Origin of the sequence: uncultured Tenacibaculum sp. (genome assembly GCF_947504135.1) — a bacterium.
Classification (GTDB): Bacteria; Bacteroidota; Bacteroidia; order Flavobacteriales; family Flavobacteriaceae; genus Polaribacter.
In genome coordinates this window covers 460,803-518,473 of record NZ_CANNGG010000003.1, presented here as the reverse complement: position 1 = coordinate 518,473, position 57,671 = coordinate 460,803, and the positions used below count along the sequence as shown (strand labels likewise).

Here is a 57,671-nt window from a genome sequence, read left to right as displayed (position 1 = left end):
TAAAAAAGATAGTTTACAAGGAGATAATTGTTTGTCAGAAATTTATAAACACTTTGGAGTAACGACTACTTTTGAAGAAAATTCAATTCTTTTAACGAAAGAAAGAGAACATAGTTCAGCTGTATTAAAAGAAGATTTAAAAAATGCACCAGATATAGCGCAAACCATAGCAGTTACTTGTTTCGGATTAGGAATAGCTTGTGACTTATCAGGGCTACATACGTTAAAAATCAAAGAAACAGATCGCTTAGAAGCCTTACGTGAAGAGTTAACAAAATTAGGAGCAGAGATTTTAGTTACTAATGAGAGTTTACATTTAAAAGCTTCCGAAGTAATTAAAGATAATATTCAAATAGCAACCTATAATGATCATCGAATGGCAATGGCTTTTGCTCCGTTGGCGTTAAAAGTTCCAATAGAAATTTTAGAAGCTGAGGTGGTAACAAAATCATATCGAAGCTTTTGGAAAGACATGGCTATTGTAGGGATAAAAAATGAAGAGATAAAATAAACAGGCAATCACTTGACAACCCCTATGTTGAAATTGTATATTTGCCACCGTTAAGAAAATTTTACAAATGAAATTATCAAATTTTGATTTTGAATTGCCAAAGGAATTATTGGCAGAATATCCATCAGAACATAGAGATGAAGCACGTTTAATGGTGTTACACCGCGACACACAAAAAATCGAGCATAAATTGTTTAGAGATTTAATCGATTATTTTGATGAAGGAGATGTAATGATGTTAAACAATACGAAAGTATTTCCTGCTCGTATGTACGGAAATAAAGAAAAAACAGGAGCTCGTATTGAAGTATTTTTATTACGTGAATTAAATGCTGAAAATCGTTTGTGGGATGTATTGGTAGATCCAGCAAGAAAAATAAGAATAGGAAATAAATTATTTTTTGGAGAAGATGATAGTTTAGTAGCTGAAGTAATTGATAATACAACTTCTCGTGGTAGAACATTACGTTTCTTATTTGATGGACCTTATGAAGAATTTAGAAAAAAGTTAATTGAGTTAGGAGAAACTCCGTTACCAAAATATATTAAACGTGAGGTAGAGCCAGAAGATGAAGAGCGTTACCAAACAATATTTGCTAAGCATGAAGGGGCAGTAGCGGCTCCAACAGCAGGGTTACATTTTTCTAAACATTTAATGAAGCGTTTAGAGATTAAAGGAGTAGACTTCGCTGAAACTACTTTACACGTAGGGTTAGGAACATTTAACCCTGTTGAAGTAGAAGATTTATCTAAGCATAAAATGGATTCTGAACAAATCATTATTCCACAAACAAGTGCTGATACTGTTAACAATGCGATTGCTAATAAAAAAAGAGTTTGTGCTGTTGGTACCACAGTAATGAGAACGGTTGAGTCTTCTGTATCTTCTAGTCAGCAATTAAATGCTTATGAAGGGTGGACTAACAAGTTTATTTTTCCTCCATACGATTTTAGTATTGCTAACTGTATGGTAACAAACTTCCATACGCCAAAATCTACATTATTAATGATGGTCTCAGCATTTGCAGGTCACGATTTTATGATGGAAGCTTACCAAGAAGCAATTAAAGAAAAATATAAATTTTACTCGTACGGAGATGCGATGTTAATTTTATAAAAAACAACTTTTATAATCATTAGCAAAACCTCACAAGTAACTTGTGAGGTTTTGTGTATTTTTGTACCTGATGACAGTAAAGAAAAAAGACATACGAGCATTAACTAAAGAACAACTACGTGATTTTTTTGTAGAGAATGGCGATAAAGCCTTTCGTGGAAATCAGGTATATGAATGGTTGTGGCAAAAAGCAGCACATTCATTTGATGATATGACGAATTTATCAAAAGCAACACGCCAAATGTTAGATGATAATTTTGTAATAAACCATATTGAAGTAGATGCAATGCAACGTAGTAATGATGGCACAATAAAAAATGCTATCAAGTTACATGATGGATTGATTGTAGAATCTGTTCTAATTCCTACAGAAACCAGAACAACAGCATGTGTGTCGAGTCAGGTAGGTTGTAGTTTAGACTGTAAATTTTGTGCAACAGCGCGTTTAAAACGTATGCGTAATTTAAATGCTGATGAAATTTACGACCAAGTAGTTGCTATTGACAAGCAAAGTAGGTTATACCATAATCATAAATTATCAAATATCGTGTTTATGGGGATGGGAGAACCTTTAATGAATTATAACAATGTTATAAAAGCAATTGATAAAATTACCTCACCAGAAGGTTTAGGAATGGCTGCCCGTAGAATTACTGTGTCTACTTCAGGTGTACCTAAAATAATAAAGAAAATGGCAGATGATGAAGTACGTTTTAATTTAGCAGTTTCATTACACTCTGCTATTGATGAGGTTCGTACATCTATTATGCCATTCAATACTACTTTTCCTCTAAAAGATCTAAAAGAGTCTTTGGAGTATTGGTATGAAAAGACCAAGCGAAGAATAACGTATGAATATGTTGTTTGGAATGGAATTAACGATAGAAAGGAGGATATTGATGCGTTGGTTCGATTCTGTAGTTATGTTCCTTGTAAAGTTAATTTAATTGAATACAACCCTATAGACGACGGAGAGTTTCAACAAGCATCAGATAGAGCTTTAAATAATTATATTTCTAACCTTGAAATGAATGATATTGTGGTAAATGTACGTCGTTCTAGAGGAAAAGATATTGATGCTGCTTGTGGGCAATTAGCTAATAAAAGTTAGGTATTTATTTCTTATTTTTGCTAGCCAATGAAGCCAGTAGAGCAAATAAAACTTCCAATAGCGAAAGAAATGGAACTCTTTGAAACGAAGTTCAAAGATTCGATGCTATCCAAAATTCCATTATTAAACAGAATCACCTATTATATTGTTCGTAGAAAAGGAAAACAAATGCGACCAATGTTTGTGTTTTTGGTAGCAAAAATGGTTTCTAACGGAGGATTTGATGAACGTACCTATCGTGGGGCGTCAGTAGTAGAGTTAATCCATACTGCAACATTAGTACACGATGATGTGGTTGACGATAGTAATCGTCGTAGAGGATTCTTTTCAATGAATGCCTTATGGAAAAATAAAATAGCTGTTTTAGTAGGTGATTATTTACTTTCTAAAGGATTATTACTTTCGATAGATAATGAAGATTTTGACTTACTGAAATTGATTTCGATTGCAGTACGTGAAATGAGTGAAGGTGAGTTGTTGCAGATTGAAAAAGCGCGTAAATTAGATATTACTGAGGAAGTTTATTTTGAAATTATTCGCCAAAAAACAGCCACTTTAATAGCGGCGTGCTGTGGAATTGGTGCAGCTTCGGTAGGAGCGAACAATGAAACAGTCCAACAAATGCGTAAGTTTGGAGAATACATTGGTATTGCATTCCAAATTAAAGATGATTTATTTGATTATACGGAAGATAAAATAGGAAAACCTACAGGAATAGATATCAAAGAACAAAAAATGACACTTCCGTTAATTTATACCTTGAATAACTGTTCTAAAAAAGAAAAATCTTGGTTGATTAACTCCGTTAAAAAGCACAACACGAATAAAAAGCGAGTAAAAGAAGTAATTGCTTTTGTAAAACAAAACGGAGGATTGGAATACACCACAGCTAAAATGATGGATTACAAAAATAAAGCCTTAGCTATTTTAGATAATTACCCAGATTCTGACTACAAAAAATCACTACTTCAAATGATTGATTATGTTGTGGAGAGAAAGATATAGTTGTTTTATTATTTTCTTGATCTTTTTTTTCTTGTTCAAAAGACAAAAAATATGAAGATTTCAATGAAAATGATTTTTACGAAGTGCAAGGAGTTATAACTAAAGTTTACCAAACACCTTCTGTTTTTGATTCATCATACAATATGTTAATGGATTATTCTTATGCTGTAAATGATTCAATATTTTTGAATGGCAGCGAAAAAGAGTTTTATAAAGCATGGAGTATTGGACAGCCAATAGTTGTTTTAGTTCATAAAAATGACCCTAATATTAATTTTTATGCAAGAGATGGAGTTGTGAGTAGCTTTTCAGAAAAGCAATTAGACATGTTTAATACGATTTTAGAAATAGAAAAGAATAAAAAATAAAAACCTCGAGAAATTTCTCGAGGTTTTTAAATATTTAGGTGTCGAGCTTCTCGACTTACATCATTCCTGGCATTCCACCACCCATTGGAGGCATTCCACCACCTGCAGGAGCATCTTCTTTAATGTCAACCAAAGCACACTCAGTAGTTAAGATCATTCCAGCAACAGAAGCAGCGTTTTCTAAAGCTACACGAGTTACTTTCTTAGGGTCAATAATACCAGCCTCTAACATATCTACATATTGTTCAGATTTAGCATCATATCCAAAGTCTTTTTTACCTTCTAATACCTTGTTAATTACAACAGAACCTTCACCACCAGCATTTTCAACAATCGTACGTAAAGGAGATTCAATAGCTCTATTCACAATTTGAATACCTGTAGTTTCGTCTAAATTTTCTGTAGTAATGGCTTCTAATACCTTTTTAGCACGTACTAAAGCAACACCACCACCGGCAACAATTCCTTCTTCTACAGCGGCTCTTGTAGCATGTAACGCATCATCAACACGGTCTTTCTTTTCTTTCATTTCTACTTCAGAAGCAGCACCAACATATAATACAGCAACACCACCAGCTAACTTCGCTAAACGCTCTTGTAGTTTTTCACGATCGTAATCAGAAGTAGTCGTTTCAATTTGTGTTTTAATTTGGTTTACGCGAGCCTTAATTTGTTCTTCATCACCAGATCCGTTTACGATAGTTGTATTGTCTTTATCAATAGTTACTGTCTCAGCAGTTCCTAATAAATCTAAAGTAGCATTCTCTAAAGAGAAACCTCTTTCTTCAGAAATTACAGTACCACCAGTTAAAATAGCGATGTCTTCTAACATTGCTTTTCTTCTGTCTCCGAATCCTGGAGCTTTTACAGCAGCGATTTTTAACCCACCACGTAATTTGTTAACTACCAAAGTAGCTAAAGCTTGTCCGTCTACATCTTCAGCAATGATTAATAAAGGTCTTCCTGATTGTGCTACTGGTTCTAAAATAGGTAAGATTTCTTGTAAGTTAGAAATCTTTTTATCGAATAATAAAATGTATGGATTTTCTAAATCAGCAATCATTTTATCAGCATCTGTTACGAAGTACGGAGATAAATATCCACGGTCAAACTGCATTCCTTCAACAACATCAACATACGTATCTGTTCCTTTAGCTTCTTCAACAGTAATTACACCTTCTTTTCCAACTTTTTCAAATGCTTCAGCAATTAAATTACCAATTACCGCATCGTTATTAGATGAAATTGCTGCTACTTGCTTAATTTTTTCTGAAGAATCACCAACTTCTTTAGATTGTTTAGCTAAATCTTCAGTAATAGCAGTTACTGCTTTGTCAATACCGCGTTTTAAATCCATTGGATTAGCACCCGCAGCTACGTTTTTTAAACCTTCTTTTACGATAGCTTGTGCTAAAACAGTTGCAGTAGTAGTACCGTCACCTGCTAAATCGTTAGTTTTAGAAGCTACTTCTTTAACCATTTGAGCTCCCATGTTTTCTAACTCGTCTTCTAACTCTACTTCTTTTGCTACAGAAACTCCATCTTTTGTTACGTGAGGAGCTCCGAAAGATTTAGAAATAATAACATTACGTCCTTTAGGTCCTAAAGTTACTTTTACTGCATTCGCTAATGCATCTACACCACGTTTTAATCCGTCGCGAGCGTCTACATCAAATTTTATATCTTTTGCCATGTTTGTTTAAGTTTTTTTGGCCGTTAGCATATAGCTTTTGGCTTAGTTTTTAATTTTTTGTTTTATTGGCTAGTAGCGAAAAGCTAATAGCAAAGAAATTTTAGATAATTGCGAAAATGTCGCTTTCTCTCATAATTAAATAATCTTTTCCTTCCAATTTAAGCTCAGTACCTGCGTACTTTCCGTATAAAACAGTATCACCAACTTTTACAGTTAAAGGCTCATCTTTTGTTCCGTTCCCTACGGCTACGACAGTACCTTTTTGTGGTTTTTCCTTTGCGTTGTCAGGAATGATAATTCCTGATGCTGTAGTAGTTTCTGCTGCAGCTGGTTCAACAAGAACTCTGTCTGCTAAAGGTTTAATGTTTAATCCCATTTTATATATTTTGATTGATTAAATTAAAATTTACTTATTAGTTTTTGTCAGAAATTATGCCATTGATTTTTTGCTGACATTTTTTCTAAGAGCTTAGGTTTACATATAAAAAAAATGCCAACGTGTCATTACGTTGGCATTTTTTATGTTGTATATAACAAACTACTGAGCGCTGTCTTTAACAGTATCTGTTACTGCTGGTGTAGCAGGAGTAGTTGTAGTTTCAATATTGTTTAAAGTGTCATCTAACTGAGGAGTATCAGCTGCATTACCTCTTGGAATAGCAAAGTTCGCTAATAAAATTAAAGCAAACATAGTAATAGCTAATGTCCAGGTAGTTCTGTCTAAAAAGCTATTTGTATTTTGTACACCTCCAATATTTTGAGCTCCACCGCCTCCAAATGATGAAGATAATCCTCCACCTTTAGGATTTTGAACCATTACAATTAAGATTAATGCTATTGCAACAATCAATATTAAAACTAAAAGTAAAGTATACGTTGTCATCTATTTATTGTTTTGTAAAATTTGTATTCTTTTAATTTGGTCTGCAAAGAAACCACTTTTTTCTGGATATTTCAAACTTAATATTTTATATGCTTGAATAGCATTGTCGTATTTCTTTTGTTCAAGGTAAACTTTTGCTAAAGTTTCAGTAGCTAATTGATTACTTTGTTGTTTGTCGGCTATTTTAACATCAGTTGTAGATGTTTTATTTGGTCGTGATATTTTAGGAGCTGTTTCTATAAAGCGATTAATAATAGCGTCGTGTTCAGACTTTATAGGTTGAGGTTCTTTTTCTTGCTTTTTTTCTTCTTTCTCAGGAGCTACATCTCTGACAATAGTTTTTTTAGAAGATAATTGTAACCACTGATTAAAGGAAAAGGTTTCGTTTTGGGTAAAAGAAAGTGGCTTTCCAATTGCTAAATCTTCTTCAATAGAAGTAGTTTCAGTTGTTTTTTTCTTCGGAAGAATTTTATCTTTTAAGCTAAGTTTTTCTTCCTTTTTAGGAGTCTCTTTAAAAGCTTCCGAAGTAATAAAATCAAATAAAACAGTTCTATCAGTTGTATAAGCAGCTGTGATTTTTAACTCGTTATTGTATTTGTAGCTTTCTTGGTTTTTTAAAATTTTTAAACGAAGCGCTCTAGCAGATTGAAAATAAGGATACTCTTGGATAAGAGCCGTAATTTCTGAAGAATTTTCTGTGGAAATTAATTCTGGCTTTTCTAAAAATTGTATGTATTTATCCTTATTCAATGAGTTTACCATTTAGCTACTGAAGCATTAAAAATATCTTGTGTAATACGCTCTATAATTTCATCTAAAGCTGTTTCTAATACCGAACCAGTTAACTGTTGGTTAGCTCCGTAATCGTAATAGAAAGAAAAACGTTTTTCAAAATTATCTTTTTCTTCAAGAGCATTCACAAAGTTTACATTTACAGAAACTGTCAACCTGTTTTGTGCTGCAGTTTGTTGTGCAGTAGCACTCATAGGAGTGATGCGATAATCAACGATTTCACCTGAAAAATGTAAGTCTCCACCAGCTTTAACTAACGTTAAATTGGTTTGACGAGTAAATAGGTCTTGTAAATCTTGTGTGAACTTTTGGCTAAGTATTGGTTCAACTAAAGGTGCCTGATTTGAGAAAAAATCAACTTGGATTGTTTTTGCATCTCCTGTGTTACCGCCAGTAAAAGAGTATGCTCCACAACCAATAATAGTTGTTAAACTAATAAACAAAGATAGTATATAAAGAGTTTTTTTCATTTAAAATTGGATGAGTTGTAAAAGTAAACAAATTAGCTTACAGGTCATATTGTTTAATTTTTCGGTATAAAGTTCGTTCAGAAATACCTAATTCTTTTGCAGCTAACTTACGTTTTCCGTTATTTTTTTCGAGCGACTTTTTTATCATTTCTATTTCTTTTTCTTGTAACGATAAACTTTCGTCTTCTTCAATAGTTTCAGCATAATCATAATCATCTTGAGGTTGTGAAACTTTAGGGATTTGAACTACTTCAACATTTGAAACTTCTGATAAATCTTGATCCTGATAAATACGTTCAATTAATCGATGATTTTCTTCTTGTACCTCTTCTAGGTTACCACTTTGCATTAAGTCTAATGTTAATTTTTTTAGATCATTAATGTCATTACGCATATCAAACAAAATTTTATACATGATATCTCGTTCGGTAGCAAAATCTGATTGACTTGTAGTTTTACCATCAACAATAGCAGGTAAGTTATTGCGGTTTTCAGGTAAATATTGAACTAGTTTTTCTGGGGTAATTAATCTGTCTTCCTCAACTATTGATACTTGTTCGGCAATGTTTTTTAATTGACGAATGTTACCAGGGAAATGATAGTTCAATAAAACCTTTACAGCATTCTCATTTAACCTGATGGTAGGCATTCGATATTTTTGTGCAAAGTCTGCAGCAAACTTTCTAAATAATAAATGAATGTCTTCCCCACGGTCTCTTAAAGGAGGTAGTGGAATTTCTATAGTACTTAAACGATAATATAAATCTTCACGAAATTTCTCTTTAGAAATGGCTTCGTGCATATTAACGTTGGTTGCAGCTACAATACGAACATTTGTTTTTTGTACTTGTGAAGATCCTACTTTTATAAATTCTCCATTTTCTAACACACGCAATAAACGTACTTGCGTGGTTAACGGTAGTTCGCCAACTTCATCTAAAAAAATAGTTCCACCATCAGCCACTTCAAAATAGCCTTTTCGGGTTTGTGTAGCTCCTGTAAAAGCCCCTTTTTCATGTCCAAATAATTCGCTGTCAATTGTTCCTTCAGGAATCGCTCCACAGTTAACTGCAATGTATTTTGCATGTTTTCTGTGTGATAACTGATGAATTATTTTTGGTATACTTTCTTTTCCAACACCACTTTCACCAGTAACTAGTACTGAAATATCAGTAGGAGCAACACGAATCGCTTTTTCAATAGCACGATTTAGTTGCATATCGTTACCGATAATGCCAAAGCGTTGTTTTATAGCTTGTAAATTTTCCATTTCTTTTTTAGAATAAAGAAAAAAGAGCAGAGAGAAAAGCTTATACCTTTTTCTTTTCTCTTTACACTCTTTTCTATAAATTAATTATTGTCAGAATATCCAACAGCCGTACCTCTTAAGGTAGTAGAAGTACAATCTTCAATTTTTACATTTACAAAATCACCCATTTTGTAGTTTTCTTTAGGGAAAACAACAACAGTGTTTTGTGTATTACGACCTTTCCATTCGTTAGGATTCTTTTTTGATGTCCCTTCAATCAATACTTCTTGAACTTGACCAAGGTTCTCTTTTGTTCTGTATAAGCTGTGCTCTTGTTGTAAATCGATGATTTCTTGTAAACGACGTTTTTTGATAGCTAAAGGAACATCATCTTCCATTTTTTTAGCAGCCAACGTTCCAGGTCTTTCCGAATAAGCAAACATAAAACCGAAGCTATATTTTACATAGTTCATCATGTCTAAAGTATCAAGATGGTCTTCTTCAGTTTCTCCACAGAACCCCGCAATCATATCTTGACTTAAAGCCATTTCAGGAACAATTTTGTAAATATTATCAACTAACTCCATGTACTCTTCACGAGTGTGTTGACGGTTCATAGCTTTTAACATATTGTTACTTCCACTTTGAACAGGCAAGTGAATGTATTTACAAATGTTTTGGTGTTTTGCCATAACATGAATCACATCCAGTGTCATATCCTGTGGATTAGACGTAGAAAAACGGAAACGCATTTTCGGGAACTCAGTAGCACACATGTCTAATAATTGAGCAAAATCTACTGCAGAAGCCTGCGCTAATTCAGATGCTTTTTTGAAATCTTTTTTCAATCCGCCACCATACCATAAATAAGAATCTACATTCTGACCTAGTAAAGTAATTTCCTTGAAGTTCTTTTCTTGCATACTGCGAATTTCTTCAATAATACTCTTAGGATCACGACTACGTTCACGACCACGAGTAAAAGGAACTACGCAGAATGTACACATATTATCACAACCACGAGTAATTGATACGAATGCAGAAACTCCGTTAGAGTTTAAACGAACAGGAGAGACATCGGCGTACGTTTCTTCCTTTGATAATATTACATTTACAGCATCACGACCTGCGTCAACTTCTTCAATTAAATTAGGTAAGTCACGATAAGCATCAGGACCAACAACTAAATCAACGATTTTTTCTTCCTCTAAAAACTTTTCTTTCAATCGTTCTGCCATACAACCCAGTACACCAACTTTCATCGTTGGATTTACCTTTTTAACAGCATTGTATTTTTGGAGTCTGTTACGAACAGTGGTTTCTGCTTTTTCACGAATAGAGCATGTATTTACCAATACTAAATCAGCATCTTCTAAATTTTGAGTGGTATTAAAACCCTGCTCTGCTAAAATTGACGCCACAATTTCGCTATCGTTCATATTCATTTGGCAACCATAACTTTCTATAAAAAGTTTTTTGTTGTTTCCTTCTTTGTGTTCTGTAACAAGGGCTTTTCCTTGTTTTTTTTCATCAATTACTTTCTCTACGTGTTCCATAAATCCTTAAATCATACTAAAATAGGCTGCAAAGATACAACCAAAAAGTGTAATTTGTGACAAATTGACATGGATTGTTTTTTTAAGAAAAAGTAAAATTTAGTTAAAAAAGACCCATTAAAAAAAAACTATATACTTTTGCAAACTGAATTACACTTATATTACAAAAGTGTAAAATGAGATAAGAGATATAAGACGTATGGCAAAAAATTTAGTAATAGTTGAGTCACCTGCTAAGGCGAAAACAATAGAAAAGTTTTTAGGAAAGGACTTTCAGGTTGAATCGAGTTTTGGACACATTGCAGACTTACCATCTAAGGAGTTGGGAGTAAATGTAGAAGGAGATTTCAAACCGAAGTATATAGTTTCTACCGATAAAAAAGCGGTAGTAAAAAAACTGAAAGACTTAGCAAAGAAAGCAGAAACTGTTTGGTTAGCATCCGATGAAGACCGCGAGGGAGAAGCTATAGCATGGCACTTAGCGGAACAATTGAAGTTGAAAAATGAAAACACTAAGCGTATTGTTTTTAACTCTATTACTAAAAATGCAATTTTAAAAGCAATTGAAAATCCACGTACAATTAATTATAATCTTGTTGACGCTCAACAAGCAAGACGTGTGTTAGATAGAATTGTAGGATATGAATTATCTCCTGTATTATGGAGAAAAGTAAAACCAGGATTGTCAGCAGGTAGAGTACAATCGGTTGCAGTACGTTTAATTGTAGAACGTGAAAGAGAAATAGAAGGTTTTACACCAGTAGCTTCTTATCGTGTTGATGCTGAGTTTGTAAATGTAGAAGGGAAAAAATTTAAAGCAAAATTAGCAAAGAACTTTTCAACAAAAAAAGAAGCTGAAAATTTCTTAAACTCTTGTTTAGGAGCAGAATTTTCTGTTGCTGATTTACAAAAAAAACCAGCAAAGAAATCTCCAGCACCGCCATTTACTACATCGACGTTGCAACAGGAAGCGTCAAGAAAATTAGGTTTTCCAGTTGCCAAAACTATGATGGTAGCGCAACGTTTGTATGAAGCAGGGTTAATAACCTACATGAGAACAGACAGTGTAAACTTATCTGATGATGCAAAAAAAGCTGCTCAAGCAGAAATTATAGCTTCTTATGGTGAAGAATATAGCAAGCCACGTAATTATGCAACTAAGTCTAAAGGAGCACAAGAAGCGCATGAGGCAATTCGTCCGACCAACATGGAGAATCATGAAATTACTGGAGAGTATGATCAAACAAGGTTGTATAGCTTAATTTGGAAACGCACATTAGCTTCACAAATGAGTGAAGCTAAGCTAGAACGTACCGTCGTAAAAATAGATAACAATAAGAATAAAAAGCAGTTTACTGCAAATGGAGAGGTAATTACTTTTGAAGGGTTTTTAAAAGTATATTTGGAAGGCACCGACAACGAAGAGGAGGAACAAGCAGGAATGTTGCCTAAAATGAAAGTAAAGGAAAAGTTGATAAACGAGTTGATAACAGCAACTGAGCGTTACACGCGTCCGCCGGCAAGGTTTTCTGAAGCATCCTTGGTAAAACAATTAGAAGAGTTAGGTATTGGTCGCCCTTCTACGTATGCACCAACCATTTCAACTATTCAAAGAAGACAGTATATTGAAAAAGGGACTGTAGAAGGAAAAGAAAGAAATTACACTCAATTAAGTTTAGCCAATCAAGAAGTGTCAGAGCAAATTTTAACTGAAAGAGTAGGTTCAGATAAAGGAAAGCTCGTGCCAACAGATATAGGAAATATAGTAAATGATTTCTTAGTAGAAAATTTTGATGCAATTTTAGATTATGGTTTTACAGCTAAAGTAGAAAATGAATTTGATGAAATTGCAGAAGGAAAAGAAGATTGGATAGCAATGATTAAAGACTTCTATAAAAACTTTCATGTTGTTGTAGAGGATGTTGCTGCAAATGCAGAAAGAGCAAAAGGGGAACGTTTATTAGGTGTAGATCCTGAAAGTGGAAAGAATGTGTATGTGCGTTTAGGACGTTACGGAGCAATGGTACAGATAGGAGAGGCAACTGATGAAGAGAAACCTCGTTTTGCAAGTTTACAAGGTGATCAAACAATGAATTCAATTACCTATGAAGAGGCAATGGATTTATTTAAGTTGCCTAAAACATTGGGAGACTACGAAGAGAAAGAAGTAGTTGTAGCTAACGGAAGATTTGGTCCTTATATTAAATTTGATGGTAAATATGTATCGTTAGATAAAGGAGAAAACCCAATGTCTGTAGATATGGATAGAGCTATTGAGTTGATTGAAGCAAAAAGAAAAGCAGATGCTCCTATTGGAGAATATGAAGGAATGCCAATTCAAAAAGGAGTAGGGCGTTTTGGCCCTTTTATTAAATGGAATTCTATTTTTATCAACGTAAATAAAAAATACGATTTTGATAATTTAAGTCAAGCAGATTTAGAAGAATTAATAGAAGATAAAAAAAGAAAAGAGCGTGAAAAGCTAATCCACAATTTTGAAGAGGTTGGTATTCGTGTAGAAAAAGCACGCTGGGGACGTTTTAATGTAATAAAAGGAAAGATAAAAGTAGAACTTCCAAAGACAACAGAGATAGAAAAACTAACACAAGAAGAGGCTGTTAAAATGATAGAAGCAAAAACGCCAAAAAAGAAAACAACAAAGAAGAAAGTAACCAAAAAGAAATAAAGAAGCTTTCTATAAAAAATAGTTTGCTATATTAGCGCTCTTAAAATCCCCCAATAAATGAATCTTGACTTCTTTACACCCATCGAAGAATCTGTAGTAGCTCACGTACATGAGCTAGCACCTTCGGTATTAGGTAAAACAGTTCAGCTTCATACTCTAGAAAAAGGTTTTCCAGATTTAACAGAAGTCTCAATAGCTATTTTAGGAGTAAAAGACGGAAGGGGAGCAGTAGGGAATGAAGGTTGCGGAAACGGTTTGGAGCTAATTCGTAAACATTTTTATAAGCTGTTTGCTGGTAGGTGGACATCCCAAATAGCTGACTTAGGAAATATAGAAAAAGGAAGTACCCTAGAAGATACTTATTTTGCGGTGAAGTCATCGATAGAGTTTTTGCTAAAGAAAAATATTTTGCCGATCATAATAGGTGGGGGGCAAGATATTACTTATGCAAATTATAGGGCTTACGATAACTTAGAACAAACAGTTAATTTAGTAGCTGTAGATAGCCGATTCGATTTAGGTTCGTTAGAAGATGATCTTACATCAAAATCGTATGTGAGTAGAATTGTAATGGAGGAGCCTAACAATCTTTTTAATTTTAGTAACATAGGTTATCAAACCTATTTCAACTCACAAGAAGAAATAGAACTATTAGATAAACTGTATTTCGACGCGTATAGATTAGGAGAGGTAAAAGATATTACTTTGGTAGAACCTATAATGAGAGATGCAGATGTTGTAAGCGTAGATATAGGAAGTATTCGTCAAAGTGAAGCTCCCGCAAATGAGAATGCTTCACCAAATGGATTTTACGGAGAAGAAATCTGTGCAATAGCACGATACGCAGGGATAAGTGATAAAGTAACTTCTTTCGGAATTTATGAGTACAATGTTATGTTAGATTCAAACAGTCAAACAGCAAAGTTAATAGCTCAAATAATTTGGTACTTTATAGAAGGAATGAACTCTAGAGCAAAAGACTATCCGTTTGCAACAAAAGAAAGTTATCAAAAATTTACAGTACTTTTAAATGATGACGACCCAATTAATTTTTACAAAAGTGATAAAAGTGGTCGTTGGTGGATGGAATTAAATTTAATATCGAATAATAAACACAAAAGACATGCGTTAATACCATGTAGCTATAGAGATTATGAACTCGCATTACAACAGAAAACACCAGAAAGGTGGTATAAAGCTTTACAAAAGCTTGTCTAAAAGAAAGTTGTCTAATGTGTGAAAAAATATAACTCGTAATTGTTTTTTAATAAAAAAAATAATAGGTTTACGCCTCTTTATATAAGAAAGATATAATATGAAAAAAATAGCATTACTTGCATTATTGGTGTCTATCATCTACTCTTGTGGTTCAAGTGGAGATAGAGGAGAGTTAGTAGGAGTAAAGTCTACGAGAAAATGGTTTGCCGAAAAGCCATACGGAATGGCTAAAATACCTGGAGGGTCTTTTACTATGGGTAAACAAGATGAAGATCCTATGGGAGCTATGAACGCACCAACTAAAACTGTAACTGTACAACCATTTTACATGGATGAAACAGAAATAACTAATAGTGAGTATAAAGCATTTGTTCACTGGGTGAGAGACTCTATTACAAGAACAAAACTAGCCTATCAGGCAGAGTTTGCCTCAATGGGAGCTGGTGAAGGAGAAGGAGCTGGAAGAGCAGAAGGTATTCAGTTATATGCGTTTGCATCAAAAGATACAGTAAATGAAACTCCTTACGAAAAGTATATGCGTGAAAACTACTATGAGTTGGGAGCTGGTTTAGATTCTTTAAAACCATTAAACTGGGAAGAAGAAATTATTTGGGAAGCTCCTGAGTATCCAGATGCTGATTATGTAGAAGTAATGGATTCTCTATATATTAAGAAAGAAGAGGCTTTAAACGGAATCAGAACTTTTAATACTAAATTATTAAACTACAGATACTACTGGTTTGATAATGAGGCGGCAGCAAGAACAGGAAAGAACAGAAAAGATTTCTTGAAAAATGAAGTAATTAACGTATATCCAGATACCACAGTTTGGATTAAAGACTTTAATTATTCATACAACGACCCAATGCACCAAGAATATTTTGCTCATAAAGCATACGAAAACTACCCAGTAGTAGGTGTAACTTGGAATCAAGCAAAAGCATTTTGTAACTGGAGAACACAAACTAAAAATAACTTCCAACGTTCAAGAAAAAAGCTAGGATTAGTACCTGCTTTCAGGTTGCCAACAGAGGCTGAGTGGGAATATGCAGCTCGTGGAGGTTTAGATTATGCTAAATATCCTTGGGGTGGACCAAGTACCACAAGTGACAGAGGATGTTTCTTAGCAAACTTTAAGCCAGTACGTGGAGACTACGCAGCAGACGGAGCTTTATATACAGTAGAAGCAATGTCATACAATCCTAATGAATATGGATTATTTAATATGGCAGGTAACGTTTCTGAATGGACAAATACAGCGTATAACCAAATGTCTTACTATATGGGGTCTACAATGAACCCTAACGTAGAAATTAAGGAAAATAGAAGAAAAATTATCCGTGGAGGTTCATGGAAAGATGTAGCCTATTTCTTAGAAGTAAGTTCTCGTGATTGGGAATATGCAGATACAGCAAGAAGCTATATCGGATTCAGAACTGTTCAAGACTATTTAGGTACTAATAAGAGTAATTAAAACAAGAAAACAAGAATAAATATTAATCCCCAAAAATTTAAAAATTATGGCACAATCAAAATCAACTAAGAAGATGTTCAATATGGCTTACGGTTTAGGAGCCGCAGTAGTTATCATTGGAGCATTATTTAAAATTTTACACTGGCCTTTTGGAAATGAAGTATTAATGGTAGGTATGATAGTGGAAGCAGGTGTTTTCGCATTATCAGCTTTCGAAGCAGTAGAAGACGATTTAGATTGGACTAAAGTATATCCAGAATTAGCTGACGGTCAAGCAATAGGAAAAAAAGCAAAAGAAGCTTCTCCTGTTGAAGCACAAAGCATGTTATCTCAAAAGTTAGATAATATCTTAAGTGAAGCTAAATTAGACGCACAATTAGTATCTCGTTTAGGAGATAGCATTAAAAGTTTCCAAGGAGCGGTAGAGCCTTTAGCATCTGCTTCTCAATCAATTTCAGCTACAAACAGCTATAATGAGCAAATGTCTAGAGCAGCAGCTCAAATGGAATCTTTAAACAGTTTATACCAAACTCAAGTAGAGAATGCTAGTAAGCAAGCTGATTTAAACTCTGCAATGGTTGAAAACTCTCAACGTTTACAAGAGCAAATGCAATCTTTAGCAACGAATTTATCTTCGTTAAATGGAGTTTACGGTGGAATGTTATCTGCAATGTCTAACAAGTAATTAATTAGTTTATCTAAATAATTAACGAAACAAACTAATTAATATGGCAGGAGGAAAACTATCACCAAGGCAGAAGATGATTAACCTGATGTACTTAGTATTTATTGCAATGTTAGCAATGAATATGAGTAAAGAGGTATTATCAGCCTTTGGATTAATGAATGAAAAATTAACCGAAGCAAACATAAAGTCAACAGAAAAAAACAAAACGGCTTATGAAACGTTAGCTCAAAAAGCTGCTGAACAAGCAAAGCAGTATGGAGAGGCTAAAGAGAAAACAGACAAGTTAAAAGTAGCAGCCGATGAGTTATATGCTTATGTTGGAGATTTAAAGAGCCGAATGACAGGTGATTTAGAAGATAAAACAGCATATGAAACAATGGATAAGTCTAAGTTTTTAGACGAATTATTCTTTAAAGGTGGAAAAGTAACTGAAGCTGGTAAAGAATTTGTAGCTAAAATTGAAGGGTTTAGAAACCAAGCAATGACAGCTTTAGAAGGAACAGATGTTGCTGATGTTGTGGCAGCTCGTTTCAGTACAGAGAAAGTAACAAATAAAGATGGAGACAAAATCGATTGGTTAAAGTATAACTATGAAGGTTTCCCTTTAATTGCTTCTTTAACAAAGTTAACTCAAATTCAAGCAGATATTAAAGCTACAGAATCTGATGCGTTAACAGCGTTATTACAAGGAGAGCTTGAAAGTGCAGTTTCTATGACAAAGTATGAGGCTATGGTTGTTTTCGACAAGAGCGCATACTACCCAGGAGAAAACTTATCAGGTAGAATTGTTTTAGGTAAAAAAGATCCTAACTTAACAGCTGAAAAAGTTATTATTAACGATAAAGAAGTAGAAGAAGAAAAAATTCAAGCAGGTCAGGTTATCTTAGATGGTCCAGCAGGAAATGTAGGAGATAAAGAGTTAAAAGGAGAGTTCCAGTTTAAAGAAGGAGATTCTATTGTAAAAATAGATATCAAAGGAGCATATGCGGTAATTCCAAGACCAAACGAAGCATTAGTTTCAGCAGATAAAATGAACGTTGTATATCGTGGTTTAGCAAATCCATTAACTATTTCTATTCCAGGAGTGCCAAGTAACAAAGTTGCTGCGAGAGCACCAGGTTTAAAAAGAGTTAGTGGAGACAAGTATACTATGTTCCCTGGTAAAGGAAGTGAAGTAAATATCGTTGTAACTGGTACACCAGCAGGGTCTGATAAAGGAGTACGTTCAGTAAAGAAATTTAGAATTAAAGACATACCGCCAGCAGTAGGTATGGTAAGAGGGCAATATGGTACAGTTAAAATGCCAAAGGCAAGTTTAGGAAATGTTAGTATTGCAGCTGGTTTACCAGACTTCTTATTTGATTTAAAATTAAACGTATCTAGCTTTAAAATTAAAGTTCCTGGTCAAGTAGCTATTCCAGTTAGAGGAACTAGATTAAACCCAAGAGCAAAAGCAGCGTTAAATAAAGCTAGAAGAAATGATGTAATTACTATTTTCGATATTAAAGCATCAGTTTCTGGCTCTAATTATAGCATCAAAAAAGTATTACCTGTTGCTATAGAAATTACAAATTAATAAGTAAAAACAAGAAAGTATGAATTGGAAGCGTTTTTATATGGTTTTATTCGCATTTGCAGCTACAAGTTATGCAAGTGCACAAGCTAACCTTTTAAATGCTAAAAAGGTAGATGAAATTGGATTTAAATCTGAAGCACAAATCGCTTCAGAAGATGACAAACCACTTCCTTATGGCTATATTAGTGATAGAGATGTGTTATGGTCTAAAGTGGTGTGGGAATATGTAGATTTAAATCAAAAAATAAATCTTCCATATTATTATCCAATTGATACTGCAAATGCTGGTTTAACAAGACGTTCGTTATTTGACACCCTTTTAAAAGGTATTAAAAATGGTGAGATAACAGAGGTTTATAATGATTCTTATTTTACTACTAAAATAGGGATGGAAGAAGTTAAGTTAATGACTTACAACGAGCGCCAAAATGGTGATTATATCGATCCTTATTACGTCCAGTCTCAGGATATTAAGGGCTATCAGTTAAAAGGTATTTGGTATTTTGATAAGCGACAAGGTGAGTTAAAATATCGCTTATTAGCGTTAGCTCCAATGGGACCAGATGTACAAGTAATGGGAGTTGAAGAAATTGATGACAGTGAAAATGTATATCCGTTATTTTGGGTGTTTTTTCCAGATGCAAGAGAAACCTTGCATAACTCAAAAGTATTCAACCCTGAAAATTCAGCACAACCATTGTCTTATGACAACTTGTTAAACGCAAGACGTTTTAATTCTACAATTCTAAAGGAAGAAAATATTTATGGAGACAGAGCTATTTCTGATTATATCCGTGGAAATTCATTATTCCAACTATTAGAAGCGAATAGAATTAAAGAAGGTATTCGTAATCGTGAAATGGATATGTGGAATTACTAGAATTCTGCTATATACATAAAAAAAAGAGCTTGCATTGCAAGCTCTTTTTTGTTGTAATAATAGTATTTTTGAAGTATGATAAGAAAGGTAGATTATATAGTTGTTGGTTTAGGACTGTCAGGAATAGCCTTAGTAGAAAAGCTTATAGAAAACAACAAAAGTTTTGTAGTTTTTGAGAACAGCTCACAAGTATCATCTGTAGTAGCAGGAGGTGTATACAATCCTGTAATTTTAAAACGATTTACACCTGTTTGGAACGGTCACGAACAGTTGCAAAAAGCACTCCCTTTTTATAAAAAATTAGAAGAAAAATTAAACATAACGTTAGATTATAGTTTCACGACAAAAAAGGTGTTTACAAGTGTAGGAGACGAGAACAATTGGTTTACAGCTTCAGACAAGCCAATGTTAGCTCACTATATGAACCCTACTATTCAAAAAGGAAAAATTAAAGGAGTAATTGGCGATTATGGATTTGGAGAGTTAACAGGTACAGGAAGAATAGATACACCATTACTGGTTACTGCCTATAAAGAATATATCAATTCCTTAGGGAATCTTGTTGAAGAAGCTTTTGATTATTCAAAATCAATGATTGAAGATAATGCTGAAGTTCAATACCAAGATACCATTGCAAAACGAGTGGTGTTTAGTGAAGGTTTTGGATTGAAAAAGAATCCATTTTTTAATTACTTACCACTTAATGGAACAAAGGGAGAAACAATAACTATTCATGCACCTGACTTACAAATTGATTTTTTGTTAAAAGGAAGTGTTTTTGTAATGCCTTTAGGAAATGATAACTATAAAGTTGGAGCAACGTTTAATTGGTCAGATAAAACCTCTATTCCAACAGAAGAAGGGAGAAAAGAGTTGGAAGATAAGCTTCAGAAAATTATTTCCGTGCCTTATACAGTGATAGAGCAATCAGCAGGAATACGTCCTACGGTAAAAGATAGAAGACCTTTAGTAGGCGTCCATCCTAAATACGCTCAATTAGCGGTTTTAAACGGCTTAGGCACACGTGGAGTTATGGTAGCGCCAACTGTTGCTGAAAACTTGTTTAATCACCTTGAAAATGGTAAAAAATTAGATAGCGAGATTGATATTAAAAGATTTGAATAATGTGAATCTAAAAATGTTCACAAACAAAAATAGCTTCCTGATTATAGGAAGCTATTTTTGTTTTGATATGATTGTATTTTAAAAACTACTTTTCTGATTGTAATTCTTTAGCGTCTTTTTTGTAACTCACGAAAAGGTTAATCCATATAATTCTTGAAAGACGAATAGTAACTGGAGTTAAGATTAAAGAAACAATTACAATAGTAATAAAACTATGTAAAATAGACAATCCAATAAAAACTTTTGCAATGATAAAAACAGCAACAAAAAGCGCTACTGCCAATGCATAATTAACATACATAGCGCCAAAAAAGAAAGAAGGCTCCATCATGTATTTAAAGTTACATTTAGGACAATTGTCGTGTAACGTAGTTATTTTTTTTGGGTTTAAATTTAGTTTATACTTGAAAAATTCACCTTCATGACAACGAGGACATTTGCTGTTGAAAATACTGTATAATTTACTTCCTTTTCCAAACATTTCTTATAGATATTAAGTTCGATTAACTATTTGCTTTTTGTAAGTTTGCACAAATTTCAACAAAAATAAAACAGTATTTTGTAACCACAGTTACAAAACCTTGGTAATTTGCTAAAATTATGTTAAACGTACACGATTTATCAGTTTCCTTCATGGGAACAGACTTGTTTTCTGGAATCACCTTTAAATTAATTAAAGGAGATCGTATTGGATTGATTGGAAAAAACGGAGCAGGTAAATCTACGCTACTTAAAGTTTTGGCAAAGGATATTGAAAGCAGTGGTGGTACGTTGGCATTTGATAAAGATGTGCGTATCGGTTTTTTACGTCAGGATATTGATTTTGATTATGGAAGAACCATTTTAGAAGAAGCCTACCAAGCATTTACTGAAATTAAAGAAATTGAACTAGAACTTGATGAAATCAACCGTCAATTGGCGGAAAGAACTGATTATGAAAGTGAAGCGTATAATCAATTAATTGTTGATTTAAACGAGAAAACAGAACGTTATGAGCTACTTGGTGGATATAACTACCAAGGAGAAACCGAAAAGATTTTACAAGGTTTAGGATTTCAACGTGAAGATTTTGATAAGTTGACCGATACTTTCTCTGGAGGTTGGCGTATGCGTATTGAATTGGCAAAACTTCTTCTTCAGAACAACGATATTTTATTACTCGATGAGCCTACCAACCACTTAGATATCGAGTCGATTATTTGGTTAGAAAACTTCTTGAAGAACTATGCAGGAGCTATCGTTTTAGTATCGCACGATAAGATGTTCTTAGATAACGTAACCAATCGTACCATAGAAATTTCGTTAGGTCAGATTTATGATTATAAAAAACCGTATTCTGAGTTCTTAAAACTGCGTGCTGAGATCAAAGAAAAGCAGTTGCAAACACAGAAAAATCAACAAAAGGAAATAGAACATACTGAAAAGTTGATTGAAAAATTCCGTGCAAAAGCAAGTAAAGCTTCCATGGCGCAATCGCTGATTAAAAAGCTGGAGAAAGTAGAGCGTATTGAGGTTGATCAGGATGATAATGCAGTAATGAATGTTCGTTTTGAAATTTCAAAAGAACCAGGTAAAATTATTGTAGAAGCTGAAAACTTAACGAAGAACTACGGAGAAAAAGAAGTATTAAAAGATGTTGATTTACTCATCGAGCGAAATAGTAGAATTGCTTTTGTAGGTCAAAACGGACAAGGAAAATCTACTTTAGCTAAAATGATGGTAGGGGAAATCCCGTTTGAAGGAAGTTTAAAACTCGGACACAATGTAGAGATAGGTTATTTTGCACAAAACCAATCCGAAGAATTACCGCCAGAGAAAACAGTGTTGGAAATAATGGAAGACGCTGCTAACGATACTAACAGAGTAAAGGTAAGAGACATGTTAGGCGCTTTCTTGTTTGGTGGAGAAGCGGTAGATAAAAAAGCAAAAGTACTATCAGGAGGTGAGCGAAACCGTTTAGCCTTGTGTAAGCTGTTGTTATCGCCTTTTAATGTGTTGATAATGGATGAGCCTACCAACCACTTAGATATTGCTTCTAAAAACGTATTAAAGAAAGCTTTACAGAACTTTGACGGAACCTTAATCGTAGTATCTCACGATCGTGATTTCTTACAAGGATTAACAACAACCGTATATGGATTTAAAGACCGAGAAATAAAAGAATATTTAGGTGATATCGATTATTTCTTAGAGCAACACAAAATGGAAAGTTTACGTGATGCTGAAAAAAGAACCATAGTAAAGGAAGATAAAGACACTTCTAAAAAAGAAGCCTATCAATTATCGAAAGAGCAAGAAAAGGAGCTAAAAAAGCTAAAAAATAAGCTCAATAAAATTGAAAACCAAATAGCGGATTTAGAAGCCGAAATTGAAAAAATAGATTTAGAACTCGCTCAGAACTACGACGAAGTTGCTGCTCGCCCTAACTTCTTTGAAAACTATAAAGCCAAAAAAGCAAAAGTAGACGAGTTAATGGAAGAGTGGGAGCAAGTAGAAGAACAAGTAGCTAGTTTTTAATGTTACTTTTTTCGACCAGTGAAATGTTCCATTGTTTTATAAATTCCAAAGACGTTTCCAGCAAACCAATCAAAAATAGTAATTGACGTTACCGCTTGAGCAAAACGTGTAAATCTGTAAATATAACCAGGAATACTGATTAACTTTTTATTCTTCTCAATTGCTTTAACAATGGTTAATGCTGTTGCTTCAGGTTCAAGAATTGGAATTTTAGACCTTACACCGTCAAACATACCTGTATTTATATAGTAAGGCAATATTGTGGTAACATTCACTTTTTTATTCAGTTGTTCCATCTCTAAACGCAAGCTATCCGACCAACCGATAAGCGACCATTTACTAGCTGCATACACCGACATTTTAGGGTTTGAAACTAGTCCACCAGACGAAGCAATATTGCAAATATGCCCTGAATTTCGATCCAGCATATCTTTAAGAAACTCAAGTGTGACAAACATTGGCGCATTAGCATTAATTTCCATGGTTTTAGCAATGTCAGCTGCCGTATGATCTTTAAAATATTTACCAACTATAATTCCTGCATTATTGATTAAAACATCAACAACACCAATTTCTGCTTTAACTTTTTTAGCGGTGTATTGAATTTGTTCAAGGCTTGAAATATCAACGGTGTAGGTAAATAGTTCTCCTTGGCTAGAAAACTCCGTTACTGTTTTATCAATATTTTCTTGATTAATATCCCAGATAATAACTTTGGCTTTTCGTTCTAATAGTAAACGAACCATTATTTTACCAATTCCAGAAGCTCCTCCAGTAATTAATACTGTTTTATCTTTTAAGTACATATTTTTGTTTTGGTTGTAACGGTTTCGGCTATGAGTAGTTGCGTGGTTTAGCACTTAACTTTGCAAGTACGCACCAAACTGAAAATTCGCGAGGATTTTCAGAAGTAGGCGAGAACAAGCAATTACTTATAGCCATTGTTGCCAGTAGTTTTTTATTCCGTTATTTTTATTTGAGAGTTTAATTTTATTAAGTCCGAAATCAGTTCGTCATTATTTTCCGGCGCTATATAAATTTCATCAAATTTATTGAATTTTATAATTAGTCCATTTCTCGCCAGTGCTGGTTTTATTCCGCTCCACATAGTTTTTCCTTTCATTATTTCCTTTATGTTTGGAATTCCGATTTTTCCCCTTAAAAATCCCGACCTATAAATCAATTCATTATTTTCAATTTTATAAGATGTGTCAAAATAAATCCAAAATATTGAGATTAGTGGACTCAATAATGGTAAAAGAATAAACGGTTTTTCCGAGAATGTACTCTTATCCATAAAGAAAATAGCTATTGGTAATATCACAGAACCAATTAGTAAATAATTGATAAACCCTTTTCTATTTGGTTTATAAATTTTCATTCAGTTTGTGTTTTTTCTTAAATTATTGCCAACTCGTTATATAAGAAATAAAAGTTTTGTTATCCCTGTATTATGATTTGATAAGAGGAGATTTCAGCAATTTTATTTCAATTCAATTTTCGAGTTTCAATATAGTAAAATAATGTCATTTCGAATAAGCGATTTTATGAGCGACTGAGAAATCTTAAGATTGTGAGTCATTTCTATTAATGAGATTCCTCCCCCTGGTCGGAATGACGGTTGGTAAAAAATGTCAAAAAAGTGTAAAAGAAATGTCAATTCTCTAAAAAAGAAGAGAAAAAATGTGTTATTTGTAAGTTGTATGAGTAAGAGAGCTATTTTTTATATAGGTATATTTTTAATTTCAGTACAACTTATTTCTTGTAAAACCAACAATGAGTTTACTGAAAAAGTAAGAGTTTCATTGCGAAATGTGGGGCATCAATTGTTGTTAACCAACCAAGATTCTACTTCATTGGTCTTGCCTATAAAAGAACTAAACAAGCATAAATATCAATTAACCTTTCAAAGTAATTTGCAGGTATCACCTGATAGTTTGGTAGCGATTGTGAAAAGAAGTTTTTCTCAATCAGAATTACCAGTCAACTATCGTATAGAGGTCAAAAAATGTTTGAATGAGGAAGTAGCTTACAGTTACGAAATGATGCAGAGTGAAGAAAACGCCATTGTACCTTGTAAGGGAAGAGTGTTGCCTGCCAATTGCTATTTTATAGATGTCCAGTTTCTTAAAAAGGAAAATAAGAATCAATATTTCTTCTACGGATTTCTACTCTTAATTTCGGTTTTGGGTTTTGTTGTGTATCAGAAAAAGAAAAGAAAAACAATAACCGACACAGCTTCGAACAATTCGCTAAGTTTAGGAAGGTTTACATTTTATCCTGAACAAAATAAGTTGATTAAAGAAGCGGAAGAAATTCCGTTATCTAATAAAGAGTGCGAGTTGTTAACCATTTTTATTGATAGACCCAACGAAGTAATTAAAAGAAAAGAATTGATGAAAAAAGTTTGGGAAGAAAACGGTGTTGTGGTAGGAAGAAGTTTAGATACCTATATTTCAAAACTTCGTAAAAAGTTAAAAGAGGATGCTTCTATAAAAATCACCAATATTCACGGAGTAGGGTATAAGCTAGAAATAGATTAAACCTGTATTTTTGTGGTGTTAATTTTTTTTGGAATGCTTTTTCAACTCAACATACCTACTCCCATAAATCAGCAAATTCAAATGCGAGTGTTAGCAAACAAAGGAATTGAACTTTTTGTAAAGAGAGAAGATACCATTCATCCATTTGTTTCAGGGAACAAATTCAGAAAACTAAAGTACAATATTGAAGAAGCAAAGCGACAAGGAAAAGAAACCCTGTTGACTTTCGGAGGTGCTTTTTCAAACCATATTGCAGCGACTGCTGCTGCAGGTGAGATTTCAGGATTCAAAACCATAGGAATTATTCGAGGAGATGAATTAGGAAAGGATGTAACTAAGACACTTTCTCAAAACAAAACCTTAAAAAATGCGTTCGATAATGGGATGGAGTTCCAATTTGTTTCTAGAGAAGTTTATCGAAATAAAACTTCCGAAGTATTTATCAAACATTTAAAAAAAGAATTTGGTGATTTTTACTTGGTTCCAGAAGGAGGAACCAATACGTTAGCGGTACAGGGCTGCGAGGAGATTTTAACAAATGAAGATGAAAAATTCAATTATATTTGTTGTGCGGTAGGTACTGGAGGAACCATTTCTGGATTGATAAATTCAGCTAAAGAACATCAGGAAGTGATTGGTTTTCCTGCCTTAAAAGGTGATTTTTTAATGGATGAAATAAAACCTTATGTAAAAGGAAATGAAAACTGGAGTTTACAAAACAAATATCATTTTGGAGGCTACGGAAAATATACTCCAGAATTAATTCGTTTTATAAATGAGTTTAAAGAGCAAACAACTATTTTGTTAGATCCTATTTATACAGGAAAAATGTTGTTTGGAATACTAGACTTAGTAACAAAAGATGCATTTCCAGTAGGTAGTAAAATACTAGCAATTCATACAGGAGGTTTGCAAGGTATAGCTGGAGTAAATCAAAAATTAAAGAATAAAAATCAAGAGTTAATAAAGGTTTAATGAAGATAAGAGTAGTTTTTTTAGCAGCATGTGCTGTGGTATTGGCAAGTTGTGGATCAGGTAAAAATGTGGTAAGGTCTACACCTAATGAAGTAGTGCTGGAGACTAAGGAAGAGAAAGCACCAAAGTTACCACAATTAGAGCAAATAAAGCGACCAGTAGCAACAACTACGAATCATACCGAAACCTATATTCAAAAGTTTGCTCCGATTGCAGTTAAGAAAATGCATGAGCACGGAATTCCTGCAAGTATTACCTTAGCACAAGGAGTTTTAGAATCGGGAAGCGGTAGAAGTCAGTTAGCGCGTAAATCGAACAATCACTTCGGAATTAAATGTCACAGAGGCTGGCAAGGACATAGTGTAACTCATGATGATGATGAAAAAGGAGAATGTTTTAGAAAATATAAATATCCAGAAACTTCGTACGAAGACCACTCTCAGTTTTTATTAACGCGTAGCCGTTATGCAAGTTTATTTAAATTAAGACATACCGACTATAAAGGTTGGGCCTATGGTTTAAAAAAAGCAGGGTATGCAACTGATAGAAAATATCCGCAAAAGTTGATTTCTATCATTAATAAATACAATTTAGCTGAATACGATAGAGTTAAACCTGACGGATCATTAACTTCTAAAAAAATAAGTTATAAAACGGAATCTCATAAAGTGCAAAAAGGAGATACTCTCTATTCTATATCAAGAAGATATAATGTTTCGGTACAACGATTAAAAGAGGTAAACGGATTAAGTGATAATAACATTAGTATTGGGCAAGATCTGTTGGTGAAATAAAAAAAGCGGAGTACTTACTCCGCTTCAACTAACCAAACCCCAATCAAAACTACCAAGAGTAATTTTTCTTTTTCGCTTGTTTTTTGATAGCTTTAATCATAACACTTTCTAATTCATTCTTTTTAGAACTTTCACGTTGTTTTTTTGCTACATAAGTCTTTCTTTTTTTATTTAACTCTTGAATTTTTTGTTGAATTTCAGCACGCTCTTTACGTTTTTTCTCAACATACATTTTAATCTCTTTAGCAGATTTATTTTGTAACTGTTTAGGAAGCTGCTTCTTTTTTAAAGAGCTATAATCAATTTCCTTTTCTTCCGAAGCATCCACCAAATCCCATTCAGCATTTTTATATAGTTTAGAGCTTTTAGTTACGGCACGTTTCACTACTACAGCTTCGTCCAAACTTTCCGCATTCATATCTTGTTTTGCCTGATTACTGTATTTAGAGTAACCGTAAGAACCATAGTGAATATAGGTGTCATTTAAGCGCTTATTTAAAATAATAATATCGTTGTCGTAAGGAGTTACAATGTGTACAATATGCTTGTTTTGATTAATGGTCATATAATCACCACCTCCGTAAATAGCTCCGTCTTGCCATCTTCCAGTAATTCCCTGATTAAAATCACCACAAAAAATAGTATTTATGGTAATATCTTTTTCTTTGGCATTGGTAATAGCATCTCTGTAATTAATTTTTCCCTGAGTAAAAGGTTCGTTACCCGCAATAAAAATCATTTTTAAATCACGTTTATTAGCTCCCCAATCTAGTTCATTTAGTGATGTTTGTATTACTTGTCCACAATATTCACTTCCACCATTTGTACTTAAGGAAAAAAGATATTCAGAAATCTCATCTAAATCACTGGTAAATTGTAAAACTTGTCGGATATATCCTTCTCTAGAAGATAAGTTTGAGTTTCCGTATTCGTACAAAGCAATTTCTAAGTTAGGAGTGATGCCATTGCATTTAGCATATGATAGCTCGTTTACAATCTCCCATAATTGTGCTTTTGCCTGATTGATGAGTCCGTCCATACTATTACTTGTATCCAATAACAATGCAACTTTTACGGTTTGTTTTTTAGCTTTTTTTGTAGGTTGATTTTCATTAGCAAATGTAGTTACCGTTAGTAGTACTAAGCAAAAGAAAAATACTTTTAATGCGTGCGTTTTCATAATTTTTGTTTTTAGTTATTAATTGGGTAAAAGTTTGATAAGTATTAATTTCTATTCAAAACTACTTCCAACTATTTTCTTAAAAAATCAAGAATGAGTAAACGGGTTATTTCATTTAGGTAAAAGATTAACTAAATGAGTAAACTCCTTTTTATGACTGTTTTTTATAGTGTTTTAGTGGGGTAGGTGTTTTTTTGTGTGGGTTTTTGTATGTATGTTTACAGTAAGTTATAAAGAATGAAAAAGCTTTTTTACATATTATTACTACCTATACTTTTACTGAAGTTTTCATCGGTTTATTCCCAAATAGATAAAGAACTATCGAAAGAATTCTCAGTAAAAGTTCAAGTAGTGAGTAAAGAAACAAGTCGCCCGATTAAAGATGCAAGAGTAGAAGTAAACGGACGAACTTATCGGTTTTCTGAAATAACAGGAAATTATACTGTAAAAGCTACAGCGGGAAGTCAACTGGAAGTATCACATCCTAATTTTGATCGTGTTTTTTATACGATTAAAGATGATGAAGATATAAAAGTAAAAGTTGAAGGCTTTATACCTAAAAGAAAATCAAAACTAAGTTCTTACAGTAAAAGAAAGCAAGTAGGCTTATACTCACAATATTTAGACTCAGTTGAGTTTTATAAAAAGAAAGATATTGATAAAAGCTTGTCTTTTGTTGAAAAGACTTTGTTGACGAATCCAAGTAAAAACCAAAGAGCTACTGTATTTAAAGAATTAGCAGAGGTATATTTTTATTGGAAACAGTACGATTTAGCGGTTGAGAATTATCAAATTTCCTTACAAGAAGTAAACTCGCCTAGGGTTCGTTTAAAACTGGCAAAAGCAGCGTTTTTATCAGAAGATTATAACAAAAGTGAACAAAACTATTTACAAAGCTTACAAAGCGGAGTACTTAATAATTACTTACGTTTAACTGCATACCAAGGATTGGGAGATGTGTACTTAGCTCAAAAAAACTACAATCAAGCAAAAGTTAATTACGAAAAAGCACTGGAAATTGCGAAAAAGGATCTAATTACACCAAAAATAACAGACTTAAACTCTAAGTTAGCAGAAGTTTTTGCAGCCCAAGGAAACACACAAAAAGCAGATGGTTATTTTAAAAACTCGTTAAAATTAGCTTCCGAAGAAAACAAAAAACGCTCGTTAAAAGAGCAACAAAAAGTAGCCGATTTTTACAATAAGTCTCAGCGATATGATGAAGAAATTCAGTTGCGAAAAGAAAGCCTAAAAGAAGCAGAAGATATAGTTGTAGAAGCGGAGAATAACGAATCGTTAGTTGATTCAATTACTTCACAAAAAATCAACTATAAAATTGGTAATGCCTACATGCAAAAATCTGAATTTGAAGAAGCAATTCCATATTTAAAAAAGAGTATTGCAGATGCTGATAAAAACAAAGATTTAATCATTCAAAAAGATGCTACTAAGCGTTTGTCGGAAGTATATGCTACGGTTGGAGATTACACGGAAGCACTAAAAACCTATCAAGATTATGTAGAATTGGTAGATACTTTATATTCACGAAAAGAACAGGAAATTCAGCAAGTAAAACGTTTTAGTAAGCGAATTTCAGATAACCAAAACAGAATAGCTAGTTTAGAAAAAGACAAAGAATTAGCGGACAGTAAAATCAATTTAGCATATAAAGACCAGCAATTGGTTCAGGAAAGTAACAAACGTCAAAAATGGATTATTTATTCATTAATCGGAGGTTTTTTATTAATGGTTTTGTTGGTGTATTTTATGTTCAGAACGAATAAACAACAAAAGTTAGCCAATAATTTACTGGCTTTAAAGTCGATGCGTTCGCAAATGAATCCGCACTTTATTTTCAATGCATTGAACTCTGTGAATAGTTTTATTGCTGTAAATGATGAACGAAGTGCGAATCGTTATTTGTCAGAGTTTTCAGTATTAATGCGTTCGGTGTTAGAAAATTCAGATGAAGATTTTATACCGTTAACCAAAGAAATTGAGTTATTAGAGTTGTATGTGAAGTTAGAGCATAACCGATTTAAAGATAAGTTTGATTATAATATCAATATAGACAAAAGTATACCTTTAGATGAATATTCGATTCCGCCAATGTTATTGCAACCGTATATAGAAAATGCTATTTGGCATGGGCTTCGATATAAAAAAGAAAAAGGAAAACTTCAAATTTCAATGCTTCCCAAAAATAATGACTCTATTACTATTTTAATTGAAGATGATGGAATTGGAAGAGAGAGGTCAATAGAAATGAAGACAAAGAACCAACTCAAACAGAAGTCAAAAGGAATGAGTACAATAAAAAATAGAATTGCTATTTTAAATGATATGTATCAGGACAAAATATCTGTGGTGGTTTCAGATGCTTTTGAAGACGGAAGCGGAACTAAAGTAGAATTGACACTAAAAAAAGACAAAAATTAGCGATGAAAATAAAAGCAATTATAGTTGAAGACGAGCAAATAAGTAGAGATATTCTACGAAATTATATAGCTAAATATTGTCCTAATGTTGAGTTGTTAGGAGAAGCAAGTAATATTGAAGAAGCACAAAAATTAATTGAAAAGTATGAATTAGATTTGGTGTTTTTAGATGTAGAAATGCCTTTTGGAAATGCTTTTGATTTGTTAGAAAAAGTAGAAAACCAAACTTTTGAAACGGTTTTTGTAACTGCATACGATCATTACGCTATTGAGGCATTAAATAATCAAGCAACTTATTATTTGTTAAAACCTATTTCTATAGATGAGTTGATTAAAGCAGTAAGTATTGTAACTGAAATTAAGGAAAAAGAAAATGAGTTAGAAACAGCTGTGTTAACTCCAAAAAGAATACATCAAGTAAATGGAAAGATTACTATTCCACAGCAAGATGGATTTGAAGTAGTAGCGGTGAATGAAATTTTGTTTTGTAAGGCAGATGATAATTATACCGAAATTTATTTCGAGAATTCTAAAAAGTTAGTGAGTAAAACACTAAAATATTTTGAAGAAACTTTAAAAGATAACACTTTTGTTAGAGTACACAAATCGTTTTTAGTCAACGTTAATGAAATAGCAAAGTATAAAAAAGGAAAAGGAGGAAGCGTTGTGCTGTCAAACGGAAAAGAAATTATGGTTTCAGCATCCAAAAAAGCAAATTTATTATCATATTTTAAATAAAATTATGCCAATTATAAAACCAGTAAGAGGGAAGCACCCAGAAATTCCAAAGGATTGTTATGTTGCTGAAAATGCAACTATTGTAGGAGATGTAACAATGGGAAAAGAATGTAGTGTATGGTTCAATGCAGTAATTCGTGGAGATGTACATCACATAAAAATGGGAGACAAAGTAAATGTGCAAGACGGCGCAGTTATACATGCTACCTATCAAAAATCACCAACAACTATTGGTAATAATGTTTCTATTGGTCACAATGCTTTAGTGCATGGGTGTACCATTCACGATAATGTGCTGGTAGGTATGGGAAGTATAATTATGGATGATTGTATAGTAGAGTCAAACTCTATAATAGCAGCAGGAGCAGTTGTAACTAAAAACACGTATATTGAAAGCGGAAGTATTTATGCAGGAGTACCAGCAAAAAAAGTAAAAGATATTTCTAAAGAACTTATTTCAGGAGAAATTGACAGGATTGCTAATAATTATGTGAAATATTCAGGTTGGTTTAAAGAGTAAATAAAAAAATAAAAAAGCCCGGTTCTGTTTTCAAAACCGAGCTTTTTTTCAATCAAAAACTAATCTACTAAGAGGTTAAGCTTACTTTTCCTCTTGATGCTTTTTATGGTGTTTTCCTTTTCCAAATTTTTTATGAGCACCTTTCTTTTTATGTCTTTTCATTTTTCTTGCAGTCATTTTCTCATAACGTTCATATTGTTGCTCATTTAAAATACGTTTCATTTCAGCTTTGTGTGCAATTTGTTTATCCAACATTTTACTTTTCATAGCATAACGTTCATCAGTTGTAGCCTTTTTACCACTTTGTTTCATAGCCTTTCTTTTAGCCCATATTTTTTTTCTGTCAGCTACTTTTTTAGCTATTAAAGGTTTTATTTGATTTTGTTGAGCTTCAGTTAAATCTAACTTCAACGTCATTTTTTTAACTTCTAGCTCTGTTTGTTGCTCTACAGACAATTGTTCACGTTTACCTTTATCTCCTCTTTGTGCTTGCGTAGTAACGGTGAACCCAACCGTTAAAACCAATACTGTTAGTAATTTCTTCATGTTTATTAAGTTTTAATTTTTTTGTAATTATTTACATCTCTAAGACCATTCAGCTTTAAAAAAGTTTAAATTTGGAAGTATTTTTAACATTTTTTTTATTTAGATGAAGTTAATTTTTAGAATTGTTTTAAGGATTTTATTGTTAGTAGTTGGTTTGGTTATAGTGTTTTTTTTCTGGGCTTCTTCACCAACAATGGATGAAGCAGAGTATGCTAAAATTATTACACATAACTATGATACAGCAACTGATAATGATTCTGTTTACAGCATTGTAACTTACAATATTGGATATTTAAGCGGAATGACAAATAACCGAGCAATAGCAAAGCCAAAAGAATTGTTCGATTCTAACATGAAAAAGGTGCTTACTGAAATTCAAAAAGTAAATCCTGATATATTAGCTTTTCAAGAAATTGATTATAATGCAGCGAGATCGTATGAAGTAAATCAGGAAGAAGAGATCGCTAAATTAGGATATAACTATGTGGCAAGAGGTATAAATTGGGATGAACATTACGTTCCTTTTCCTTATTGGCCACCAAGCATGCACTTTGGTAAAATTGTGTCAGGACAATCCATTTTAAGTAAGTATGAATTGAAGGATTACCAACGAATTGTGTTAGAGCGTGTGGCAGACAACCCTTTTTATAGAGATGCGTTGTATTTAGATAGATTGGTGCAGGTGGTAAAAGTTATTTTAGAAGGAAAAGAAGTGATTGTTATAAATCTACACTTAGAAGCTTTTAATAAAACAACACGAGTACGTCAATTTGTGTACGTATTGAATCTTTTCAATAGTTATAAAACAATGTACCCAACTATTTTATTGGGTGATTTTAACTCAAAAGCAAGAGACAACGAAGCTATTATTCAAAAAATATTTTCGATCGAAGGAGTTGGGAACGCAGCATTTTCTTCTGAAAACCCTGAAAACACATTTGATACTAAAAATCCCGTAGAACGTATCGATTATATTTTTTACACAGAAAATACGATTGAATATATTGAAGGGAAAGTATTAAATGAATTTGGAGAAGCATCTGACCATTATCCAATAGAGATGAGGTTCAAATTGAAATAAATAAAAACGACTCGATTATTTATCGAGTTGTTGTTTTTAAAACTAAAAAACCCGAACAAATTTGTTCGGGTTTTTATCGTGGTGCCTCCAGGAATCGAACCAGGGACACAAGGATTTTCAGTCCTTTGCTCTACCAACTGAGCTAAGGCACCAGTCATAGCTTAAAAAAGTAACATCTTTAAAATAAAACTCGTAACATGCGCTACGAGTTTTATTGTGGTGCCTCCAGGAATCGAACCAGGGACACAAGGATTTTCAGTCCTTTGCTCTACCAACTGAGCTAAGGCACCAGTTGCTACTTTCGTTAAGCGGATGCAAATATACAATCGTTTTTTAATTATACAAAGTAAAAACTTTAAAAAAATGTACCGTAAATTTACAAGCTCTAAGAAATGAAATATGAACCTAATTATTGATGTAGGCAATACAAGAGTTAAAGTAGCTGTTTTTGAATTAGATACTACTAAAGAATTTTTTGTTTTTGATAAAGCAGAAATACTTTCAGAAGTAAAAAAAATAATTTTAAATTTTTCAATTACTAGTAGTATTGTATCATCCGTAGCCCATTTTACAGAAGAAGAAAGGCAAGAAATAGCAGAACTTTTAAACCCGATTTTTTTAGATTCTACTACAAACGTTCCGTTTAAAAACAATTATAAAACCCCTAAGACATTAGGAGTAGATAGAATTGCATTAGCTTCTGCCGCGGTTAACAAGTATCCTAACAAAAACGTATTGGTTATTGATGCAGGAACTTGTATTACATATGATTTTATTACAAAAGAGGGTGAGTATTTAGGAGGTGCAATCTCACCAGGTATTAAAATGAGGTACAAAGCATTACATAATTTTACGGCTAAATTACCCTTATTAGAACCGAGTAAACTTGAAAGTTTTATAGGAGTTGATACTAATACTTCAATACATTCGGGGGTTATTAATGGAGTTTGTAAAGAAATTGACGGAATAATTAAGCAATATCAAAAAAAGTATTCAGATTTAACAGTAGTTTTAACAGGAGGAGACACATATTTTTTGTCAAAACAATTAAAAAGTGTCATATTTGCCCATCCAAATTTTGTTTTGGAAGGATTACATACTATTTTGATACACAACTTAGCGAATGATTAAGAGATTTATATTAGGAGTTTTTGTATTTACTACATCAACAATATTAGCGCAAAGAAACAGTGCTTCACCATACTCTTATTTTGGAATAGGAGAGAGTTTTGAAGCAGTAACAGTTGAGCAAGCTTCTATGGGGGGAATTGGTGTTGCCATGAAAAATAATCATCACTTAAATTTTACAAATCCAGCAGCGAACGCTGATTTAAGGGCAGCTACTTATGCAATTGGAGGAAGCCTAACATTTTTAACAGTAAAAGAAGCAAATGAATCTCAAACAGGAAACTCAACAAGCTTAAGGTATATTTCTCTTGGTTTTCCAGTAGGAAAAAAAGCAGGTTTTTCGGTTGGTTTACAACCTTTTTCTTCAGTAGGATATTCACTGATAGATAAAGAAAATACAGAAGATGTTACTGTGTTTTCTGGTGAAGGAGGAGCTAATAAAATCTATGCGAGCTATGGTATTTACGCATACAAAGGTTTGTCGTTAGGTGTTGAAGCAGGTTTTGTTTTCGGAAACATAGAGAATAATGTTTTTAATAAAAGAGCAGATGTAGTGTTAGCTACCTCGCACGAAGAATCTTTTAATGTAAGAGGAGGACAGTTTAAGTTAGGAACACAATATAAGACAGAGCTAAAAAATAAGTTACAGTTATTTGCAGGAGCTTCGTTTACCTTATCATCTGATCTATCAGTAAAAGGAAACGAAATATTGTATTCTGTTTCAGATGATGACGGGAAAATTAAGGCAGAGTTGTTTAACAGACCTTTAAATGGAAATATTAACGTACCATTGAAAAGTGTATATGGTTTTGGTATAGGGAAGGAGAATAAATGGTATGTAGGAGTAAATCAACAATCTCAAAGTGCTTTAGGTAGTAATAGTGTGTTTATTACTGATGGACAGTCTCACAAATATGACGATTCAAGTAAATTTTCTATAGGAGGATATTACATTCCAAAAATAAATTCAATTTCTAGTTATTGGGATAGAGTTACCTATAGAGCAGGTTTACGTTTTGAAGACACAGGTTTGTTAGTAAAAACAACTGATAATTTTGAGCCAGTAAAAGACTTTGGCATAAATGTTGGACTAGGATTGCCATTACCAAGACAATTATCAAATCTTAATTTAGGATTTGAGTATGGGCAAAGAGGAACAACTAACAATAACTTAATAAAAGAGAATTATTTTAACGTAAGATTAAGTTTATCTTTGAATAGTATTAAATGGTTCCATAAAAATAAAATAGATTAACAAAAACTGAGAACGATGAAAAAAATTACGTATTTACTTACAGGATTATTTTTGTTTGTAGCCGTAAATGGAGCAAAAGCGCAAGCAAGCCAAGAGTGTCATATTAAGTATAATCTTTTTAAAGGAGATGTAACAACAAAAAAATATACACAAGCTAAACCTAATCTAGAGTATTTACTAGATAACTGTGCTGGTTTATCTATTAATATATATAAGTATGGAGCTAAAGTTGCAGAAAACTTGAAAGATCCAGCCTTAGCCAAAAAGGTGTATGAAACAAGGTTAGCTAACTTTCCAGATAAAGATCCTGCAAAAGCACATAGTGATTATGCTGAGTTCTTGAGTGAAAATAAATTAGCGTCAGATGATGAAGTTTTTGAAATCTTAAAAAAGGCTTATGATATCTCTCCAAAAGACATGGGAGTAAAAAATATCTTTAGATATTTCCAAATAATAGCAGATAAGTACCAAGATACAGAGCCTCAAAAAGTATTTGATACCTATGATGATGTAATGGAATCTGTAGAAGAAAAGTTAGAAGATTACAGTAAAAAGATAGCAAAGCTACAACAAAAGGATTCTGTAGGAACAATTACGTCAAGAGAAAAAAGAAACTTAAGAGCTTATACGATTAATTCTGGGTTATTAGGTAAAGTTGAAGGAGGATTAGATGCTAAAATTTCTAAAATTGCTACTTGTGAAAGGTTAATACCAATTTATTCTAGAGATTTTGAATCAAAGAAGGCTGATGGAGTTTGGTTGAAAAGAGCGGTGTCAAGAATGTATAACAAAGAATGTACAGCTGATCCTTTATTTGAAAAGTTAGCTAACGAATATGCTAAAGTAACTCAATCTGCAGACGCTTATAACTTTTTAGCAGGGGTTTTAGCTAAACATGGAGATAAGAGTGGAGCTGCTGAAATGAGAAAGAAAGCATTCGACTTAGAAACAGATCCGTTTAAAAAGGCTAAGTATAAATTAAGAGAAGCACAAAGTGCTAGCGGAAGTAGAGCTAGAGCATTAGCTTATGAAGCTTTAAAGTACAACCCTAATATGGGAAAAGCATATTTATTCATTGCAAGTTTATATCAAAGAAGTGTAAACTCTTGTGGTAGTGACGAGTTTGAAAAAAGAATGGTATATGTTGCAGCTCTAAATAAAGCAATTAAAGCAAACCAAGTAGATCCAGGATGTGGAGCAGGAAGATATATTTCTAGTTACAGAAAGAATGTACCATCTAAAAAATTAGTTTTCCAAAAAGGGTTGGCTTCAGGAGCAAGCTATAGAGTAGGATGTTGGATTGGAGAAACTGTTCGAGTACCTTAATAAACTGTAATGCTTAAAAAAGCAAGACATACATATAGTAACATTGCTACCATTTGTTTGGTAGCAATGTTTTTTTCTTGTACGAACTCAAAAAAGGAAGTACGAGATTTTTTAGCAGACAAAAACTTACCAGTAGGATCTGCTATAGATATTTATCATGTTCATAAAGACTCAGGAAGAGTAACATCCAAAACCAAAGCCCCTGTGTTTTATGATTTTTCAAATAGAAAAGAACATCCATATAAAGAGTTTCCTAAAGGAATAGAAATTATTACAATTGATAAAACAGGAACAGACTCAACTACAATTTCAGGAAATTATGCGTTAACTTACGACAAAACTAAGGTGTCTGAAATTAGAGGGAATGTAGTAATAACCAATCACTCAAAACAAACAAAACTAGAAACCAATCAGTTGTTTTGGGATCAAGAAGAGCATTATTTCTTTGCAGAAGACGGTTTTCGTTTTACCACACCAGAAAGTGTAATTAATGGCTACGGATTTGAGTCGAACGAAGGTTTAACCAAATGGATGGCTAAAGATATTACAGGAGATATAGAAACAATACAAAAAGATATATAATGAACACACTTTGGAAATATTTACAATACGGATACCTAGTTGTAGGAATTATCTTTTTTGTTGAAGGTATCTTAAAATGGAATTCAGATAAAGAGCAAGCATTTATTATGTTTGGTTTTGCTATCTTTATCATATTAATTTTCTTCTTTAAACGACACTTTAGAAGAAAAGTACAAGAAAGAAACAAACAACGTTAATGCAACCCGAACTCGTAATTATTTTTGTGTCTATTCTATTTTCAGCCTTTTTTTCTGGAATGGAAATAGCCTTTATTTCAGCAAATAAACTTCATATAGAGTTAGAAAAGAAAAGAGAAGGTATTGTAGCTATAATCTTGTCAAAACTAACCGAAAAATCATCGAAATTTATTACTACTATGCTAGTGGGTAACAATGTTGCTTTAGTAGTGTATAGTTATTTTATGGGGGAATTGTTAATGGGGTGGTTTCAATCATTTTTACCATCAGATTTTACAGTGGTAAACTATCTGTTGTCTGATGTTAGTTTACTTACACAAACACTTATATCAACAATAATAATATTAGTTACTGCAGAGTTTTTGCCCAAAGCTATTTTTAGAATTTACGCAAATGAGATTTTAAAACTATTTGCTGTACCAGCCTATGTTTTTTATGTGTTTTTTTACGGAGTTACATGGGTAATTACTAAAATTTCAGATTTTTGCTTGCGAGTTTTTTTCCGAACAAAAGAAGACGAAATTCAAACAGAATTTAGTAAAGAAGAATTAGGGAATTATATTTCTGAACAATTAGATGCAGGTAATGATGAAAAGGAAGTAGATTCTGAAATTCAAATCTTCCAAAATGCGTTAGAATTTCACAAGGTAAAAGCACGTGAAATAATGGTGCCAAGAACAGAAATTGTAGCTGTAGATTTACACGAGTCTGTAAGTAACTTAAAAAAAATGTTTATAGACTCAGGCTTGTCTAAAATTTTGGTTTATAAAAATTCATTAGATGATATTTTGGGGTATGTAAATGCTTTCGAGTTGTTTAAAAAACCTAATACGATTAAATCTATTTTATTACCAGTAGAATTCGTGCCAGAATCTATGATTATAAATGATGTTCTTAACAATCTAATAAAAAAGCGTAAAAGCATTGCAGTAGTTGTAGATGAATACGGAGGAACGTCAGGTATTATTACTGTAGAAGATATTGTTGAAGAGTTGTTTGGAGAGATTGAAGACGAACACGACACTCAACAGTTATTAGAAGAAAAAATTGGAGAATACGAGTACAGTTTTTCAGCACGCTTAGAAGTAGATTACCTAAATGAAGAATACGGTTTAAATATCCCTAAAGAAGAAGCGTACGAAACTTTAGGAGGTTTTATCTTAAATTATACAGAAACAATTCCTCAGCAAGACGAAGTTTTACATATTGAAAACTTTGAAATAAAAATTTTAAAAGTAAGTGCTACAAAAATTGATGATATTTACTTTAAGGTAATCAATAAAGGAGATTAACTTATCAGTATTTCTCTAGAGAACTCCCTCAAAAACAGCATAAAAAAACATTGCATTATTTACTTTGAAATTGTATTTTCGCACACTGTTAATAAAATAAATGACGTATGGCAATTTTATCGAAAATTAGAGAACGCTCAATGTTCTTAATTCTTGTAATTGGTTTAGCACTTTTTGCATTTGTATTAGACCCTTCTACAATATCAGACTTTTTTAGCGCAAGTAAAGTAAATGAAATAGGTGAAGTTAATGGCGAAGCCATTTCTCGTCAGGAGTTTGCAGAAGCTTTAGAGGCTTACAAAACGCAAACAGGTAATAGCGTTTCTGAAATGCAAGCGGCTAAAGTGGTTTGGAATAACTTACTTCGTCAAAAAATTTACGAAAAACAATTAGAAGATGCAGGAATTACTGTAGGTGAGGCAGATATTATGAATGCTTTATATGAGACTCCTGTTGTACAAGGTGACCCAAGATTTTTAACCTCGGGTATTTTCGATAAAAATAAGTTAAAAGAACATTTAGCAACAATAAAGGAAGAAAATGGTCAAGAGTGGGCCGCATGGCAAAACTACATGGCTTCCTTAAAAAGTAATATAGAAAAAACAACGTATGATAAATTAGTAGCTGCTGGTTTAGGAGCTTCTTTAAAGGAAGGAGAAGCACAATACTTAACTGAGAATACCAAGGTTTCAGGAAAATATGTATACGTTCCGTATTCAACTATTGCTGATAGTTTAGTAACGTTAAAGAAAAGTGATGTTCAAAATTATATTAACAAACATCAAGATGCTTTTCAAGTTGAAGCTTCAAGAGATATCAACTTTGTAAAGTTTAATATAGAGCCTACGTCGGAAGATGAAGAAGCTATCAAAGCTAATGTAGCTAAGTTAATTGATGATTCAGTAGTTAACAATACTCCTGTTAAAGGATTAAAAAATACCACAAATTATAGTGAGTTTTTAGAAGAAAACGATTCTGATTTAGGATTAGATAATAACTACAAGTTTAAAGTTCAGGTTCCGCAAGTAATAGCAGAGGATATTTTCAACGGAAAAGAAGGAGATGTATTCGGGCCATACAAAGATGCTGGATTCTTTAAATTATCTAAAATTACAGAAGTAAAACAATTACCAGATTCTGCTCAGGCAAGTCATATTTTAATTCCTTTTATTGGTTCTGCAAGTGCTGATGCAACAGTTGTTCAAACTGAAGAAGAAGCTAAACAAACAGCAGATAGTTTATTAGCTGTGGTAAAAGCAAATAAATCTAAGTTTGCTGATTTAGCTAAAGAAATGTCATCAGATCAAGGTTCTGCTGAAAAAGGAGGGTTTTATGATTGGTTTGCTTACAACAGAATGGTGCCATCATTCAGAGACTTTGTTTTCAACGGAAAAGAAGGTGATATGGGAGTTGTAAAATCTCAATTCGGATTCCACGTAATTAAAATTGACGGACAAAAGAACTTTCAACCAGTAGTTAAACTAGCTACTTTTGGACGTAAGATAGAAGCTTCAGAAGAAACAGAAAATACAGTATTCCAAAATGCAGAAACATTTGCTTTAGAATTAGCTAATGGAAAAGCTTTTGAAGAAGTTGTAAAAGAGAAAAATTTAAGTTCATTACCAGCTGTAGGGTTAAAGTCATTAGATGAAAACGTACCAGGTGTAGGTAATGAAAGACAAATTATTACTTGGGCTTTTGAACCAGAAACTGAAGAAGGAAGCTACAAGCGCTTTGATGTTGAAGGAGGATATATTGTAGCGGTATTAACAGCTAAAACAGCTAAAGGTTTAATGCCAGTTGATAAGGCAATTGCTACTGTTCGTCCTATTTTAACAAACGAAAGAAAAGCTAAGATGATTGAAGATAAGATGAGCGGAGCTACTTTAGAAGAAATCGCTAAATCTGCAAGTCAATCAGTAAGAGTTGCAACGGATGTAAACTTACAATCACCAACAATTTCTGGTGTAGGATTTGAGCCTAAAGTAGTAGGAGCAATGATTAACGCTAAAGAAAACGAAGTGGTTAAAAACGTAGCAGGAGATAAAGGTGTATTTGCTTTTGTAGTTGAAAAGAGAGAAGAGCCAACAGCATTACCAAACTACGATACTTTTAGAAAGCGTATCGCTGCTGAAAGACAGAACAAAGGATTCCAAATGTATGAGGCGGTTAAAAAAGCGTCTGAAATTGAAGATAATATGAGTTCTTTCTACGGAATTCAATAAGAAATAACGTCATACAAATAAAAAAATCCCGAATTAAGTAGTTCGGGATTTTTTATTACAAGGAATAGTGTCGATTTTTTCTAACTTATTTTGTATTCTTTTGAACCAATTTATAGAATCAAGATTCTTTTTATTGGTCAAAACAAACTTTCTTATAGGGGTTAACTTTGTTCCATGGTTTTGATAATGAATGACATTAAAAACCCCAAGAGTATTTTTAGTGTAAGAATGATTGCTATACTTTTTTGAATTTTCCCAAAACATCGATTCGTTTAAACTTGGAATTAAAATTAAAGAATCTCCTTTTTTCTGTTTAAAAATATTATCTATATATCCTTCGTTTGTAAGGTCTCCTGAGTAAAATAGTATTCCGTTTTTAGGAATATATAATGTATATCTATCATTGTTTTTTTGGATAGACTGCCCGCACTCAATATTATCAAATATTAATATTTCACCGTTAAAATTTTCTTCAATAATAACTTCTAGTTTTAATGTTTTATATTTTAAATATTCATGATGAATTAAGTTTACTACAAACATAAATAGTAACCCTATAAGTACAGGCATGATTGACCAAATGAGTTTGTTTTTTAAACTTTCAGAAGAAAGCCATAATAAAACCAAACAGATAATATAAGTTGATGTAAAAAAAAATAAATAGTAAGGAGATGCACAGTAGTATGGTTAGTACAGCAAATATTTTTCCATATTTAAATAAGTTTCTACTTTTCATTTTTGTTTAAAAATACAAAAGCAACCTCAAATGAGATTGCTTTTTTAAATATTTAAGATTGCTTCAACTTTTAAAGTTTCGCAATAACGTTTTAAGCATTTAATGGTTGTCCATCCCAAGCTGCTTTTGCTGCTTCTTTTACAGCTTCAGAATACGTTGGGTGTCCATGACAAATACGCGCTAAATCTTCTGCAGAAGCTCTGTATTCCATTGCTACGGCAGCTTCCATAATTAAGTCAGCAACACGAGCACCTACCATATGAACTCCTAATACTTCATCGGTATTTTTATCAGCCAATACTTTTACAAATCCGTCTAAATCTCCACTTGCACGAGAACGCCCTAATGCACGCATAGAGAATTTTCCAGACTTATAATCAACACCAGCATCTTTTAATTCTTGTTCAGTTTTACCAACAGCCGCTACTTCTGGCCATGTATAAACAATACCAGGAATTAAGTTATAGTCAATATGAGGTTTTTGTCCAGCTAAATATTCAGCAACCACAACACCTTCTTCTTCTGCTTTATGTGCTAACATAGCTCCACGAACTACATCACCAATTGCATAAATGTTAGAAACGTTAGTTTGTAAATGATCATTTACTTCAACCATTCCTCTTTCAGTAACTTTTACACCTGCTTTTTCTAAAGCTAATCCATCAGTATACGGACGACGACCTACAGAAACTAAACAGTAATCACCAGTAAAAGTAACTTCTTCTCCTTTTTTATTGGTAGCTTTCACCACAACTTCGTCACCATTTCTTTCAACAGAAGTAACTCCGTGGCTAGCATTAATTTTCATTCCTTGTTTCTTTAAAACTTTAGTCAGTTCTTTAGAAACATCTCTATCCATGGTTGGAGTAATTGTTGGAGCGTACTCGATAACAGTTACCTCAGCACCTAAACGCTTGTAAACAGAACCTAACTCTAAACCAATAACACCACCACCAATAACTAATAAGTGCTTAGGAACTTCAGGAAGTTTTAAAGCTTCTGTAGAAGTAATTACACGCTCTTTATCAATAGTAATAAATGGTAAAGAAGATGGTTTAGAACCCGTAGCTATAATAATGTTAGTACCTTCAATTACTTCTTCAGTACCATCATTTTTAGTGATTTTTACGTGTGTAGCATCTTCAAAAGATCCTAAACCTTCGTAAACTTCAATATTATTTTTATCCATTAAATATTTGATACCTCCTGTAGTAGTTTCTACTACATTTGCTTTACGAGCTACCATTTTTCCGAAGTCAAAAGAAGGCTTCTCAACAGAGATACCATGCTCTTCGAAATGATTTACTGCATCATAGTAATGGTGCGAAGAATCTAATAAAGCTTTTGAAGGAATACATCCAACATTTAAACAAGTTCCACCTAAAGTCGAGTATTTTTCAATGATAGCAACTTTAGAACCTAATTGAGCGGCTCTGATAGCAGCGATATATCCTCCTGGACCAGAACCAATAACGATTAAATCGTATTTCATGAGTTGTGTTTTTATAATATTACATGCCTGATAAATTGTTAGATATTTATCAGATTGTCTTTGTTTTTCAGAATACTAAGCGCAAAATTACGTATAATTGTTGATTTGTTGAAAAATGTAAGCTATAAGTTTTTTGAGCCATGTTTATGAGGTTGTACAGACTTATTATCTGATTTAAAACTGTAGTTTTGTAATATGCAACAACTTTTAATTATTGGGTATGTTTGGGTAGAAAAAACAACAGGAGCTGGTAACCGAATGTTACAGCTAATTAATGTTTTTAAAAACCATAATTATACCATCACTTTTGCTACGCCAGCTCAAAAAACCGAAAACTCTTTAAACTTAGCTGAGTTAGGTATAGAAGAGAAATCTATTGAATTGAATTCAAGTTCTTTTGATGATTTTATTAAGGAACTTCAACCCGATGTTGTGTTATTCGATCGTTTTATGATGGAAGAACAATTCGGTTGGCGTGTAGCAGAACATTGCCCGAAAGCGTTACGAATTTTAGATACAGAAGATTTACATTTTTTACGAAAAGTACGTCATCAACAATTAAAAAAAGGGGAACAATTTTCGACAGAAGCTTTGTTGAAATCGGATGAAGCAAAGAGAGAAATAGCTGCTATTTTACGTTGTGATATGAGTCTGATTATTTCAGCTTATGAAATCCAGCTTTTGAAGGAAGTTTTTAAGATTGATGAAGCTTTGTTATATCATTTACCTTTTTTGTTGGATACAATAGATGCTGAAGCTATTCAGAAATGGAAGTCTTTTGAAGAACGAGAACATTTTGTGTTTGTTGGGAACTTTTTTCATGCTCCAAATGTCGATGCCGTTTTACAATTAAAAACAATCTGGAAATACATCAGAAAAAAAATACCAAGTGCTGAATTACATATTTACGGAGCTTATGTTACGCAACAAGTTCAACAATTGCATAAACCCAAAGAAGGGTTTATCGTTAAAGGTTTTGCTGATGATGCTTTAGAGGTGGTTAAGAATGCGAAGGTTGTTTTAGCACCTATCCGTTTTGGTGCGGGAATAAAAGGAAAACTAACCGAAGCAATGGAATGTGGAACTCCAAGTGTTACCACTTCGATAGGGGCAGAAGGAATGCATGCCAACTTACCTTGGAACGGATTTATAGAGGATGATTTTGAGAAGTTTGCCTACAAAGCTGTAGAGCTGTATACTTATGATATTCTTTGGAAAAAGGCTCAACAAAAAGGAATAGAGATTATTAATTCACTGTATGATAAAGAAGTGTTAGAGATTTCTTTTATGAAGAGAATTAAAAAAATCCAAGAAAACCTTGAAACACATCGTACGCAAAATTTTCTTGGAAGTTTGTTACAACATCAAACCTTACAGGCTACAAAATTTATGAGCAAGTGGATTGAAGATAAGAATAAGTAATTATTTTAATAATCCAGCACGTCTTAATAAAGCATCAGGTTTTGGTTCTCTACCTCTAAAACGTTTGTATAATTCCATAGGCTCTTCTGTTCCTCCTTTAGATAATACATTGTTTTTAAATTTATCTGCAACTTCTTTATTAAAAATACCTTCCTCTTTAAAATATTCAAAAGCATCGGCATCTAAAACCTCTGCCCATTTGTATGAATAATACCCAGCTGAGTATCCGCCTTGAAAAACATGAGAGAAAGAAGTACTCATACAGTTTTCAGCTACATCAGGGTATAATTTAGTCTCAGCAAAAGCATTCGTTTCAAACTCTTTTACATCAGCAATAGTTTCAGGAGAATTCCCAGAGTGCCAAGACATATCTAATAATCCGAAGCTTAATTGACGCAAGGTTTGCATACCTTCATGGAAACTCGCAGATTCTTTAATTTTCTCAACATATTCCATAGGAATAATTGCTCCTGTTTCATAATGTTTTGCAAATAATTCCAGCGCTTCTTTTTCGTAACACCAGTTTTCTAAAACTTGACTAGGTAGCTCAACAAAATCCCAAGAAACTGAAGTTCCTGATAAGCTTTTGTAAGTAGTATTTGCTAACATTCCGTGTAAAGCATGGCCAAATTCGTGGAATAGGGTAGTAACTTCGTTAAAAGTTAATAAAGAAGGCTTAGTTTGCGTAGGTTTGGTAAAGTTACAAACGATAGAGACTTGAGGTCTTTCATTAACTCCATTACTAATATATTGTGATTTGTATGAAGTCATCCACGCACCATTACGTTTTCCTGGTCTCGGATGAAAATCAGCATATAAGTAAGAAACAAAATTTCCGTCCGTATCTTTTACAGCGTAGGTTTTGACATCTTCATGATACTTATCAATAGTGTTAATTTCTTCAAATTGTAAACCAAAAAGCTTGTTAGACACAGTAAAAACCCCGTCAATTACATTCTCTAACTTAAAATAAGGCTTTAATAACTCTTGGTCTAAGTTAAACAACTCTTTTTTTAACTTTTCAGAATAGTAAGCACCATCCCATTTTTGTAACTGGTCTATTCCGTCTAGTTTTTTAGCATAGGCTTCTAAATTATCAAACTCACGTTGCGCAGCAGGTTTCGCTTTTTCTAACAATTCATTTAAAAACTCCATAACCTTTTCTGGAGTTTCAGCCATACGCTCTTCTAATACAAAATGAGCGTGGGTTTTATAACCTAATAGGTTGGCACGTTTGTGGCGTAAGGTTACAATATCTTTTACAATTTGCTCATTATTGTATTCATTTTGTTGAAACCCCTTCTTACCAAAAGCTATTGCTAACTTTTTTCTCAATTCTCTATTATCAGCATAGGTCATAAAAGGAATATAGCTTGGATAATCTAGGGTAATCATCCAACCTTCTTTACCTTTCGAGTTCGCAAGTTCTTTAGCAGCTTCTTTAGCGCTTTCAGGCAACCCTGCTAAATCATCTTCATGGGTAATTAATAATTCAAAGGCATTGGTTTCAGCCAATACATGCTCTCCAAACTGTAACGATAATTTTGCTAACTCAGCATCAATTTTGCGAAGCTCAGTTTTATCAGTTTCATTTAAATTTGCTCCATTACGTGCAAAACTTTTGTATTGCTTATCTAACAACATTTCTTGCTCAGGAGTCAAGTTTAAATCAGGCAATTGATCGTATACAGTTTTTACACGTTTAAATAACCCCTCATTTAAAATCATATCGTTTCTAAACTCACTTAACCAAGGAGAAATATCTTTCGCTATCTTTTGAATTTCTTCATTTGTTTCAGCAGAGTTTAAGTTGAAAAAGATAGAAGTAGCTCTATCTAATTTATTACCTGTGTTGTCCAAAGCAACCGTAGTGTTTTCAAAAGTTGGAGCTTCAGAATTTTCTACAATAGCATCAATTTCGTCTTTAGCTATTTGTATAGCTTCTTTTATAGCGGGTTTATAATCTTCTTCTTTAATTTGAGAAAAAGGGGGCGTATTAAAATCTTGTAAAAGTGGATTTTTAGTCATGAAAATTTAGTTTAAAAAATTGAAGAAACCTCACAAATAAAAAATCTGTGAGGTCTTCAAGTTAATATTGTACTAAGGTACTTATTTTTTTATGCTTTCAGAAGCTTTTTCAACTTTCAGTTTTAAGCCTTCTTTATATGCGATAATTTTGTCTAACACACATTTGTCTGAAGCTCCAATAATTTGTGCAGCTAAGATTCCTGCATTTTTTGCTCCGTCTAAAGCTACAGTAGCCACAGGAACACCACCTGGCATTTGAAGGATAGATAAAACAGAATCCCAACCATCAATAGAGTTTCTACTTTTTACAGGAACTCCAATTACTGGTAACGGACTCATACTAGCTACCATTCCAGGTAAATGTGCAGCACCTCCAGCACCAGCAACTATAACTTGTACTCCGCGTTTGTGTGCATTGTTAGCGTAATCGAATAATTTTTCAGGAGTTCTGTGTGCAGATACGATATCTACTTCAACTTGAATATCAAAACTCTCTAAAATATCAATTGCTTCTTGCATAATTGGAAGATCAGAATCGCTTCCCATGATAATTCCTACCATAAATTTATGTTTTTGTCATCTCGAACGTAGTCGAGAGGTTATTTTGCTATTACCTTAATGGTTTCTTTTACTTGTTGAGCGACTTTTCTCGCCTCATTTATATCTTCATTCACAATAGTTACATGTCCCATTTTACGGAAAGGTTTGGTTGTCTTTTTTCCGTAGATATGAGGGGTAACTCCGTCAATCTTTAGAATTTCTTCAATGTTTTCGTATACGACATCACCAGTATAGCCTTCTGCACCAACTAAGTTCACCATAATTCCAGCAACTTTACTATTGGTATTTCCTAATGGAAGGTTTAAAATACTACGCAAATGTTGTTCAAATTGACTAGTATAACTTGCTTCAATAGAATAATGCCCTGAATTGTGAGTTCTTGGAGCTACTTCATTTACTAAGATTTGGTCATCTTCAGTTTGAAACATTTCTACCGCAAGTAAACCAACAAACCCAAAAGCATCCACTACTTTTAGTGCTATTTCACGTGCTTTTTGAGCAATGGTATCTTCAATTCTTGCAGGGCAAATTACATATTCTACTTGGTTTGCTTCTGGATGAAATTCCATTTCTACAACAGGATAGGTTTTGGTTTCTCCGTTAGCATTTCTAGCAACAATAACTGCCAGTTCATTTTTAAAAGGAATTAGTTTTTCAGAAATACACTCTCCTGTAGGTAGTCCTTCTAAATCGTTAATTGAACGAACTATTTTTACACCATTTCCATCGTAGCCAAACCTTGCCGATTTCCATACGAAAGGAAAGGTAATAGCTTCGTTACTGATAGAATGTTTTAATTCTTCTAAGGAAGTAAAGCGAGAAAAAGCCGCTGTTGGAATTCCCTTGTCGTGATAAAACACTTTTTGATGTGCTTTGTTTTGAATAGTTCTTAAGTTCTTCGGCTTAGGAAAAATAGTTAATCCTTCAGCTTCTAAAGCATCTAAGGCGTCAATGTTTACGTTTTCAATTTCAATAGTAAGTACATCTACTTTTTTTCCGAAGTTGTAAACAGTATCATAGTCTAATAAATCTCCTTGATGAAATTCATTGCAAATTTGAGCACAAGGTGCATCGGTATTACTATCTAAAATAACAGTATGGATGTCAAATTTTTGCGTTTCGGCAAGTAACATTCTTCCTAACTGACCGCCTCCTAGAACGCCCAATTTAAAGTTTGAAGAAAAATAATTTTTCACGATAAATGTGTTAGTTGTGTTGTAGCTGCAAAAATAAGAATCTAATTCTTAGTACAAATGGTATTAACTAGATATTCTTAGTTGAGAATTACTAATTTGAGTAACAAAATACATAAATGCATGACAACCTTCACCATCTAAAGGGGCTCCATCAGAAATATAACTGTATTTTTTGTCATCACAAGGACATATAATTTCTACCCCGTTAAATGTCATTAAAGAATTACAATTTCTTTCAGGACACTGTTGGTCAAAAGCTCTGAAGTTATTTCCAATTCTAAAAATATACACATTTCTTCCTTGAAGAACTGTTTCAACTGTACCGCCAGCTGTTAGTAGACTTTGGTATTCAGGTAATGTTAAATCGACAATAGTATTTACTTGTAAGCCTAAAAAGCAGTTGCTTGTGCGAGTGTTCTCGCTACAGCTGAAACAAATTATAACAAAAAATAAGTAAAAGAATTTTTTCATTGTTTTAGTACAGAGTTGATATCATAACGTGACGAAGTTACAAATATTTTGTACATTTGTGTAACAATCTCATTCCTTCGGGCGTGGGATTTTTAAATTTAACCCACAGGGTTTTAGGAAGAAAGGTTATATGCTTCTTGGCTAAATGTTGAGTAAAGCATATAGGATTTTGTTTATAATTTAAAAAAAGGAGAAAAGATGAGTAATGTATCATATTATACGGAGGAAGGATTAAAAAAGCTTAAGGAAGAATTAGCGCAATTAGAACAAGTTGAAAGACCAAGAGTTTCTCAAGAAATTGCTGATGCTCGCGATAAAGGAGATTTAAGTGAGAATGCTGAATACCATGCGGCAAAAGAGGAGCAATCGCTGTTAGAAACAAAAATTGCAAAACTAAAAAATGTGGTAGCAAACGCTCGTGTTGTAGACGAGAGTCAGTTAGATACATCTAAGATTTTAATTCATTCAATTGTTAAAATTAAAAATACTACTAACGGCATGGAGTTTACCTATACTTTAGTGGCTGATAGTGAGAGTGATGTAAGAAACGGAAAATTATCTGTAAACTCACCAATAGGTAAAGGTTTGTTAGGTAAAAAAGTAGGTGAGGTAGCTGAAATTCAAGTTCCTAATGGAATAATGAAATTTGAAATTGTTGAAATTTCTAGATAGATTTTTTAAAATAATTATAGTTAAAGCGTTGCTTATGCAACGCTTTTTTTATTTTTACTAAACACAAAAACAGTATAAAATGGCAAGTATTTTTACAAAAATAATCAACGGAGAAATTCCATCCTATAAAATAGCAGAAGACGATAACTATTTTGCTTTTTTAGATATCAATCCTAATGCTAAAGGACATACCTTGGTAATTCCGAAACGAGAAGAAGATAAATTATTCGATTTATCGAAAGAAGAGTATGATGGATTAATGTCATTTTCATACAGAGTAGCAAAAGCGATAGAAAAAACAATTCCTTGCGAACGTATAGGAATGAGTGTAATTGGTTTAGAAGTACCACATGTGCATGTACATTTAATTCCGTTAGATACGATGGAAGATATTCGATTTACAAAGAAAGAAAAATTAACGAATGAAGAGTTTGTAGCAGTTGCAGAAGGAATTGCTAAGAATTTTGAGTAATAACAATAAAAAAGAGCTATGAAAAAGTGGGTTAAAACTGGTTTAAGTTGGGGATTTACGATGTTTTTACTAATAGTTGTTGTTTTTCCTTGGTTTCAAGGTAAAGAAATAACCGTTAAAAGTGTTGTAGTAGGAATAATTTTATGGGGAATTGGAGGTCTTCTTTTTGGACTTTCAATGAAAAGTAGGTTAGAGGGAAAAGAAAAAAATTAAACCTTATTCAATAAAATCTCAAACGTAGTTCCTTTTCCTAGTTCAGATTTTAATACATGTATTTTTCCGTTGTGGTAATCTTCAATAATTCGTTTAGAGAGCGATAACCCGAGTCCCCAACCACGTTTTTTAGTGGTAAAACCAGGATTAAATATTTGTGTAAACTGAGATTTAGGAATTCCTTTTCCGGTATCTAAAATTAGGATTTTTACATTTTTAGAGCTTTCACTAATGCTAACAGATAATCTCCCTTTGCCTTGCATAGCATCAATAGCATTTTTAATTAAGTTCTCTATTACCCAACCATATAATTCGGTGTTTAAGTTGGTTTGGATTTCTTCAGCTTCAGTAGTAAAAGAAAAAGAAATTTGTTTAGAACTTCTATTTTCTAAGTAATCAAAAGCAGTTTTAGTAATCGATACAATGTTGTTGGATTTTAACTCAGGAAGAGATCCTATTTTAGAAAAACGATTTGCGATGGTGTTTAAACGGCGAACATCTTTTTCAATTTCATCAACATAATCACTACTTACATTTTCAGTACGTAAAATAGCAATCCATCCTAATAAAGAAGAAAGAGGCGTTCCTATTTGATGCGCTGTTTCTTTGGCCATACCTGTCCATAACTTATTTTGTTCGGCAACTTTATTCGATTTATAAACCATATAAATAATGGTGAGAAACAAGCCTAAAATTAGTACTAGTGCAAGTGGATAATATTTTAGTCGGTATAAAAGATCGGAGTTTCTATAATAAATGTATTCTTTAACCCCTAAATACTCGATTACAATTGGCTCATTTTGATTTTTCATAACGTACAATTGCTGTTGAAGGTATTTAGGGTCTTTCGACTTGATAGAATCTAGATTGTTAAATTCTTTAATGTCACCATTTTCATGAACTGAAATGGTAGGAATGTTTTCTATCGTTTGGTAAACTTTTGTTACTAAATTAAAACTACCGTTAGAATCAGAATTAGCTGCAGCTTCTTTAATAGCAGTGGCATAAATCTCCATCTTAGCGCGTTCATCTTTTTTGAATTTTTGAAAAAACACATAGGTATTCCATAAAATAAATAAAACGATAAGTAATGAAATACTAATAGCAATACGTTTTACCCAGTAAGTGTTTCTAAAAAAAACCATCAATCAAATATAAACTATTATCTAGAATAACTAAATTTATAAATAGGTAGTATATTTACACTAAAATTATATAGAATGTTATCAATAAACCCTAAAGATATACCAACTTCTAAACTTCATGGATATTTATTAGGAGCTGTAGCTCCAAGACCTATTGCTTTTGCAAGTACTGTAGATGCAGATGGAAACCCAAATTTATCACCATTTAGTTTTTTTAATGTATTTGGGGCAAACCCACCAATTATGATTTTTTCTCCAGCACGTAGTGTAAGAGGAAATAAAACCAAACATACATTAGACAATGCTGAAGCAACCAAAGAAGTGGTTATTAATATTGTGAATTACGATATTGTTCAGCAAATGTCGTTGAGTAGTACGATGTACCCTAAAGGAGTAAATGAGTTTATAAAAGCTGGTTTTACGATGTTGCCATCAGATGAGATAAAGCCGTTTAGAGTAGCGGAGTCTCCTGTACAATTTGAGTGTAAAGTAAAAGATATCATTTATACAGGTGAAGAAGGTGGAGCAGGAAACTTAATTGTTTGTGAGGTAGTAAAACTACATGTAAACGAAGATGTATTGGCAGAAGATGGTAGTATAGACCAACATAAAATAGATTTAGTAGCCAGAGCAGGAGGCAATTATTACAGTAGAGCAAGAGATGGCTTTTTTGAAATTCCAAAACCATTAACTACCTTAGGAATTGGAGTAGACCAAATTCCTGAAGAAATAAGAAGCAGTAATGTATTAACAGGTAATAATCTAGGAATGTTAGGGAATGTAGAACAGTTACCTAGCGATGAAGATGTTAATAACTTTGCGAAAGAACATGCACAATTTGTGGGTATTTCAACTGAAAAAAAACATACTTTTGCACAAGAGTATTTACAAAACAATGATGTAGAAAGTGCTTGGAAGGTACTTTTAATTAAATAGATAAGAAATGGAAGTAATAGGAAAAATTAAATTAATTAACGAGACACAAACATTTGGGTCTAACGGATTTAGAAAGCGTGAACTAGTAGTAACTACTGATGAGCAATATCCTCAAATGTTATTAATTGAATTTATTCAAGATAAATGTGATTTATTAAACAGTTATCAGGTAGGGCAAGATGTAAAGGTTTCTATTAATTTAAGAGGAAGAGAATGGATTAATCCACAAGGAGAAGCTAAATACTTCAACTCTATTCAAGGATGGAGAATTGAAAACTTAGCACAAGCTGCTTCACAAAACATTCCACCAGCTGATCAATTTGAGCCAGCTCCAGATTTATCTGCTAACGAACCAGATGATTTACCATTCTAAGAATATTTAGAAAACCATGAATACAAAAAAGAGCGCTAAATTAGCGCTCTTTTTGTGTTTTGCGGAAAACTACATTTTTATTTACGGATATGTCTTTTACTCAATGAAAAGAGAGCTGTACATTTGTAATGTAATCGTTCAATAAAAGATATTGAGTGAGGAATTTAAGGGGAAAATAAAAACCTTCTGATTTAAATCAGAAGGTTTTTTAATTATATAAGTGTTAGTGGTGTGGTTACTTTTTTGTTGGCTTTTTCTCAGGCATCGGACCTCTTAAATGAATAATTAATCCGTTTAAAAAGTTACGTAAAAATTGATCGCCGCACTCCATATACTTAGGGTGATCTTCTTTTCTGAAAATAGCGTTGATTTCCGATTTAGAAACTTTAAAATCTACCAAAGCACAGATGTCAATAATATCAGTATCTCTTAATTTATGTGCTACTCGTAGCTTTTTAAAAATATCGTTGTTAGTTAGTCCCATAATTGTTTTAAGTTAATTTACTACCGAAAAAATAGCCCATGCATAAATAGCAAAACGAGCAAAACGAAATAAGCCTACAAAAACTACATTTTTAAAAGGGTATTTAATCATACCAGCAGTTAAACAGCTAATGGCAAAAGGTAGTGGTAATAGTGCACCTACTAAAATTAAAAACCCACCCCATTTACTAGTGTTTTTAAGGTTTTTAGCCATTTTAACCTCTAAATAATTTCTTACAGAGTCAATCTTTAAAGAAGCCCTACCTATGAAGTAAGCACACAAACCTCCTAAATAAGATAAGGTAGCTAATAAAGAAATATTTACAATAGGATCTTCAGTTTTCTTAGACCAAGCGATGAAAATCTCTGGCGGAATTAATCCTAAAATAGTTTCAGAGATAAAAAAAGTAATTAAAACTCCTGTTCTAGAAAAGGTTTCAGTCATGGTTTGTAAACCATCGTTAATATTATAAACATACTTGTTAAATAATAATATACCAACAACAGCTCCAACAATTGGCCAAAAAGCTTTCTTCAAGCTAATCCAAATGAACATGTAAAAACCAGTGCGATTATAGTAGTTGTGTAAACGTTTATAATGCGGCTTATCTATTTTCTTTTTGTTATTTTTTTTATTCTTTTTACTCATCGCTAAAAAAGCCTCTAATTTTTAGGAATAGCAAAAGTACGAGGTAATTAGAAATTACACCAACAAATATTTGTTAATTTACAGATTTATAGTGGCAGCTTCAGCACAACGTTCACCGTCCATAGCAGCTGAAATAATACCACCGGCATAACCACCACCTTCACCACAAGGAAAGAGCCCTTCAATTTGTGGATGTTCAAGGTTTTCTTTTCTTGGAATATTTACGGGAGATGAGGTTCTAGATTCCACCCCAACAATGTTTGCTTCCGCAGTATAATAACCGTGCATTTTTTGTCCGAAAGCCGCAAAACCTTTACGTAATCTGCTTCCAATCAATTTAGGAAGTAACGAATGTAGCGGAGAAGAATTCAGTCCGGGTTGATACGAACAGTCATTTAAAGAAGAAGACAATCTACCTTCCACAAAATCAGTTAAACGTTGCGCTGGAGCAACCTGACTTTTTCCCCCTGCGTTAAACGCTAACTTTTCTAAATCTTTTTGATATTGTAACCCTTTTAAAACTCCGTATTTTTCATATTTCGGTAAATCTTTATCAACATTAATTTCGACAACGATTCCCGAATTTGCAAATTTGTTATTACGACGCGAAGGCGACATTCCGTTTACCACCACTTCACCATTAGCAGTTGCCGCAGGAACGATGAATCCACCAGGACACATACAGAAAGAATACACTCCACGGTTTCCAACTTGATGTACCAAACTATACGCAGCAGCTGGTAATAATTCATCACGTTGACCTGAACAACTATACTGAATTTGATCAATTATTTCTTGCGGATGCTCTACACGAACTCCCATAGCAAACGATTTCGCTTTTAGTAAAATGTCTTTTTTATGGAGTAGCTCGTAAATATCTCTTGCCGAATGCCCAGTAGCTAAAATCACTGCATTTACAGCCATTTCAGAACCATTTTGTAACTGTATAGCTTGTAGTTTATTGTTTTTAACGATAAAATCGGTCACACGGGTTTCAAAATGAATTTCGCCACCGTGTTTTAAAATAGTTTCACGAATATTTTGAATAATCTTCGGAAGTTTATTCGTTCCAATATGTGGATGCGCATCAACCAAAATTTGATCGGTAGCACCATGATATACTAAGTTTTCAAATATTTTACGAACATCACCACGTTTTAAACTACGGGTATATAACTTTCCGTCAGAATAGGTTCCAGCTCCACCTTCACCAAAACAATAGTTAGAATCTGGGTTAACTTCATGAAATTGGTTAATAGCACGTAAATCTCTACGACGATCTTGTACATTTTTACCACGCTCAAGTACAATAGGTTTATACCCTAGTTCAATACAACGAAGTGCCGCATACATTCCCGCAGGACCAAAACCAACAATATGAATTTCTTTTGCATTTGATACATCTTGATATTCAAAAATATAATCAGGCGTGTCAGGTTGAGGTTCGTTTATATAAACCGCTACTTTGTAGTTAAAAACAACTTCTTTTTTACGTGCATCAATCGATTTACGTAACACCTTTACACTAGTAATATCAGCAGTACTAATGCTTAGTTTTTTAGCAGCTTTTAACTGTAATATATTGTCTTTACGTTCTTCTACTAGATTAACACGTAATTGAAGTTCTTTTACCATATTGCAAAACTAGGTAAAAAACTATTTATTCTATTTGATTATTTTTAGCAAATCAAACTTTAAACAATGAAGATTACGCAGGTTATAGAAAATATTTTCAAAAAATATTTACCCTCACCTTTTACTATCGCTATTTTATTAACGTTCGTAACACTTTTGTTAGCGCTGTTTTTTACCAAACCAGAAGAAAGCTCAGTAATTAATTATTCTTTAGAGGTGTTACAGTTTTGGGAAAACGGAATTTGGTCTAACGGATTACTCGTTTTTGCCTATCAAATGATGTTGATTTTGGTATTAGGGCATGTGTTGGTGTTGAGTAAGCCTGTGAGTAATTTAATTTTAAAAGTAACAAAATTCTGTACCAACACAGCAAACAGCGCAGCTATTGTAAGTTGTACTACCATGTTGGTAGCTTTTTTTAATTGGGGGCTAGGACTCATTTTTGGAGCTTTGTTGGCACGTAAAGTAGCAGAACATGCGCAACAACACAATATCAAACTAAATTACCCAATTATTGGAGCGGCGGGTTATATGGGATTGATGGTTTGGCATGGTGGAATTTCTGGATCAGCACCGATAAAAATTAACGAAAGCGGACATATTAAAAGTATTATGCAATCGGTTTCTTCAGGTGAGGTTTTAGCTCAAATACCTGATGTGATTGATTATTCTCAAACGATTTTTAGTTGGTGGAATTTGCTAATTTTTTTCGTGGTAGTAGCTGCGGTATCGGCAACCTTTTATTTTTTAGGAAAGAAAGCAGCTCCAACAGCGATTAATTTACCAGAATATCAGATGCATACTGATGAAAAGGTTAGTACCCAAGCAGAAAGATTGGATAGTTCTCAATGGTTAGCCATTGCTTTTGGTGTGTTGATTTTAGTAGCGTTTAGCTACCGTTATTGGACAGATATTCAACAGTTAAAAATTACACCGAATCTCATAAACTTTTTTATGTTAGGGTTAGGAATTATCCTTCACGGAAGTTTTAAAAAGTTTACCAGTGCTGTGGGAGAATCGATTAGTGATGTATCTGGAATTTTAATTCAGTTTCCACTGTATTTTGGTATTATGGGCGTGATGAAGAGTACTGGAATGGTTACTTTAATTTCTGATTTTTTCGTGTCGATAGCAACTGCAACTACCTTACCCATATTTACGTTTTTTAGTGCTGGTTTAGTCAATATTTTTGTACCGAGTGGGGGAGGACAGTGGATTGTACAAGGACCTATTGTGGTAGAAAGTGCATTAAAATTAGGGGTTCCGTTGCCTAAAGCAATTATGGCACTAGCATACGGAGACCAAATAACTAATATGTTACAGCCCTTTTGGGCATTACCCTTATTAGGAATTACGAAACTAAAAGCAAAAGAAATTTTACCCTACACGTTAATTGCAATGGTGGTAGGAAGTGCCATATATTTGTTGGGATTATTACTATTCTAAGA

The 57,671-nt window shown here is 33.1% G+C and carries 56 protein-coding genes and 2 tRNA genes (1 of these 58 only partly in view); 34 read left to right on the top strand and 24 right to left on the bottom strand.

Annotated elements, in window-relative coordinates; genetic code table 11:
* The 5 genes from Q0663_RS08780 to Q0663_RS08760 form a co-directional block, all read left to right on the top strand.
* A protein-coding gene (locus Q0663_RS08780) for a 3-phosphoshikimate 1-carboxyvinyltransferase (protein WP_299009532.1) crosses the window boundary here: on the top strand, positions 1 to 511 show its final stretch. Its footprint begins 719 nt before the window's first position; 511 of the gene's 1,230 nt are visible here — the last part of the coding sequence; the start codon falls outside the window, past its left edge; the stop codon is at positions 509 to 511.
* A gap of 67 nt (positions 512 to 578) precedes the next feature.
* Positions 579 to 1,628, top strand: coding sequence for a tRNA preQ1(34) S-adenosylmethionine ribosyltransferase-isomerase QueA (gene queA, locus Q0663_RS08775; protein ID WP_299009529.1), 1,050 nt, complete (start codon positions 579 to 581; stop codon positions 1,626 to 1,628).
* 70 nt (positions 1,629 to 1,698) lie between these two features.
* On the top strand, positions 1,699 to 2,739 hold the full coding sequence (rlmN, locus tag Q0663_RS08770) for a 23S rRNA (adenine(2503)-C(2))-methyltransferase RlmN (protein WP_299009526.1): 1,041 nt from the start codon (positions 1,699 to 1,701) through the stop codon (positions 2,737 to 2,739).
* A 27-nt stretch (positions 2,740 to 2,766) separates the two neighbouring features.
* Positions 2,767 to 3,744 (top strand): polyprenyl synthetase family protein, encoded by a 978-nt coding sequence (locus Q0663_RS08765; RefSeq protein WP_299009523.1) that lies wholly within the window; start codon positions 2,767 to 2,769, stop codon positions 3,742 to 3,744.
* An 83-nt stretch (positions 3,745 to 3,827) separates the two neighbouring features.
* A complete protein-coding gene (locus tag Q0663_RS08760) occupies positions 3,828 to 4,112 on the top strand; it encodes a hypothetical protein (RefSeq protein WP_299009521.1) in 285 nt (94 codons plus the stop codon).
* Positions 4,113 to 4,167: 55 nt separating this feature from the next.
* Here the strand turns inward: Q0663_RS08760 and groL are convergent, their stop codons facing one another.
* From groL to miaB, 7 genes are all read right to left on the bottom strand, one after another.
* Positions 4,168 to 5,805, bottom strand: a complete 1,638-nt coding sequence (gene groL / locus Q0663_RS08755; protein WP_299009520.1) for a chaperonin GroEL — start codon at positions 5,803 to 5,805, stop codon at positions 4,168 to 4,170.
* Between the two features lie 100 nt (positions 5,806 to 5,905).
* Positions 5,906 to 6,181, bottom strand: coding sequence for a co-chaperone GroES (gene groES / locus Q0663_RS08750; protein WP_047788560.1), 276 nt, complete (start codon positions 6,179 to 6,181; stop codon positions 5,906 to 5,908).
* 162 nt (positions 6,182 to 6,343) lie between these two features.
* Complete coding sequence (gene secG / locus Q0663_RS08745) at positions 6,344 to 6,688, bottom strand: preprotein translocase subunit SecG (protein ID WP_299009515.1); 345 nt, start codon at positions 6,686 to 6,688, stop codon at positions 6,344 to 6,346.
* Complete coding sequence (locus tag Q0663_RS08740; RefSeq protein WP_299009513.1) at positions 6,689 to 7,438, bottom strand: hypothetical protein; 750 nt, start codon at positions 7,436 to 7,438, stop codon at positions 6,689 to 6,691.
* Positions 7,439 to 7,443: 5 nt separating this feature from the next.
* The gene (locus Q0663_RS08735; protein ID WP_299009511.1) at positions 7,444 to 7,950 is read right to left on the bottom strand and encodes an LptE family protein; all 507 of its coding nucleotides are present in this window, start codon (positions 7,948 to 7,950) and stop codon (positions 7,444 to 7,446) included.
* Between the two features lie 37 nt (positions 7,951 to 7,987).
* Entirely contained in the window at positions 7,988 to 9,220 is a 1,233-nt protein-coding gene (locus Q0663_RS08730) for a sigma-54-dependent Fis family transcriptional regulator (RefSeq protein WP_299009508.1), read from the bottom strand.
* Positions 9,221 to 9,300: 80 nt separating this feature from the next.
* The gene (gene miaB, locus Q0663_RS08725; protein WP_299009505.1) at positions 9,301 to 10,755 is read right to left on the bottom strand and encodes a tRNA (N6-isopentenyl adenosine(37)-C2)-methylthiotransferase MiaB; all 1,455 of its coding nucleotides are present in this window, start codon (positions 10,753 to 10,755) and stop codon (positions 9,301 to 9,303) included.
* A 199-nt stretch (positions 10,756 to 10,954) separates the two neighbouring features.
* Between miaB and topA the strand changes: the two genes are divergently transcribed.
* The 7 genes from topA to Q0663_RS08690 all read left to right on the top strand — a co-directional run bounded on the left by topA (position 10,955) and on the right by Q0663_RS08690 (position 20,402).
* On the top strand, positions 10,955 to 13,441 hold the full coding sequence (gene topA / locus Q0663_RS08720; protein WP_299009503.1) for a type I DNA topoisomerase: 2,487 nt from the start codon (positions 10,955 to 10,957) through the stop codon (positions 13,439 to 13,441).
* A gap of 57 nt (positions 13,442 to 13,498) precedes the next feature.
* Entirely contained in the window at positions 13,499 to 14,659 is a 1,161-nt protein-coding gene (locus Q0663_RS08715) for a formimidoylglutamase (RefSeq protein ID WP_299009500.1), read from the top strand.
* Positions 14,660 to 14,756: 97 nt separating this feature from the next.
* Positions 14,757 to 16,133, top strand: a complete 1,377-nt coding sequence (gene gldK / locus Q0663_RS08710) for a gliding motility lipoprotein GldK (RefSeq protein WP_299009497.1) — start codon at positions 14,757 to 14,759, stop codon at positions 16,131 to 16,133.
* 46 nt (positions 16,134 to 16,179) lie between these two features.
* Entirely contained in the window at positions 16,180 to 16,818 is a 639-nt protein-coding gene (gene gldL / locus Q0663_RS08705; protein ID WP_299009494.1) for a gliding motility protein GldL, read from the top strand.
* Positions 16,819 to 16,861: 43 nt separating this feature from the next.
* Positions 16,862 to 18,397 carry a gliding motility protein GldM gene (gene gldM / locus Q0663_RS08700; RefSeq protein ID WP_299009491.1) on the top strand — a complete coding sequence of 512 codons (1,536 nt, stop codon included), beginning with the start codon at positions 16,862 to 16,864 and terminating at the stop codon, positions 18,395 to 18,397.
* A 19-nt stretch (positions 18,398 to 18,416) separates the two neighbouring features.
* A complete protein-coding gene (gene gldN, locus Q0663_RS08695) occupies positions 18,417 to 19,277 on the top strand; it encodes a gliding motility protein GldN (protein ID WP_299009488.1) in 861 nt (286 codons plus the stop codon).
* A gap of 75 nt (positions 19,278 to 19,352) precedes the next feature.
* Entirely contained in the window at positions 19,353 to 20,402 is a 1,050-nt protein-coding gene (locus tag Q0663_RS08690; RefSeq protein WP_299009485.1) for an FAD-binding oxidoreductase, read from the top strand.
* 85 nt (positions 20,403 to 20,487) lie between these two features.
* Here Q0663_RS08690 and Q0663_RS08685 read toward each other — a convergent pair whose 3' ends face one another.
* Positions 20,488 to 20,883 carry a DUF983 domain-containing protein gene (locus Q0663_RS08685; RefSeq protein ID WP_299009483.1) on the bottom strand — a complete coding sequence of 132 codons (396 nt, stop codon included), beginning with the start codon at positions 20,881 to 20,883 and terminating at the stop codon, positions 20,488 to 20,490.
* A gap of 119 nt (positions 20,884 to 21,002) precedes the next feature.
* Here Q0663_RS08685 and Q0663_RS08680 point away from each other — a divergent pair, with 119 nt between their 5' ends.
* Positions 21,003 to 22,919 (top strand): ABC-F family ATP-binding cassette domain-containing protein, encoded by a 1,917-nt coding sequence (locus tag Q0663_RS08680; protein ID WP_299009481.1) that lies wholly within the window; start codon positions 21,003 to 21,005, stop codon positions 22,917 to 22,919.
* A 2-nt stretch (positions 22,920 to 22,921) separates the two neighbouring features.
* Here the strand turns inward: Q0663_RS08680 and Q0663_RS08675 are convergent, their stop codons facing one another.
* On the bottom strand, positions 22,922 to 23,725 hold the full coding sequence (locus Q0663_RS08675; RefSeq protein WP_299009478.1) for an SDR family oxidoreductase: 804 nt from the start codon (positions 23,723 to 23,725) through the stop codon (positions 22,922 to 22,924).
* 152 nt (positions 23,726 to 23,877) lie between these two features.
* Positions 23,878 to 24,300, bottom strand: a complete 423-nt coding sequence (locus Q0663_RS08670; protein ID WP_274634078.1) for a PH domain-containing protein — start codon at positions 24,298 to 24,300, stop codon at positions 23,878 to 23,880.
* Between the two features lie 322 nt (positions 24,301 to 24,622).
* On the opposite strand from Q0663_RS08670, the gene Q0663_RS08665 reads away from it, so the two are divergent.
* From Q0663_RS08665 to Q0663_RS08655, 3 genes are read left to right on the top strand one after another with little or no spacing between them, the layout of a single operon-like run.
* Positions 24,623 to 25,462, top strand: coding sequence for a winged helix-turn-helix domain-containing protein (locus Q0663_RS08665; RefSeq protein ID WP_299009475.1), 840 nt, complete (start codon positions 24,623 to 24,625; stop codon positions 25,460 to 25,462).
* Between the two features lie 33 nt (positions 25,463 to 25,495).
* The gene (locus Q0663_RS08660; RefSeq protein ID WP_299009473.1) at positions 25,496 to 26,437 is read left to right on the top strand and encodes a 1-aminocyclopropane-1-carboxylate deaminase/D-cysteine desulfhydrase; all 942 of its coding nucleotides are present in this window, start codon (positions 25,496 to 25,498) and stop codon (positions 26,435 to 26,437) included.
* On the top strand, positions 26,437 to 27,231 hold the full coding sequence (locus tag Q0663_RS08655; RefSeq protein WP_299009471.1) for a glucosaminidase domain-containing protein: 795 nt from the start codon (positions 26,437 to 26,439) through the stop codon (positions 27,229 to 27,231). The genes Q0663_RS08660 and Q0663_RS08655 overlap by 1 nt, the downstream gene beginning before the upstream one ends.
* A 49-nt stretch (positions 27,232 to 27,280) precedes the next feature.
* On the opposite strand, the gene Q0663_RS08650 is transcribed toward Q0663_RS08655, so the two are convergent.
* The gene (locus Q0663_RS08650; RefSeq protein ID WP_299009468.1) at positions 27,281 to 28,411 is read right to left on the bottom strand and encodes a VWA domain-containing protein; all 1,131 of its coding nucleotides are present in this window, start codon (positions 28,409 to 28,411) and stop codon (positions 27,281 to 27,283) included.
* A gap of 237 nt (positions 28,412 to 28,648) precedes the next feature.
* On the opposite strand from Q0663_RS08650, the gene Q0663_RS08645 reads away from it, so the two are divergent.
* The 3 genes from Q0663_RS08645 to Q0663_RS08635 are packed head-to-tail and all read left to right on the top strand — an operon-like array spanning position 28,649 to position 32,107.
* Positions 28,649 to 30,850 (top strand): tetratricopeptide repeat protein, encoded by a 2,202-nt coding sequence (locus Q0663_RS08645; RefSeq protein ID WP_299009464.1) that lies wholly within the window; start codon positions 28,649 to 28,651, stop codon positions 30,848 to 30,850.
* A 2-nt stretch (positions 30,851 to 30,852) separates the two neighbouring features.
* A complete protein-coding gene (locus Q0663_RS08640; protein ID WP_299009461.1) occupies positions 30,853 to 31,587 on the top strand; it encodes a LytTR family DNA-binding domain-containing protein in 735 nt (244 codons plus the stop codon).
* A 4-nt stretch (positions 31,588 to 31,591) separates the two neighbouring features.
* Positions 31,592 to 32,107, top strand: coding sequence for a gamma carbonic anhydrase family protein (locus Q0663_RS08635; protein ID WP_299009458.1), 516 nt, complete (start codon positions 31,592 to 31,594; stop codon positions 32,105 to 32,107).
* An 81-nt stretch (positions 32,108 to 32,188) separates the two neighbouring features.
* Here the strand turns inward: Q0663_RS08635 and Q0663_RS08630 are convergent, their stop codons facing one another.
* A complete protein-coding gene (locus tag Q0663_RS08630; RefSeq protein WP_299009455.1) occupies positions 32,189 to 32,653 on the bottom strand; it encodes a hypothetical protein in 465 nt (154 codons plus the stop codon).
* Positions 32,654 to 32,756: 103 nt separating this feature from the next.
* Here Q0663_RS08630 and Q0663_RS08625 point away from each other — a divergent pair, with 103 nt between their 5' ends.
* A complete protein-coding gene (locus Q0663_RS08625; protein ID WP_299009449.1) occupies positions 32,757 to 33,734 on the top strand; it encodes an endonuclease/exonuclease/phosphatase family protein in 978 nt (325 codons plus the stop codon).
* 79 nt (positions 33,735 to 33,813) lie between these two features.
* Here Q0663_RS08625 and Q0663_RS08620 read toward each other — a convergent pair.
* Both Q0663_RS08620 and Q0663_RS08615 read right to left on the bottom strand, forming a co-directional pair.
* Positions 33,814 to 33,886 (bottom strand) — tRNA-Phe (locus Q0663_RS08620).
* A gap of 65 nt (positions 33,887 to 33,951) precedes the next feature.
* Positions 33,952 to 34,024 (bottom strand) — tRNA-Phe (locus Q0663_RS08615).
* Positions 34,025 to 34,133: 109 nt separating this feature from the next.
* On the opposite strand from Q0663_RS08615, the gene Q0663_RS08610 reads away from it, so the two are divergent.
* The 7 genes from Q0663_RS08610 (at position 34,134) to Q0663_RS08580 (ending at position 41,739) form a co-directional block, all read left to right on the top strand.
* Positions 34,134 to 34,865 (top strand): type III pantothenate kinase, encoded by a 732-nt coding sequence (locus Q0663_RS08610; RefSeq protein ID WP_299009446.1) that lies wholly within the window; start codon positions 34,134 to 34,136, stop codon positions 34,863 to 34,865.
* Positions 34,858 to 36,117, top strand: coding sequence for a hypothetical protein (locus tag Q0663_RS08605; protein ID WP_299009443.1), 1,260 nt, complete (start codon positions 34,858 to 34,860; stop codon positions 36,115 to 36,117). Before Q0663_RS08610 ends, Q0663_RS08605 begins: the two co-directional genes overlap by 8 nt.
* Positions 36,118 to 36,132: 15 nt before the next feature.
* Positions 36,133 to 37,443 (top strand): hypothetical protein, encoded by a 1,311-nt coding sequence (locus tag Q0663_RS08600; RefSeq protein ID WP_299009441.1) that lies wholly within the window; start codon positions 36,133 to 36,135, stop codon positions 37,441 to 37,443.
* 9 nt (positions 37,444 to 37,452) lie between these two features.
* Positions 37,453 to 38,025 carry an LPS export ABC transporter periplasmic protein LptC gene (gene lptC / locus Q0663_RS08595; protein WP_299009438.1) on the top strand — a complete coding sequence of 191 codons (573 nt, stop codon included), beginning with the start codon at positions 37,453 to 37,455 and terminating at the stop codon, positions 38,023 to 38,025.
* Positions 38,025 to 38,222 carry a hypothetical protein gene (locus tag Q0663_RS08590; protein ID WP_028890542.1) on the top strand — a complete coding sequence of 66 codons (198 nt, stop codon included), beginning with the start codon at positions 38,025 to 38,027 and terminating at the stop codon, positions 38,220 to 38,222. The genes lptC and Q0663_RS08590 overlap by 1 nt, the downstream gene beginning before the upstream one ends.
* Complete coding sequence (locus Q0663_RS08585) at positions 38,222 to 39,514, top strand: hemolysin family protein (RefSeq protein ID WP_299009436.1); 1,293 nt, start codon at positions 38,222 to 38,224, stop codon at positions 39,512 to 39,514. Before Q0663_RS08590 ends, Q0663_RS08585 begins: the two co-directional genes overlap by 1 nt.
* Positions 39,515 to 39,621: 107 nt before the next feature.
* Positions 39,622 to 41,739, top strand: coding sequence for a peptidylprolyl isomerase (locus tag Q0663_RS08580; RefSeq protein WP_299009432.1), 2,118 nt, complete (start codon positions 39,622 to 39,624; stop codon positions 41,737 to 41,739).
* Between the two features lie 33 nt (positions 41,740 to 41,772).
* On the opposite strand, the gene Q0663_RS08575 is transcribed toward Q0663_RS08580, so the two are convergent.
* Entirely contained in the window at positions 41,773 to 42,309 is a 537-nt protein-coding gene (locus Q0663_RS08575; RefSeq protein WP_299009430.1) for a hypothetical protein, read from the bottom strand.
* 257 nt (positions 42,310 to 42,566) lie between these two features.
* Entirely contained in the window at positions 42,567 to 43,967 is a 1,401-nt protein-coding gene (gene lpdA, locus Q0663_RS08570; RefSeq protein WP_299009428.1) for a dihydrolipoyl dehydrogenase, read from the bottom strand.
* Positions 43,968 to 44,162: 195 nt separating this feature from the next.
* On the opposite strand from lpdA, the gene Q0663_RS08565 reads away from it, so the two are divergent.
* Positions 44,163 to 45,389 carry a glycosyltransferase gene (locus Q0663_RS08565; RefSeq protein ID WP_299009425.1) on the top strand — a complete coding sequence of 409 codons (1,227 nt, stop codon included), beginning with the start codon at positions 44,163 to 44,165 and terminating at the stop codon, positions 45,387 to 45,389.
* Here the strand turns inward: Q0663_RS08565 and Q0663_RS08560 are convergent, their stop codons facing one another.
* From Q0663_RS08560 to Q0663_RS08545, 4 genes are all read right to left on the bottom strand, one after another.
* Entirely contained in the window at positions 45,390 to 47,417 is a 2,028-nt protein-coding gene (locus tag Q0663_RS08560; protein WP_299009423.1) for a M3 family metallopeptidase, read from the bottom strand.
* Between the two features lie 81 nt (positions 47,418 to 47,498).
* Positions 47,499 to 47,978, bottom strand: a complete 480-nt coding sequence (gene purE, locus Q0663_RS08555) for a 5-(carboxyamino)imidazole ribonucleotide mutase (protein WP_299009421.1) — start codon at positions 47,976 to 47,978, stop codon at positions 47,499 to 47,501.
* A 38-nt stretch (positions 47,979 to 48,016) separates the two neighbouring features.
* Entirely contained in the window at positions 48,017 to 49,174 is a 1,158-nt protein-coding gene (locus tag Q0663_RS08550) for a 5-(carboxyamino)imidazole ribonucleotide synthase (protein ID WP_299009419.1), read from the bottom strand.
* 63 nt (positions 49,175 to 49,237) lie between these two features.
* Positions 49,238 to 49,645 (bottom strand): Rieske 2Fe-2S domain-containing protein, encoded by a 408-nt coding sequence (locus Q0663_RS08545; RefSeq protein ID WP_299009417.1) that lies wholly within the window; start codon positions 49,643 to 49,645, stop codon positions 49,238 to 49,240.
* A gap of 198 nt (positions 49,646 to 49,843) precedes the next feature.
* On the opposite strand from Q0663_RS08545, the gene greA reads away from it, so the two are divergent.
* The 3 genes from greA (at position 49,844) to Q0663_RS08530 (ending at position 51,002) form a co-directional block, all read left to right on the top strand.
* Positions 49,844 to 50,317 (top strand): transcription elongation factor GreA, encoded by a 474-nt coding sequence (greA, locus tag Q0663_RS08540; RefSeq protein WP_274634670.1) that lies wholly within the window; start codon positions 49,844 to 49,846, stop codon positions 50,315 to 50,317.
* 79 nt (positions 50,318 to 50,396) lie between these two features.
* Positions 50,397 to 50,789, top strand: coding sequence for an HIT family protein (locus Q0663_RS08535; RefSeq protein WP_299009415.1), 393 nt, complete (start codon positions 50,397 to 50,399; stop codon positions 50,787 to 50,789).
* Between the two features lie 18 nt (positions 50,790 to 50,807).
* Positions 50,808 to 51,002, top strand: a complete 195-nt coding sequence (locus Q0663_RS08530) for a hypothetical protein (protein WP_299009413.1) — start codon at positions 50,808 to 50,810, stop codon at positions 51,000 to 51,002.
* Here Q0663_RS08530 and Q0663_RS08525 read toward each other — a convergent pair.
* Positions 50,999 to 52,147 carry a HAMP domain-containing sensor histidine kinase gene (locus Q0663_RS08525; protein ID WP_299009411.1) on the bottom strand — a complete coding sequence of 383 codons (1,149 nt, stop codon included), beginning with the start codon at positions 52,145 to 52,147 and terminating at the stop codon, positions 50,999 to 51,001. The two genes, Q0663_RS08530 and Q0663_RS08525, sit on opposite strands and share 4 nt — an antisense overlap.
* Positions 52,148 to 52,222: 75 nt before the next feature.
* On the opposite strand from Q0663_RS08525, the gene Q0663_RS08520 reads away from it, so the two are divergent.
* Together Q0663_RS08520 and Q0663_RS08515 are read left to right on the top strand one after the other, a co-directional pair.
* Positions 52,223 to 53,083, top strand: a complete 861-nt coding sequence (locus tag Q0663_RS08520; protein WP_299009408.1) for a flavin reductase family protein — start codon at positions 52,223 to 52,225, stop codon at positions 53,081 to 53,083.
* Positions 53,084 to 53,090: 7 nt separating this feature from the next.
* Positions 53,091 to 53,456, top strand: coding sequence for a DUF3127 domain-containing protein (locus tag Q0663_RS08515; protein WP_125068815.1), 366 nt, complete (start codon positions 53,091 to 53,093; stop codon positions 53,454 to 53,456).
* A gap of 235 nt (positions 53,457 to 53,691) precedes the next feature.
* On the opposite strand, the gene Q0663_RS08510 is transcribed toward Q0663_RS08515, so the two are convergent.
* The 3 genes from Q0663_RS08510 to Q0663_RS08500 form a co-directional block, all read right to left on the bottom strand.
* Positions 53,692 to 53,940 (bottom strand): DUF1456 family protein, encoded by a 249-nt coding sequence (locus Q0663_RS08510; protein ID WP_047788507.1) that lies wholly within the window; start codon positions 53,938 to 53,940, stop codon positions 53,692 to 53,694.
* 12 nt (positions 53,941 to 53,952) lie between these two features.
* Entirely contained in the window at positions 53,953 to 54,588 is a 636-nt protein-coding gene (locus Q0663_RS08505; protein WP_299009393.1) for a VTT domain-containing protein, read from the bottom strand.
* Between the two features lie 78 nt (positions 54,589 to 54,666).
* Complete coding sequence (locus tag Q0663_RS08500; protein WP_299009390.1) at positions 54,667 to 56,223, bottom strand: NAD(P)/FAD-dependent oxidoreductase; 1,557 nt, start codon at positions 56,221 to 56,223, stop codon at positions 54,667 to 54,669.
* 66 nt (positions 56,224 to 56,289) lie between these two features.
* Here Q0663_RS08500 and Q0663_RS08495 point away from each other — a divergent pair, with 66 nt between their 5' ends.
* Positions 56,290 to 57,669, top strand: coding sequence for a TIGR00366 family protein (locus Q0663_RS08495; protein ID WP_299009386.1), 1,380 nt, complete (start codon positions 56,290 to 56,292; stop codon positions 57,667 to 57,669).
* The last annotated feature ends 2 nt before the right edge of the window (positions 57,670 to 57,671 follow it).

Excerpts from the sequence above, each read along its gene's own strand:
- queA (WP_299009529.1), top strand. The coding sequence starts at position 579 with ATGAAATTATCAAATTTTGATTTTGAATTGCCAAAGGAATTATTGGCA.
- rlmN (WP_299009526.1), top strand. The coding sequence starts at position 1,699 with ATGACAGTAAAGAAAAAAGACATACGAGCATTAACTAAAGAACAACTA.
- Q0663_RS08515 (WP_125068815.1), top strand. The coding sequence starts at position 53,091 with ATGGAAGTAATAGGAAAAATTAAATTAATTAACGAGACACAAACATTT.
- Q0663_RS08730 (WP_299009508.1), bottom strand. The coding sequence starts at position 9,220 with ATGGAAAATTTACAAGCTATAAAACAACGCTTTGGCATTATCGGTAAC.
- gldL (WP_299009494.1), top strand. The coding sequence starts at position 16,180 with ATGGCACAATCAAAATCAACTAAGAAGATGTTCAATATGGCTTACGGT.
- Q0663_RS08715 (WP_299009500.1), top strand. The coding sequence starts at position 13,499 with ATGAATCTTGACTTCTTTACACCCATCGAAGAATCTGTAGTAGCTCAC.
- groL (WP_299009520.1), bottom strand. The coding sequence starts at position 5,805 with ATGGCAAAAGATATAAAATTTGATGTAGACGCTCGCGACGGATTAAAA.
- gldK (WP_299009497.1), top strand. The coding sequence starts at position 14,757 with ATGAAAAAAATAGCATTACTTGCATTATTGGTGTCTATCATCTACTCT.
- Q0663_RS08610 (WP_299009446.1), top strand. The coding sequence starts at position 34,134 with ATGAACCTAATTATTGATGTAGGCAATACAAGAGTTAAAGTAGCTGTT.
- Q0663_RS08685 (WP_299009483.1), bottom strand. The coding sequence starts at position 20,883 with ATGTTTGGAAAAGGAAGTAAATTATACAGTATTTTCAACAGCAAATGT.
- topA (WP_299009503.1), top strand. The coding sequence starts at position 10,955 with ATGGCAAAAAATTTAGTAATAGTTGAGTCACCTGCTAAGGCGAAAACA.
- Q0663_RS08530 (WP_299009413.1), top strand. The coding sequence starts at position 50,808 with ATGAAAAAGTGGGTTAAAACTGGTTTAAGTTGGGGATTTACGATGTTT.
- Q0663_RS08510 (WP_047788507.1), bottom strand. The coding sequence starts at position 53,940 with ATGGGACTAACTAACAACGATATTTTTAAAAAGCTACGAGTAGCACAT.
- secG (WP_299009515.1), bottom strand. The coding sequence starts at position 6,688 with ATGACAACGTATACTTTACTTTTAGTTTTAATATTGATTGTTGCAATA.
- Q0663_RS08625 (WP_299009449.1), top strand. The coding sequence starts at position 32,757 with ATGAAGTTAATTTTTAGAATTGTTTTAAGGATTTTATTGTTAGTAGTT.
- Q0663_RS08660 (WP_299009473.1), top strand. The coding sequence starts at position 25,496 with ATGCTTTTTCAACTCAACATACCTACTCCCATAAATCAGCAAATTCAA.
- Q0663_RS08605 (WP_299009443.1), top strand. The coding sequence starts at position 34,858 with ATGATTAAGAGATTTATATTAGGAGTTTTTGTATTTACTACATCAACA.
- greA (WP_274634670.1), top strand. The coding sequence starts at position 49,844 with ATGAGTAATGTATCATATTATACGGAGGAAGGATTAAAAAAGCTTAAG.
- Q0663_RS08545 (WP_299009417.1), bottom strand. The coding sequence starts at position 49,645 with ATGAAAAAATTCTTTTACTTATTTTTTGTTATAATTTGTTTCAGCTGT.
- Q0663_RS08665 (WP_299009475.1), top strand. The coding sequence starts at position 24,623 with ATGAGTAAGAGAGCTATTTTTTATATAGGTATATTTTTAATTTCAGTA.
- Q0663_RS08505 (WP_299009393.1), bottom strand. The coding sequence starts at position 54,588 with ATGAGTAAAAAGAATAAAAAAAATAACAAAAAGAAAATAGATAAGCCG.
- gldM (WP_299009491.1), top strand. The coding sequence starts at position 16,862 with ATGGCAGGAGGAAAACTATCACCAAGGCAGAAGATGATTAACCTGATG.
- Q0663_RS08580 (WP_299009432.1), top strand. The coding sequence starts at position 39,622 with ATGGCAATTTTATCGAAAATTAGAGAACGCTCAATGTTCTTAATTCTT.
- Q0663_RS08590 (WP_028890542.1), top strand. The coding sequence starts at position 38,025 with ATGAACACACTTTGGAAATATTTACAATACGGATACCTAGTTGTAGGA.
- Q0663_RS08600 (WP_299009441.1), top strand. The coding sequence starts at position 36,133 with ATGAAAAAAATTACGTATTTACTTACAGGATTATTTTTGTTTGTAGCC.
- groES (WP_047788560.1), bottom strand. The coding sequence starts at position 6,181 with ATGGGATTAAACATTAAACCTTTAGCAGACAGAGTTCTTGTTGAACCA.
- Q0663_RS08520 (WP_299009408.1), top strand. The coding sequence starts at position 52,223 with ATGTTATCAATAAACCCTAAAGATATACCAACTTCTAAACTTCATGGA.
- Q0663_RS08640 (WP_299009461.1), top strand. The coding sequence starts at position 30,853 with ATGAAAATAAAAGCAATTATAGTTGAAGACGAGCAAATAAGTAGAGAT.
- Q0663_RS08630 (WP_299009455.1), bottom strand. The coding sequence starts at position 32,653 with ATGAAGAAATTACTAACAGTATTGGTTTTAACGGTTGGGTTCACCGTT.
- Q0663_RS08560 (WP_299009423.1), bottom strand. The coding sequence starts at position 47,417 with ATGACTAAAAATCCACTTTTACAAGATTTTAATACGCCCCCTTTTTCT.
- gldN (WP_299009488.1), top strand. The coding sequence starts at position 18,417 with ATGAATTGGAAGCGTTTTTATATGGTTTTATTCGCATTTGCAGCTACA.
- Q0663_RS08575 (WP_299009430.1), bottom strand. The coding sequence starts at position 42,309 with ATGCCTGTACTTATAGGGTTACTATTTATGTTTGTAGTAAACTTAATT.
- Q0663_RS08525 (WP_299009411.1), bottom strand. The coding sequence starts at position 52,147 with ATGGTTTTTTTTAGAAACACTTACTGGGTAAAACGTATTGCTATTAGT.
- Q0663_RS08690 (WP_299009485.1), top strand. The coding sequence starts at position 19,353 with ATGATAAGAAAGGTAGATTATATAGTTGTTGGTTTAGGACTGTCAGGA.
- Q0663_RS08650 (WP_299009468.1), bottom strand. The coding sequence starts at position 28,411 with ATGAAAACGCACGCATTAAAAGTATTTTTCTTTTGCTTAGTACTACTA.
- Q0663_RS08500 (WP_299009390.1), bottom strand. The coding sequence starts at position 56,223 with ATGGTAAAAGAACTTCAATTACGTGTTAATCTAGTAGAAGAACGTAAA.
- Q0663_RS08585 (WP_299009436.1), top strand. The coding sequence starts at position 38,222 with ATGCAACCCGAACTCGTAATTATTTTTGTGTCTATTCTATTTTCAGCC.
- Q0663_RS08565 (WP_299009425.1), top strand. The coding sequence starts at position 44,163 with ATGCAACAACTTTTAATTATTGGGTATGTTTGGGTAGAAAAAACAACA.
- Q0663_RS08655 (WP_299009471.1), top strand. The coding sequence starts at position 26,437 with ATGAAGATAAGAGTAGTTTTTTTAGCAGCATGTGCTGTGGTATTGGCA.
- lpdA (WP_299009428.1), bottom strand. The coding sequence starts at position 43,967 with ATGAAATACGATTTAATCGTTATTGGTTCTGGTCCAGGAGGATATATC.
- Q0663_RS08765 (WP_299009523.1), top strand. The coding sequence starts at position 2,767 with ATGAAGCCAGTAGAGCAAATAAAACTTCCAATAGCGAAAGAAATGGAA.
- miaB (WP_299009505.1), bottom strand. The coding sequence starts at position 10,755 with ATGGAACACGTAGAGAAAGTAATTGATGAAAAAAAACAAGGAAAAGCC.
- Q0663_RS08535 (WP_299009415.1), top strand. The coding sequence starts at position 50,397 with ATGGCAAGTATTTTTACAAAAATAATCAACGGAGAAATTCCATCCTAT.
- Q0663_RS08645 (WP_299009464.1), top strand. The coding sequence starts at position 28,649 with ATGAAAAAGCTTTTTTACATATTATTACTACCTATACTTTTACTGAAG.
- Q0663_RS08635 (WP_299009458.1), top strand. The coding sequence starts at position 31,592 with ATGCCAATTATAAAACCAGTAAGAGGGAAGCACCCAGAAATTCCAAAG.
- Q0663_RS08495 (WP_299009386.1), top strand. The coding sequence starts at position 56,290 with ATGAAGATTACGCAGGTTATAGAAAATATTTTCAAAAAATATTTACCC.
- Q0663_RS08675 (WP_299009478.1), bottom strand. The coding sequence starts at position 23,725 with ATGTACTTAAAAGATAAAACAGTATTAATTACTGGAGGAGCTTCTGGA.
- Q0663_RS08680 (WP_299009481.1), top strand. The coding sequence starts at position 21,003 with ATGTTAAACGTACACGATTTATCAGTTTCCTTCATGGGAACAGACTTG.
- Q0663_RS08670 (WP_274634078.1), bottom strand. The coding sequence starts at position 24,300 with ATGAAAATTTATAAACCAAATAGAAAAGGGTTTATCAATTATTTACTA.
- purE (WP_299009421.1), bottom strand. The coding sequence starts at position 47,978 with ATGGTAGGAATTATCATGGGAAGCGATTCTGATCTTCCAATTATGCAA.
- Q0663_RS08735 (WP_299009511.1), bottom strand. The coding sequence starts at position 7,950 with ATGAAAAAAACTCTTTATATACTATCTTTGTTTATTAGTTTAACAACT.
- lptC (WP_299009438.1), top strand. The coding sequence starts at position 37,453 with ATGCTTAAAAAAGCAAGACATACATATAGTAACATTGCTACCATTTGT.